General features: G+C 60.7%; 53 protein-coding genes and 2 tRNA genes (1 of these 55 cut by a window edge). 25 read left to right on the top strand and 30 right to left on the bottom strand.

Annotated features, from left to right (window positions below):
• Together KUV26_RS02730 and KUV26_RS02725 are read right to left on the bottom strand one after the other, a co-directional pair.
• Window positions 1-1,223, bottom strand: the 5' end (the start) of a protein-coding gene (locus KUV26_RS02730) for an efflux RND transporter permease subunit (protein WP_222507226.1). The gene continues 1,903 nt to the left of window position 1, outside the view; only the first 1,223 of its 3,126 coding nucleotides appear in the window; it begins with the start codon at window positions 1,221-1,223; its stop codon lies off the left edge, out of view.
• Window positions 1,224-1,226: 3 nt separating this feature from the next.
• Window positions 1,227-2,378 (bottom strand): efflux RND transporter periplasmic adaptor subunit, encoded by a 1,152-nt coding sequence (locus KUV26_RS02725; RefSeq protein ID WP_222507225.1) that lies wholly within the window; start codon window positions 2,376-2,378, stop codon window positions 1,227-1,229.
• 305 nt (window positions 2,379-2,683) lie between these two features.
• Here KUV26_RS02725 and KUV26_RS02720 point away from each other — a divergent pair, with 305 nt between their 5' ends.
• The 4 genes from KUV26_RS02720 (at window position 2,684) to KUV26_RS02705 (ending at window position 6,532) form a co-directional block, all read left to right on the top strand.
• Window positions 2,684-3,529, top strand: coding sequence for a neutral zinc metallopeptidase (locus KUV26_RS02720; protein WP_222507512.1), 846 nt, complete (start codon window positions 2,684-2,686; stop codon window positions 3,527-3,529).
• A gap of 139 nt (window positions 3,530-3,668) precedes the next feature.
• A complete protein-coding gene (gene mtnA, locus KUV26_RS02715; RefSeq protein WP_222502654.1) occupies window positions 3,669-4,775 on the top strand; it encodes an S-methyl-5-thioribose-1-phosphate isomerase in 1,107 nt (368 codons plus the stop codon).
• 16 nt (window positions 4,776-4,791) lie between these two features.
• On the top strand, window positions 4,792-5,457 hold the full coding sequence (locus KUV26_RS02710; protein ID WP_222507224.1) for a class II aldolase/adducin family protein: 666 nt from the start codon (window positions 4,792-4,794) through the stop codon (window positions 5,455-5,457).
• Window positions 5,458-5,485: 28 nt separating this feature from the next.
• A complete protein-coding gene (locus KUV26_RS02705) occupies window positions 5,486-6,532 on the top strand; it encodes a dipeptidase (RefSeq protein WP_222507223.1) in 1,047 nt (348 codons plus the stop codon).
• Between the two features lie 55 nt (window positions 6,533-6,587).
• On the opposite strand, the gene KUV26_RS02700 is transcribed toward KUV26_RS02705, so the two are convergent.
• A tRNA-Leu gene (locus KUV26_RS02700) sits at window positions 6,588-6,673 on the bottom strand.
• A 164-nt stretch (window positions 6,674-6,837) separates the two neighbouring features.
• On the opposite strand from KUV26_RS02700, the gene KUV26_RS02695 reads away from it, so the two are divergent.
• Together KUV26_RS02695 and KUV26_RS02690 are read left to right on the top strand one after the other, a co-directional pair.
• Window positions 6,838-7,416: a YqaA family protein gene (locus KUV26_RS02695; RefSeq protein ID WP_222502587.1), complete on the top strand. Its 579-nt coding sequence runs from the start codon at window positions 6,838-6,840 to the stop codon at window positions 7,414-7,416.
• A 2-nt stretch (window positions 7,417-7,418) separates the two neighbouring features.
• Window positions 7,419-7,886, top strand: a complete 468-nt coding sequence (locus tag KUV26_RS02690) for a disulfide bond formation protein B (protein ID WP_222507222.1) — start codon at window positions 7,419-7,421, stop codon at window positions 7,884-7,886.
• A 62-nt stretch (window positions 7,887-7,948) separates the two neighbouring features.
• Here the strand turns inward: KUV26_RS02690 and KUV26_RS02685 are convergent, their stop codons facing one another.
• A complete protein-coding gene (locus KUV26_RS02685) occupies window positions 7,949-8,374 on the bottom strand; it encodes an Lrp/AsnC family transcriptional regulator (protein WP_222502726.1) in 426 nt (141 codons plus the stop codon).
• Between the two features lie 112 nt (window positions 8,375-8,486).
• On the opposite strand from KUV26_RS02685, the gene rocF reads away from it, so the two are divergent.
• From rocF to KUV26_RS02670, 3 genes are read left to right on the top strand one after another with little or no spacing between them, the layout of a single operon-like run.
• Window positions 8,487-9,413 carry an arginase gene (gene rocF, locus KUV26_RS02680; protein ID WP_222502585.1) on the top strand — a complete coding sequence of 309 codons (927 nt, stop codon included), beginning with the start codon at window positions 8,487-8,489 and terminating at the stop codon, window positions 9,411-9,413.
• A complete protein-coding gene (gene ctlX / locus KUV26_RS02675; protein ID WP_222507221.1) occupies window positions 9,410-10,339 on the top strand; it encodes a citrulline utilization hydrolase CtlX in 930 nt (309 codons plus the stop codon). The genes rocF and ctlX overlap by 4 nt, the downstream gene beginning before the upstream one ends.
• Window positions 10,336-11,382 carry an ornithine cyclodeaminase gene (locus KUV26_RS02670; protein ID WP_222502583.1) on the top strand — a complete coding sequence of 349 codons (1,047 nt, stop codon included), beginning with the start codon at window positions 10,336-10,338 and terminating at the stop codon, window positions 11,380-11,382. Before ctlX ends, KUV26_RS02670 begins: the two co-directional genes overlap by 4 nt.
• A 195-nt stretch (window positions 11,383-11,577) precedes the next feature.
• Here KUV26_RS02670 and KUV26_RS02665 read toward each other — a convergent pair whose 3' ends face one another.
• Window positions 11,578-12,162, bottom strand: coding sequence for an HNH endonuclease (locus tag KUV26_RS02665; RefSeq protein ID WP_019297838.1), 585 nt, complete (start codon window positions 12,160-12,162; stop codon window positions 11,578-11,580).
• A gap of 229 nt (window positions 12,163-12,391) precedes the next feature.
• On the opposite strand from KUV26_RS02665, the gene KUV26_RS02660 reads away from it, so the two are divergent.
• Window positions 12,392-13,045, top strand: a complete 654-nt coding sequence (locus KUV26_RS02660; protein ID WP_222507220.1) for a pseudouridine synthase — start codon at window positions 12,392-12,394, stop codon at window positions 13,043-13,045.
• A gap of 12 nt (window positions 13,046-13,057) precedes the next feature.
• Window positions 13,058-13,480 (top strand): VOC family protein, encoded by a 423-nt coding sequence (locus KUV26_RS02655; protein ID WP_222507219.1) that lies wholly within the window; start codon window positions 13,058-13,060, stop codon window positions 13,478-13,480.
• 36 nt (window positions 13,481-13,516) lie between these two features.
• On the opposite strand, the gene KUV26_RS02650 is transcribed toward KUV26_RS02655, so the two are convergent.
• Window positions 13,517-14,182: an alpha/beta hydrolase gene (locus tag KUV26_RS02650; protein WP_222507218.1), complete on the bottom strand. Its 666-nt coding sequence runs from the start codon at window positions 14,180-14,182 to the stop codon at window positions 13,517-13,519.
• Window positions 14,179-14,925, bottom strand: a complete 747-nt coding sequence (locus KUV26_RS02645) for a DNA-3-methyladenine glycosylase family protein (protein ID WP_261399709.1) — start codon at window positions 14,923-14,925, stop codon at window positions 14,179-14,181. The genes KUV26_RS02650 and KUV26_RS02645 overlap by 4 nt, the downstream gene beginning before the upstream one ends.
• On the opposite strand from KUV26_RS02645, the gene KUV26_RS02640 reads away from it, so the two are divergent.
• The gene (locus KUV26_RS02640; RefSeq protein WP_222507217.1) at window positions 14,926-16,143 is read left to right on the top strand and encodes an MFS transporter; all 1,218 of its coding nucleotides are present in this window, start codon (window positions 14,926-14,928) and stop codon (window positions 16,141-16,143) included.
• A 73-nt stretch (window positions 16,144-16,216) separates the two neighbouring features.
• Here KUV26_RS02640 and KUV26_RS02635 read toward each other — a convergent pair whose 3' ends face one another.
• From KUV26_RS02635 to KUV26_RS02615, 5 genes are all read right to left on the bottom strand, one after another.
• A complete protein-coding gene (locus KUV26_RS02635; protein ID WP_222507510.1) occupies window positions 16,217-16,993 on the bottom strand; it encodes a squalene/phytoene synthase family protein in 777 nt (258 codons plus the stop codon).
• The gene (gene cimA / locus KUV26_RS02630) at window positions 16,983-18,617 is read right to left on the bottom strand and encodes a citramalate synthase (RefSeq protein WP_222507216.1); all 1,635 of its coding nucleotides are present in this window, start codon (window positions 18,615-18,617) and stop codon (window positions 16,983-16,985) included. The genes KUV26_RS02635 and cimA overlap by 11 nt, the downstream gene beginning before the upstream one ends.
• On the bottom strand, window positions 18,617-19,999 hold the full coding sequence (gene cysS, locus KUV26_RS02625) for a cysteine--tRNA ligase (protein WP_222507215.1): 1,383 nt from the start codon (window positions 19,997-19,999) through the stop codon (window positions 18,617-18,619). The genes cimA and cysS overlap by 1 nt, the downstream gene beginning before the upstream one ends.
• A gap of 304 nt (window positions 20,000-20,303) precedes the next feature.
• A complete protein-coding gene (locus tag KUV26_RS02620) occupies window positions 20,304-20,882 on the bottom strand; it encodes an outer membrane protein (RefSeq protein ID WP_222502576.1) in 579 nt (192 codons plus the stop codon).
• 237 nt (window positions 20,883-21,119) lie between these two features.
• Window positions 21,120-21,629 (bottom strand): hypothetical protein, encoded by a 510-nt coding sequence (locus tag KUV26_RS02615; protein WP_261399708.1) that lies wholly within the window; start codon window positions 21,627-21,629, stop codon window positions 21,120-21,122.
• A gap of 438 nt (window positions 21,630-22,067) precedes the next feature.
• On the opposite strand from KUV26_RS02615, the gene KUV26_RS02610 reads away from it, so the two are divergent.
• Complete coding sequence (locus KUV26_RS02610) at window positions 22,068-23,618, top strand: trimethylamine methyltransferase family protein (RefSeq protein WP_222507213.1); 1,551 nt, start codon at window positions 22,068-22,070, stop codon at window positions 23,616-23,618.
• A 639-nt stretch (window positions 23,619-24,257) separates the two neighbouring features.
• Here KUV26_RS02610 and KUV26_RS02605 read toward each other — a convergent pair.
• A complete protein-coding gene (locus KUV26_RS02605) occupies window positions 24,258-25,478 on the bottom strand; it encodes an acyl-CoA dehydrogenase (protein ID WP_222502573.1) in 1,221 nt (406 codons plus the stop codon).
• A 99-nt stretch (window positions 25,479-25,577) separates the two neighbouring features.
• On the opposite strand from KUV26_RS02605, the gene KUV26_RS02600 reads away from it, so the two are divergent.
• The gene (locus tag KUV26_RS02600; protein ID WP_222507212.1) at window positions 25,578-26,489 is read left to right on the top strand and encodes a LysR family transcriptional regulator; all 912 of its coding nucleotides are present in this window, start codon (window positions 25,578-25,580) and stop codon (window positions 26,487-26,489) included.
• 57 nt (window positions 26,490-26,546) lie between these two features.
• On the opposite strand, the gene phoB is transcribed toward KUV26_RS02600, so the two are convergent.
• The 10 genes from phoB to KUV26_RS02550 all read right to left on the bottom strand — a co-directional run bounded on the left by phoB (window position 26,547) and on the right by KUV26_RS02550 (window position 36,204).
• Window positions 26,547-27,236 (bottom strand): phosphate regulon transcriptional regulator PhoB, encoded by a 690-nt coding sequence (gene phoB, locus KUV26_RS02595; protein WP_222502571.1) that lies wholly within the window; start codon window positions 27,234-27,236, stop codon window positions 26,547-26,549.
• Window positions 27,237-27,239: 3 nt separating this feature from the next.
• Window positions 27,240-27,950 (bottom strand): phosphate signaling complex protein PhoU, encoded by a 711-nt coding sequence (gene phoU / locus KUV26_RS02590; RefSeq protein ID WP_222502570.1) that lies wholly within the window; start codon window positions 27,948-27,950, stop codon window positions 27,240-27,242.
• A 17-nt stretch (window positions 27,951-27,967) separates the two neighbouring features.
• Complete coding sequence (gene pstB / locus KUV26_RS02585; RefSeq protein ID WP_222502569.1) at window positions 27,968-28,765, bottom strand: phosphate ABC transporter ATP-binding protein PstB; 798 nt, start codon at window positions 28,763-28,765, stop codon at window positions 27,968-27,970.
• A gap of 12 nt (window positions 28,766-28,777) precedes the next feature.
• The gene (gene pstA / locus KUV26_RS02580; RefSeq protein ID WP_222502568.1) at window positions 28,778-30,142 is read right to left on the bottom strand and encodes a phosphate ABC transporter permease PstA; all 1,365 of its coding nucleotides are present in this window, start codon (window positions 30,140-30,142) and stop codon (window positions 28,778-28,780) included.
• Entirely contained in the window at window positions 30,142-31,614 is a 1,473-nt protein-coding gene (gene pstC / locus KUV26_RS02575; RefSeq protein ID WP_222507211.1) for a phosphate ABC transporter permease subunit PstC, read from the bottom strand. The genes pstA and pstC overlap by 1 nt, the downstream gene beginning before the upstream one ends.
• Window positions 31,615-31,726: 112 nt before the next feature.
• Complete coding sequence (locus KUV26_RS02570; protein ID WP_222502566.1) at window positions 31,727-32,767, bottom strand: substrate-binding domain-containing protein; 1,041 nt, start codon at window positions 32,765-32,767, stop codon at window positions 31,727-31,729.
• A 222-nt stretch (window positions 32,768-32,989) separates the two neighbouring features.
• A complete protein-coding gene (locus tag KUV26_RS02565) occupies window positions 32,990-34,030 on the bottom strand; it encodes an ATP-binding protein (RefSeq protein WP_222502565.1) in 1,041 nt (346 codons plus the stop codon).
• Window positions 34,031-34,131: 101 nt separating this feature from the next.
• Window positions 34,132-34,653, bottom strand: a complete 522-nt coding sequence (locus KUV26_RS02560) for a gamma carbonic anhydrase family protein (protein WP_222507210.1) — start codon at window positions 34,651-34,653, stop codon at window positions 34,132-34,134.
• The gene (gmk, locus tag KUV26_RS02555) at window positions 34,650-35,291 is read right to left on the bottom strand and encodes a guanylate kinase (RefSeq protein ID WP_222502563.1); all 642 of its coding nucleotides are present in this window, start codon (window positions 35,289-35,291) and stop codon (window positions 34,650-34,652) included. The genes KUV26_RS02560 and gmk overlap by 4 nt, the downstream gene beginning before the upstream one ends.
• A 16-nt stretch (window positions 35,292-35,307) precedes the next feature.
• Window positions 35,308-36,204: a YicC/YloC family endoribonuclease gene (locus KUV26_RS02550; RefSeq protein ID WP_222507209.1), complete on the bottom strand. Its 897-nt coding sequence runs from the start codon at window positions 36,202-36,204 to the stop codon at window positions 35,308-35,310.
• Between the two features lie 237 nt (window positions 36,205-36,441).
• Here KUV26_RS02550 and KUV26_RS02545 point away from each other — a divergent pair, with 237 nt between their 5' ends.
• Entirely contained in the window at window positions 36,442-37,257 is an 816-nt protein-coding gene (locus KUV26_RS02545; RefSeq protein WP_222507509.1) for a PAS domain-containing protein, read from the top strand.
• Window positions 37,258-37,401: 144 nt separating this feature from the next.
• Here KUV26_RS02545 and KUV26_RS02540 read toward each other — a convergent pair whose 3' ends face one another.
• Window positions 37,402-38,772: a class II 3-deoxy-7-phosphoheptulonate synthase gene (locus tag KUV26_RS02540; protein ID WP_222502560.1), complete on the bottom strand. Its 1,371-nt coding sequence runs from the start codon at window positions 38,770-38,772 to the stop codon at window positions 37,402-37,404.
• Window positions 38,773-38,953: 181 nt separating this feature from the next.
• Between KUV26_RS02540 and KUV26_RS02535 the strand changes: the two genes are divergently transcribed.
• A complete protein-coding gene (locus tag KUV26_RS02535) occupies window positions 38,954-39,958 on the top strand; it encodes a GlxA family transcriptional regulator (protein WP_222507208.1) in 1,005 nt (334 codons plus the stop codon).
• Window positions 39,959-39,978: 20 nt separating this feature from the next.
• Here KUV26_RS02535 and KUV26_RS02530 read toward each other — a convergent pair whose 3' ends face one another.
• Complete coding sequence (locus KUV26_RS02530; RefSeq protein WP_222507207.1) at window positions 39,979-41,082, bottom strand: PQQ-dependent sugar dehydrogenase; 1,104 nt, start codon at window positions 41,080-41,082, stop codon at window positions 39,979-39,981.
• 189 nt (window positions 41,083-41,271) lie between these two features.
• On the opposite strand from KUV26_RS02530, the gene KUV26_RS02525 reads away from it, so the two are divergent.
• The 6 genes from KUV26_RS02525 to KUV26_RS02500 all read left to right on the top strand — a co-directional run bounded on the left by KUV26_RS02525 (window position 41,272) and on the right by KUV26_RS02500 (window position 46,951).
• A complete protein-coding gene (locus KUV26_RS02525; protein ID WP_222502557.1) occupies window positions 41,272-42,465 on the top strand; it encodes an ABC transporter substrate-binding protein in 1,194 nt (397 codons plus the stop codon).
• A gap of 98 nt (window positions 42,466-42,563) precedes the next feature.
• Entirely contained in the window at window positions 42,564-43,352 is a 789-nt protein-coding gene (locus KUV26_RS02520) for an ABC transporter ATP-binding protein (RefSeq protein WP_222507206.1), read from the top strand.
• Entirely contained in the window at window positions 43,349-44,179 is an 831-nt protein-coding gene (locus KUV26_RS02515) for an ABC transporter ATP-binding protein (protein WP_222502555.1), read from the top strand. Before KUV26_RS02520 ends, KUV26_RS02515 begins: the two co-directional genes overlap by 4 nt.
• A 2-nt stretch (window positions 44,180-44,181) precedes the next feature.
• Complete coding sequence (locus tag KUV26_RS02510; RefSeq protein ID WP_222502554.1) at window positions 44,182-45,192, top strand: branched-chain amino acid ABC transporter permease; 1,011 nt, start codon at window positions 44,182-44,184, stop codon at window positions 45,190-45,192.
• Window positions 45,189-46,511 (top strand): branched-chain amino acid ABC transporter permease, encoded by a 1,323-nt coding sequence (locus KUV26_RS02505; protein WP_222507205.1) that lies wholly within the window; start codon window positions 45,189-45,191, stop codon window positions 46,509-46,511. The genes KUV26_RS02510 and KUV26_RS02505 overlap by 4 nt, the downstream gene beginning before the upstream one ends.
• Before the next feature lie 191 nt (window positions 46,512-46,702).
• The gene (locus tag KUV26_RS02500; protein ID WP_315900058.1) at window positions 46,703-46,951 is read left to right on the top strand and encodes a hypothetical protein; all 249 of its coding nucleotides are present in this window, start codon (window positions 46,703-46,705) and stop codon (window positions 46,949-46,951) included.
• Window positions 46,952-46,982: 31 nt separating this feature from the next.
• Here KUV26_RS02500 and KUV26_RS02495 read toward each other — a convergent pair whose 3' ends face one another.
• Complete coding sequence (locus KUV26_RS02495; protein WP_222507204.1) at window positions 46,983-48,527, bottom strand: helicase HerA-like domain-containing protein; 1,545 nt, start codon at window positions 48,525-48,527, stop codon at window positions 46,983-46,985.
• 496 nt (window positions 48,528-49,023) lie between these two features.
• Between KUV26_RS02495 and KUV26_RS02490 the strand changes: the two genes are divergently transcribed.
• Entirely contained in the window at window positions 49,024-49,680 is a 657-nt protein-coding gene (locus KUV26_RS02490; protein WP_222502551.1) for an invasion associated locus B family protein, read from the top strand.
• A 66-nt stretch (window positions 49,681-49,746) separates the two neighbouring features.
• On the opposite strand, the gene KUV26_RS02485 is transcribed toward KUV26_RS02490, so the two are convergent.
• Genes KUV26_RS02485 through KUV26_RS02470 form a run of 4 tightly spaced genes read right to left on the bottom strand, consistent with a single transcriptional unit; the run spans window position 49,747 to window position 54,011 of the window.
• Window positions 49,747-50,955, bottom strand: a complete 1,209-nt coding sequence (locus KUV26_RS02485) for a beta-ketoacyl-[acyl-carrier-protein] synthase family protein (RefSeq protein ID WP_222507203.1) — start codon at window positions 50,953-50,955, stop codon at window positions 49,747-49,749.
• A gap of 6 nt (window positions 50,956-50,961) precedes the next feature.
• A complete protein-coding gene (locus KUV26_RS02480; RefSeq protein WP_222502549.1) occupies window positions 50,962-51,219 on the bottom strand; it encodes an acyl carrier protein in 258 nt (85 codons plus the stop codon).
• 50 nt (window positions 51,220-51,269) lie between these two features.
• Window positions 51,270-52,343, bottom strand: coding sequence for a UDP-3-O-(3-hydroxymyristoyl)glucosamine N-acyltransferase (gene lpxD / locus KUV26_RS02475; protein WP_222507202.1), 1,074 nt, complete (start codon window positions 52,341-52,343; stop codon window positions 51,270-51,272).
• Window positions 52,344-52,382: 39 nt separating this feature from the next.
• Window positions 52,383-54,011: a murein L,D-transpeptidase gene (locus KUV26_RS02470; RefSeq protein ID WP_222507201.1), complete on the bottom strand. Its 1,629-nt coding sequence runs from the start codon at window positions 54,009-54,011 to the stop codon at window positions 52,383-52,385.
• A gap of 348 nt (window positions 54,012-54,359) precedes the next feature.
• On the opposite strand from KUV26_RS02470, the gene KUV26_RS02465 reads away from it, so the two are divergent.
• Window positions 54,360-54,929 (top strand): YcbK family protein, encoded by a 570-nt coding sequence (locus KUV26_RS02465; protein WP_222502546.1) that lies wholly within the window; start codon window positions 54,360-54,362, stop codon window positions 54,927-54,929.
• A 170-nt stretch (window positions 54,930-55,099) separates the two neighbouring features.
• Window positions 55,100-55,176: transfer RNA gene (locus tag KUV26_RS02460), tRNA-Arg, on the top strand.
• The last annotated feature ends 10 nt before the right edge of the window (window positions 55,177-55,186 follow it).

Genomic DNA, 55,186 nt, shown 5'->3' with positions numbered 1-55,186 from the left:
ACCACGATGCCGATGGCCAGCACCAGCGCAAACAGCGAGATGGTGTTGAGCGACATGCCAAGCGCCAGCAGGAAGGCGAAGGTGCCGATCAGCGAGACCGGAATTGCCACGGCCGGAATAATCGTCGCGCGGAATGATCCCAGAAAGATGAACACCACCGAGATCACCAGCACAAAGGTCATCATCAAAGTGGAGATCACATCGTTCAGAGATTGCTCGACGAAGTCAGTGGTGTTGAACGGCACCGAATAAGCGACGTCTTCCGGAAAATCATTTGACAGCCGGTCCAGTTCCGCCAGAACCGCCTCTGACACCGCCAGCGCATTGGCCCCGGGAGCCTGATAAACTGCCAGAATGGTGGACGGCACGCCGTCATAAAACCCTGATGCGCTATAGTTCGAGGCTCCAAGCTCAACCGTGGCAATATCAGAAAGCCTAACGGTGCTGCCGCCTTCACCGGTTCGGATCACGATATTCTTGAACTCGCTGACCTCGGTCAGGCGGCCCTTGGATTTGATTGTATACTGAAACACCTGATCACCCGGTACCGGCGGAGCCCCCACCTGCCCGGCCGATACCTCGATGTTTTGCTCCCGCACGGCACTTATCACGTCGCCGGGGGAAATACCCAGTCCTGCCATCTTGTTTGGATCCAGCCAGACCCGCATCGCGTATTCGAAATTGGTCAGGATATCTGCCTTGCCTACTCCGCCGACACGCGCCAGTGCATCCTTGATGTTGATCGCGGCATAGTTAGACAGGAACACGCTGTCGTAGGAGCCATTGGGCGAAGTCAGGGCTGCCACCAGCAGCATGTTGGTGGAGCTTTTCTGGGTCACGACGCCGTTGGCAGTTACCTCCGCGGGCAATGCAGCCACCGCCTGCGCCACGCGGTTCTGCACATTGACCGAAGCGATATCCGGGTCGGTTCCGACCTCGAATGTAACCGCGAGAGAATAGCTGCCGTTGTCAGCGGAGGTCGAGGACATGTAGAGCATCCCGTCCACGCCGTTGACCTGCGCCTCGATCGGTGCGGCGACGCTCTTTTCGACGGTTTCGGCATTGGCGCCAGGGTAACTCGCGGTGACGTTCACCACTGGGGGCGTGATTTCCGGAAATTGCGCAACCGGCAATGCGAAATAACCGATCACTCCCATTACCGTCAGCACCAGGGAGATGACGATTGCGAACTTCGGCCGGTTGATGAAGGTGGAAGAAAACATTGCTTATTCTCCAGCCTGCACGGCCATGACCGGGTCCACCTCGACGCCTGGGCGGATTTTCTGCAGGCCTTCGACCACCACGGTCTCGCCTTTGATCAATCCGTCGAGCACAATGATCCCGGTGCCTTGCGCGTCGCCAGTCACGATGTAACGCTGCTGCACCTGATTGTTCTCATCCACGACCAGAACAAACGGACCCTGCTGATCTCGCTGGATCGCCGCCTGGCTAATGATGACGCGGTCCACCGCTTCCTGAGACTGAAGGCCCACGGTCAGGAAAGCGCCGTCCAGGATCAGCCGACCGCTGTTTTCGAATTCTGCGCGCACCGTGACGGCACCGGTCGCGGGGTCTACCCTATTGCCGGCAAAGGCAATCCGGCCCTTCTCTTCCAGCTCTGAACCATTGGGCAGCACCACAAAAACTTCCGGCGCAGTCCCGGTATCGGAACGGTCGATGCCCTCAGCCTCCAAACTTTGGAGGATTTCCACAAACTGCTTTTCATTCAACGAAAAAGACACATAGACCGGCGCCTCGCGCACGATGTTGACCAAGGGCGATCCATTGGGGCTGACCACATCGCCGAGGCTGACTGCAACCCGCCCGACACGGCCGGAAAACGGCGCGTGAACCTCAGTGTAGCTCAGATCCAGTTCGGCCTGCTGGATGGCGGCCCGGGCAGCCCGCACCTGCGCCTCAGCCACCAGTTCATTGGCCCGGGCGGTGTCGCGATCCGTTTCCGGGACCGATCCGCGCTCAAACAGCTCCTGCTTTCGGGCCAGTTCCAGGGAGGCCAGTTCCAGATTTGCCTCCGCCTGGGCAAGTTCCGCCCTGCGGGTTTCAAGCACCGCCTCATACGCGCTGCGTTCGATCCGGAACAGAACGTCGCCCTTTTCAACTTCCGCGCCGTCCTTGACCAGAACCTCTTCCAGATAGCCGTTCACCCTAGCCATAATATCGGCCTTATCGATTGCCTCGCCCCGGCCGATAAAGGTTGCCGTGTCCTTGACCGGTTTAATCTCCGCCTCAGCAACCGAAACCTTTGGGGCTGCGCCCTGTTGCTGAGCAAACGCTGTGTCAGCAGCTGTCAGGCCAACCGCCGCAATCAGCGCAAGTGCAGTGCGGCCGATCAGGCCCCTGTTCCAAAAACACGTCATTCCTGAGCCTTTCAAATAAACCGAATTTTTCATGCAGCCGCGCCCAGCCTGCGGCCGGGTAAAGAAATCGTTTCCCTATTGAATACTTCTCCAGCGCACATCTGCAAGCTGCACACGCTTCAGACTGAAACTTCCGTCGCTGCCCGCAGCGCGCGCCTACATTGAACCCCGGGAACTGCGGGATGCATTGAAGCGTTCCTGATATGGCGCAGACGGACAGAAACAGCTTGCGGCATTTGAAATCAGGTGCCGGGCAGTTACCTTGTCCCGGCAAAGGCGCCTGGCTTGCAAGCAAGGAGATCGACATGCGTTGGAGAGGGCGGCGGGGAAGCCGGAATATCGAAGACCGGCGAGGCCGCCGGATGTCCGGCAGAAGCGCGGGGATCGGTGGCGCCGGCATCCTGCTGATTGTTGTCGCAGGCGCCTTCTTCGGAGTGGACCTGACTCCGTTGCTTCAAGGCACTGCCCCGCAGTCCGGCAGCCCGGCCCCGGTCACTGCAGCTGATCAGGAAGCCGCGGAATTCGTCAGCGTCGCCCTTGCCGACACCGAGGATGTGTGGGCGTCGATATTTGAGCAACAGCTTGGGCGCCAATACGACCCGGCAGTTCTGGTGCTGTTCAAGGGGGTCACTCAATCCCCCTGTGGCGGAGCTTCCGGGGCCACGGGACCGTTCTATTGCCCGCTGGACGAAAAAGTTTACCTCGACACATCGTTCTTTACTACGCTAAGCCAGAGATTGGGGGCACGGGGGGACTTTGCGGCCGCTTACGTGGTTGCACATGAGGTCGCTCACCATGTGCAGAACGAGCTCGGCATCCTGCAAGAAACCCAGCGGGTCCGGGCTCAGGTCAGCGAAGTCGAATCCAATGCGATTTCTGTCCGAACCGAGTTGCAGGCCGATTGCTTCTCCGGAATCTGGGCACGGTATGCGCAGGACGCGCTGGGCACGCTCGAACCTGGTGATGTCGAGGAGGCCATGAACGCTGCAAAGCAGATCGGAGATGACACACTGCAGCGCAACGCCGGCCGGGTGCCGCAGCCTCATACGTTTTCTCATGGCACCAGCGCTCAGCGGCAGGCCTGGTTCGCCCGCGGCTTTGAAACCGGAGAAGTTCAGGCTTGCGACACATTCTCTGCCGCCGACCTGTGACAAGCCACTTGTGCAGGCCATTGAAGTCTTTAGCGCTTGATGTTTGTGTAGCCTCAGAGGCAGCAGCGCACCGGGCAGGTTGATCGTACCGCACCTGTCCGGTTGCGCAGTGCCGCAGCAACGCATGGGAGGCAGCCGGATGAAAGTTGACGGGACGCACTACCGGTCCCTGTGGTGGGACCACGATCGGGACGCGCTGCAAATCATCGACCAGCGCTGGCTTCCGCATGACTTCCGCATACAGCAGGTTGTTACACTGCAGGATTTTGCCGATGCCATTGTCGAAATGCGGGTGCGCGGCGCGCCTTTGATCGGGGCGACCGCCGCCTACGGGATGGCCTTGGCGATGCGGTTGGACCCGTCTGATGCGGCCATGGATCAGGCCTGGGGCTTCCTCAATGCCACCCGTCCGACAGCGGTAAACCTGCGCTGGGCACTGGACCGCTGCCGCGTTCATTTGCGGCCTCTCGAGCAAAAACAGCGCGCCCCGGCCGCGCTGGCTCTTGCGCATGAAATTGCTGACGAAGATGTTGAAATCAACCGCAGCATCGGCGCCCACGGACTGGACCTGATCCGGAAGATAGCTGCCGGCAAATCCGCAGGTGAGCCGGTCCGGCTGCTGACCCACTGCAACGCAGGCTGGCTGGCTACCGTGGACTGGGGCACTGCGACCAGCCCGATGTACCAGGCACATGAAGCAGGCATCCCGATTCATGTCTGGGTCGATGAAACCCGCCCGCGCAACCAGGGCGCGCTGACCGCCTGGGAACTGGGCAGCCATGGGATCAGCCACAGCTACATCAGCGACAACGCCGGCGGCCATCTGATGCAGCACGGGCAGGTCGATCTGGTCATCACCGGAACCGACCGCACCACCCGCCGAGGGGACGTCTGCAACAAGATCGGCACCTATCTGAAGGCGCTTGCCGCCAAGGACAATGGGGTGCCCTTCTACGTCGCCCTGCCCTCGCCGACCATCGACTGGACGGTGTCTGATGGCATCTCCGGAATCCCGATTGAGGAACGCGGCGAGCGCGAGATCACTCATGTCCAAGGCAAGACCGAATATGGCGGCATCGCAAACGTTCAGGTCACTCCAGACGGCACACCCGGCGGCAACCCGGCGTTCGACGTGACGCCGAACCGGCTTGTGACCGGGCTGATAACCGAGCGCGGCATCTGTTCCGCGACCGAGGAGGGCCTTGCAGGCCTGTTTCCGGACATGGCTTCTGTGGAACCCGCGTGATGCCGGAAACTTGGCTATGAAAACTCCGAACCAGGACTGCTTGGAGCTTCGCCAGGAGGTCATCCGTGCCTGTCTGGAAATGAATGCTCACGGCATCAATCAGGGCACATCTGGCAACATCTCGGTTCGCGCGGGGGACCAAATGCTGATTACCCCCTCGGGCCTGCCCTACGAAAAGATGGCACCCGAAGACTTGGTGGCGCTGCCGCTGGATGGGAGCCCGCCGAAGAATGGCCAACGGAAGCCCTCAACCGAATGGCCCTTTCATTTCGCGATCCTCCGGGAAAAAACCGGAGTGAACGCGGTCGTGCACGCCCACCCCGTTTATTGCAGTGCGCTGGCAATGAACCGTCAGGCTATCCCGGCCTGCCACTATATGGTCGCGGCCTTTGGCGGCTGCGATGTTCCCGTTGCCGATTACGCGCTGTTCGGCAGCCAGAAGCTGTCAGACAATATCATCCGGGCTTTGCGGGACCGCAGTGCCTGCCTGATGGCAAATCATGGTGCCGTCGCCACCGGAGACAGCCTGTCCCGCGCCATGTGGCGAATGCTTGAATTAGAAACTCTGGCAAAGAGTTATATGGCGAGCTTGACCATTGGAGAGCCGCATATCCTGAGCGACAGCGAAATCGAGGACGTGAAGGCGGCATTTAAGGACTACGGCCTTAAGGACAGCCGCTGACTTTGCATCTCTGCAAACCGGAGCAGGAATGAAACACCCTCTGATCTTTGACGGGCACAACGACCTTCTTCTGCAAATCCAGTGCGGCAGCGTTTCCGCTGGTGAAGCCGGTTTTATGGGGGCCGGCGGCCGCCACGTCGACCTGATCAAAGCACGAACTGGCGGTTTTGCCGGAGGCTTCTTTGCAATCTTCGTTCCGGATAGCGGCGACGCGTCCTTCCTCGAAGAGATGATGCCAGAGAGTTACGATCTGCCGCTGCCGCCTGCGGTGGCCTGGCCGCAGGCAATGCAGACCGCGCTCGCTCAGGCGGCGACCCTTATCAGCCTGGAAAGGCAAGGCGCGCTGAAAATCTGCCGGTCGGCCTCTGACGTCCGCTCCGCAATGGAAACCGGCGTCATGGCAGCCGTCATGCACATGGAAGGCGCCGAGGCGATTGATCCCGACTTTGAGACTCTGGAGGTTCTTCACGCGGCAGGCCTTCGCTCGCTGGGTCCGGTCTGGAGCCGCCCGACGATCTATGGACACGGCGTTCCGTTCCGTTTCCCGTCCGGCCCCGACACCGGCCCCGGGCTCACGGCCGATGGCCTGCGACTGGTTAAGAAGTGCAATGAAATGAATATTCTGGTTGACCTCTCCCATCTGAATGAAGCTGGTTTTTGGGATGTTGCAAGGCACTCCACCAAACCATTGGTTGCGACCCACTCAAACGCCCATGCGCTTTGTCCGCACAGCCGGAACCTGACCGACCGGCAGTTGCATGCCATTCGCGACAGTGATGGAATCGTCGGGTTGAACTTCGCTGTAGCTTTCCTGCGCAAGGATGGCCGGATGAAGGCGGACACGCCTCTCGCACGAATGCTTGAGCACCTGGACTATCTGATCGATATCCTGGGGGAAGACCGTGTTGGGCTGGGATCCGATTTCGACGGGGCCACGGTGCCTGATGCGATAAAGGATGTGGCGGGACTGCCGGCATTGCGCAAGGCAATGCAGACGCACGGCTACGGCCGCGAACTAATGGCGAAACTTTGCCACGGAAACTGGCTCCGCGTGCTTGAGCAAACATTGGGCTGATGGCGGATCCACGCCACCATCACAACGCAAGCCGCTGATTTTTAGGGGATTGCGGTGGTGCCCAAGGAGAGACTCGAACTCTCACGATGTTGCCATCGGGGGATTTTGAATCCCCTGCGTCTACCATTCCGCCACTTGGGCCACGCTCTGTTCCTAGCCAAGCAATCGGCCAAGGTCCAGAGGCAAAACAGGTCTCTGCTGCCGAAAATGCAGCCGTTGGCAAATTCACCACCAGCAAAGGTTGACGGGGCGCCGCGCGCATGCCACGTCCCTTGGCAAACGCCGTTGAGGAAGCAGGCCGCAGGATGCTGAAACCGCTATATGACCGGACGATGGCATTGGCCGATCACCCCAAGGCGCTGTGGTGCCTCGCAATTGTCGCCTTTGCCGAAAGTTCGGTTTTCCCGATTCCGCCCGACGTGCTGATGATCCCGATGATCCTGGCGCGGCCTTCGCGTGCATGGCTGGTTGCGTTGGTGGCCCTCGTGGCGTCGGTTGCAGGGGGCGTTTTGGGCTATGCCATCGGCGCATTCTTCTATGACAGCATCGGCCAGCCGGTGCTGGAGGCGATGGGCAAAGGCGATGCCATGGCGGAGTTCAACACCCGTTTCAATGACTTTGGCTTCTGGGCCGTGCTGGGGGCTGGCGTGACACCGTTTCCCTACAAGGTGATCACCATCATGTCGGGCTGGACCGGGATGCCGGTTGGCACGTTCATTGCAACCTCTATCCTCGCACGGGCGCTGCGTTTTTTCTTTGTTGCCGGCTTGCTTTGGCAATTTGGAGCACCAGTCCGCGACTTCATTGAACGCCGTCTCGGGCTGGTATTCACTGCCTTCATGGTGGTCCTGTTCGGCGGCTTCCTGATGGTGAGGTTCATCTGATTATGCACCGGTTTCTGATCGTATTGGCCGCTGGCGGCTCAGCAGCGCTTCTGCTTGGCGCACTCGGGTTCCAGTACCTTGGCGAAATGGCCCCCTGCAAACTGTGCTACTGGCAGCGTTATCCCCACGCGGCGGCTGCAGGGATCGGCATCCTTGCGCTGATCTTCCCGGCCGCCGTACTGCCTTATCTTGGCGCCCTCGCGGCACTGGCCACCGCTGGGGTCGGCGTTTTTCACACTGGGGTGGAACGCGGCTGGTGGGAAGGCCCCTCCACCTGCACTTCCGGCCCTATTGGCGGGCTGTCTCCGGATCAACTGATGGATCAGATCATGGCGGCTCCGCTGGTGCGTTGCGATGAGGTTCCCTGGGAAATGCTCTCACTCTCCATGGCCAGCTGGAACGCAATCGCATCTTTTGGCCTTGCTTTGATATGGATTGCAGCGGCCAACCATATCCGCAAGCAGGGTTAACCGTCGGGAAAATTGCAATGCGGCCGCCAACTTGCTGGCAGCATTGCAAAAACAAAAGCCGGTCAAGTGTCCTTCTTGGTCGCCAGAAGCAAATTTGTTTCGCTGCTCACAACCCCTTCGAACGTCCGGATCTTGGCCAGCGCAGCATCCAGGGTTTCCAGCGTCTCAGTGCCCAGTTCCACAATCAGGTCCCAGCGCCCGTTGGTGGTGTGAATGGCGCGCACTTCAGGAAGGCCCTGAAGCTGCCGCGTGATGCGGCTGGTGCCGCGCCCTTCGATCCCGATCAGCATCAGCCCGCGCACCGGATCTCGCAAGACATCCTCCTTCAGCACAACCGAGAATCCCAGGATATCACCCCGCGCCTGCAGCCGCTCGATCCGTGAACGAACCGTAGTCCGCGACAGATTCAACTCCAGCGCCAAATCCGAAAGCGACGCCCGTGCGTTGTGGCGGAGCGCCGACACCAGCCGCTCATCCGTTTTATCCATATTTCTCCCCACTTCGAACAAACAGCACTCATTATGAGCAAAATGGATGCTGGATTCCATCACAAATCGGAGGTTTCTGGTATTAGTTCTGAGAACTTGGGAGAGCAACTTCGTGACAGCACAACACTGCATCCTGATTGGAGCCCCGGTAGACAGCGGCAAACGCAGGGCCGGCTGCCTGATGGGCCCCGACGCCTACCGCACGGCCGGCATCACGGAAGCCCTTCAAGGACTCGGCCACACTGTCGAAGACCTCGGGAACATGGCGCCCGATGCCTATTCCGAAGACACCAATGACGGCCTGATCTATGCCCGCAACGAAACCATCGGCTGGACCTCACGGCTCGCCAAAGCTGCCGAGGAAGCGCTGGAACGGGGCACGCCGATCTTTCTGGGCGGCGACCATTCTCTGTCCCTAGGTTCGGTTACAGGAGCCGCCAACCACGCCGCCAAGGCAGGCCGCCCGCTGTTTGTTTTGTGGCTGGACGCACACACTGATTTCCATACACCGCAGACGACTGGCAGTGGCAACCTGCACGGAACGCCGGTCGGATACTTCACCGGCCGCAACGGGTTCGAAGGCTTTCCTGAAGTTTCCAACCCGGTGCCGCAGGAAAATGTCTGCATGATCGGCCTGCGGTCCGTCGACACGCAGGAGCGTCTTGCACTGGAGGACAGCAGCATCCGGACCCATGACATGCGCCATATCGACGAAAACGGAATTGCCGGCCCGCTGAACCGGTTCCTGGAGCAGGTCTCGCAAGCCAACGGAATGCTGCATGTGTCTCTGGACGTTGATTTTCTGGACCCGTCGGTTGCGCCGGCAGTCGGCACAACCGTTCCCGGCGGCGCAACCGTGCGCGAGGCGCATCTGGTTTGCGAGATCCTGCATGATTCCGCGCTGATGACCTCGCTGGATCTGGTCGAATTGAACCCCTTCCTGGACGAACGCGGCCGCACAGCCCATTTGATGGTCGATCTCTGCGCCTCCGCCCTCGGGCGCCGCGTGTTTGACCGCCCGACCCGGAGCTACCAGTGAGCAGCCTGCAAGCCCCTTCCGCAGTGGTGATGGTGCGGCCGCACCACTTTCGGTCAAATCCCGAAACAAAAGGCGACAACGCTTTTCAAACGCTGGCAACCACTTCGGCCCAGGCAACATCGGCCCAAGCGCTGGCTGAGTTTGACGGCGCGGTGGAAACTCTGCGTGGCGCCGGTGTCACAGTGCATGTGTTCGACGACACCACCACCGAGACACCGGACAGCGTGTTCCCGAACAACTGGTTCTCCACTCATGCCGGCGGCCACGTTGCGGTGTATCCGATGTACGCCGAAAACCGGCGCAAGGAGCGCCGCTGGGATGTTATCGAACTTCTAAAGCGCGACTACCGCGTGCAGGACGTGATCGATTATTCAGGCCTGGAGCAGGACGGTTTGTCGCTGGAGGGCACCGGCGCCATGGTGCTCGACCATATCGGCCGAATTGCCTACACAGTGAAATCCAACCGCGCCGACCCAGTGCTGCTGGAGCGCTTCTGCACCCATTTCAACTTTGAACCCATGGTGTTCGAAGCCAAAGATGATGCAGGCCGCGACGTTTATCACACCAATGTCCTGATGGGGATCGGTACGGAATATGCGCTGATCTGCCTAGGCATGATCGTCGATCCTGTGCGCCGCGCTGAAGTTTCCGCGCGGCTGGAAGAAACCGGGCGCCGGGTTATTGACCTGACACCGGAACAGATCTCCAGTTTTGCGGGCAACGCTTTGGAGCTGACAGGCCGCAGTCGCCTTCTGGCGCTCTCCGCCACCGCATTGCAGGCGCTTCGCCCGGACCAGACCTCCATCATTGAACAGAGCGCGGAGCTGCTCCCGCTCACCATTCCCACAATCGAAACCGCCGGCGGGTCGGTGCGCTGCATGCTGGCAGGCATCCATCTCAGCCCCCGTGAAAGGAAAACAGCATGACACAGCCTTCGGACAAGGCGCTGGTGCCTTTTGTCAGCGTCGACAACATGATGCGTCTCATTCATCATGTCGGCATCGAGCAGATGCTGCGCGATCTGGCCGCCTATGTGGAGGATGATTTCAAGCGCTGGGAGCTGTTTGATAAGACCCCTCGCGTTGCCAGCCATTCGGATGTCGGCGTGATTGAGCTGATGCCGACTTCCGACGGCGAGGCTTATGGGTTCAAGTACGTGAACGGCCACCCCAAGAACACTTCCGAAGGGCTGCAGACCGTCACAGCATTCGGCCTGCTGGCGGATGTCTACACCGGATACCCGGTGCTTCTGACCGAAATGACAATGCTGACCGCCCTGCGGACCGCGGCGACATCAGCTATGGCTGCCAAGTATCTGGCGCCTAAAGGCGCAACGACAATGGCTATGATTGGAAACGGTGCCCAGTCGGAGTTTCAGACGCTGGCCATGAAGGCGATTATCGGCCTGAAATCCGTGCGCCTTTATGACAAAGATTCCGCAGCCACCGAGAAATGCGCCCGCAACCTGCAAGGCCTGGGCATTGAAGTCGTTTCCTGCAAAACGCCTGAAGAAGCCATAGAGGGCGCTCAAATTCTCACCACCTGCACCGCGGACAAGCAGTATGCCACGATCCTGACCGACAACATGGTCGGCAGCGGTGTGCATATCAACGCGATCGGCGGTGACTGCCCCGGCAAGACCGAATTGGCCGCAGGCATCCTCAGCCGATCCGATGTTTTTGTGGAATACCCGCCTCAAACCCGGATCGAAGGCGAAATACAGCAGATGCCAGAAGACTTCGCCGTGACTGAGTTGTGGGAAGTGATTGCGGGCAAGAAACAGGGGCGCACCGCCGACCGCCAGATTACCCTGTTCGACAGCGTCGGTTTTGCTATCGAGGACTTTTCGGCCCTGCGTTACATCCGCGACCGCATCAAGGGGACTGATTACTTCATTGATCTGGACATGCTGGCTGACCCGGATGACCCGCGCGATCTGTTCGGCATGCTGCAGCGCGCCAAAGGCTGAAAAGCATCTTAGCGGAATGCAAGGCGGCCCGCCGAAATGAGGCCGCCAGCACCTTCGGCCTTTTCACCTGCACCAGTTTAACTGGGCATACACGCGGCATTCCTGGGGATCGGAACCGCTGCTCTCCCTCAGCGGGACGCCCTTTGCAGGTGGAAAGGCCGGAACCCTCCGGCGGGAGGCATAGTTTCAGCCTTCTTAGGCATCCAATTCGGTATCCCAGTACAGGAAGTCCATCCAGCTTTCATGCAGATGGTTCGGCGGGAACTTGCGCCCCGTATTCCGTAGTTCTTCGGCCCCCGGCCGCCGCGGAGGTTTGCGAAGCGACATCCCTGCCCGGTGCAGTGACTTGGATCCTTTCTTCAGATTGCACGGGCTGCAGGCTGCGACCACGTTTTCCCAGCTCGTCACCCCGCCAGCAGCACGCGGCACCACATGGTCGAACGTCAGTTCGCCCTTGCTGCCGCAGTACTGGCAACAGAATTCATCCCGCAAAAACAAATTAAAGCGCGTGAAGGCCACGCGCTTTTGAGGTTTCACATAATCTTTCAGAACCACCACAGACGGTATTCGGATCTCGGTACTCGGACTGTGCACCACCTCGTCATACTCCGCCACGATGGCCACCCGGTCGAGCCAGGCTGCCTTCACTGCATCCTGCCAGGACCATAGAGAAAGCGGGTAATATGAAAGCGGCCGGTAATCCGCATTCAGCACCAGCGCGGGGTGCTGTTTCAGCGCCCCTGGAGATCTGACAAACTCTGCCCTGAAATCGCCATCCATTTTTGAACGTCTTCCTCGCCCTGATCTTCCGTTTCCCGGAACCAGAGCGGGGAACCCGCCCCAGCCTGACTTTGACTATATATCGTGGTTGGCACCTGACAAGCCCCAATGATCCACAATATCTCGGCCAGTGGCTAAGCTGATTCCGTGACAGGGCCGTGACAGTTATCCACAGGTCCGGCGCGTGCGGTCCCTTGCCCTGGCGCGTCCGGCCGCATATTGCCTTGCCATGACCCGCCTGATCCGCTTCAACAAGCCTTATGACGTGCTGCCGCAATTCACCGACCGCGGCAGCGAAGACAGCCCGCGCGCCACGCTCAGCAAATACATCGACAGCCCGGGGGTTTATGCCGCCGGCCGGCTTGACCGCGACAGCGAGGGCCTGATGCTGCTGACAGACAACGGGCGGCTCCAGTCCTGGATCACCGATCCCAAGCACAAGATGGAAAAGACTTATTGGGTTCAGGTGGAGGGCATCCCCGGCGCCGAGGCGCTGCGGATGCTGTCCGAAGGTGTTGAACTCAAGGACGGAATGACCAAACCCGCCAAGGCCCGGCTGATCCCGGAACCGCTGGGCCTCTGGGCGCGCACTCCGCCGGTACGCGTCCGCAAAACCGTTCCCGACAGCTGGATCGAACTGGCGATCCGCGAAGGCCGCAACCGCCAGATCCGGCGGATGACAGCAGCCGTTGGCCATCCCACGCTGCGGTTGATCCGATACAGCATCGGCGCTTGGACCCTGGACGGGCTTGCGCAAGGCGCCTGGGAGGATCTGGAACCGCCCCGCGTGCCGGGCCCGCCGAAACCCTCGCAGAAGCCTCCGCGCAGACAAAAGGCCGCATCCCCGCGCCAAGGCAAAGGTGACAGGCCGCGCCGCCGCTGATAGCCTGCTTTCATGCAACCAGAATCCCCTGCCCCCGAAGCGATCCTGGAAGCGTCCCTTTATGTGGACGATTTGGATGCAGCTGAAGCATTCTATGGCGGGCTACTGGGACTGGAGGCCATTCAGCGGGTCGCCAACAGGCATGTTTTTTTCCGCTGCGGCAGTTCAGTTCTGCTGCTGTTCAATGCTGCTGAAACTGTGAAAGCGCCAGGAAACCCGCGCCTGCCGGTTCCGCCGCATGGTGCCAAGGGCCCGGGACATGTTTGTTTTTCTCAATCCCGCGAGCAACTGCTGCAAATGCGCAAGCGGCTGCAGTCTGCAGGTGTTGAGATCGAGGCGGAATTCGACTGGCCCAGCGGTGCCCGGTCTGTTTACTTCCGGGATCCGGCTGGGAATTCGGTAGAAATCGCTGAGCCGCACCTTTGGGCGCCTTGACCCTTCGCTCAGCAAAAACCTATCGGAACCAGACGGTTACAGCCCCAGTTTATCGCGCATGAAGGCAAGCGCCACGCTCAGCCCATCCGGGGCAATGCCATGGGCCGTGCCTTTCTGGATGTGGGCAAACACGTCTTGGAACCCGGCCTCCTGCAGCGCTTCAGCGGCTTCAGGCAGCGACTGCACCGGCACAACGTCATCCTGATCGCCATGCACCAGCAGCACCGGCATCTTGGACACGGCCTCATCCTTCAGCAGTTCCGGTGCCAGCAAGCGTCCGGAGAAGGCTACGATCCCCGCCACCGGATCCTCTCGCCGTGGTGCGACATGCAGGCTCATCATCGTGCCTTGACTGAACCCGAACAGCACCACCTGCTCAGGCAATACGTCCTCGTCCACCATCAGCGCATCCAGGAAGGCGTTCAAATCCTCAACCGCCGCCTGCATTCCGCGCATGCTTTCCTCTTCCGAGGAACCGTCGATCCACGGGATCGGAAACCACTGGAAACCAAATGGAGCGCCGGCACAGGCCTCCGGCGCGTCAGGTGCCACAAACAGGGTATCCGGCAGGTGCTCTCCCAGCGGATCCGCAAGACCCAGAAGGTCTGCGCCGTTGGCTCCGTAGCCATGCAGGAACACCACAACAGAACGGGTTTCGCCGGAGAGCGGCTCCTTGCGGCCAGCATTCAGTACACGAGTCATCGGATTCCTTCCCTGTCCTTCGCCACACGGTAATAGGCCCACAGAATGCGCGCCGCAACCGAGCGCCACGGCGACCAGGCCTCGGCGATTTGCCGCATCTCCCGCTCCTTCGGGCGCGCAGGCAGATCGAACAGCACCCGCGCGGCCTCCTGAAGCGCCAGATCGCCATGCGCAAACACATCCGCGCGGCCCAACGAGAACATCGCGTAGATCTCCGCCGTCCAGACGCCGATCCCCGGCACCTGGACAAGCGTAGCAATCACCTCCGCATCAGGAGTATTCCGCAACGCCTTGAAATCAATTCGTGCTTCCGCCAGCGCCCGGGCATAGCGGATTTTCTGGCGGCTGAGGCCGGCCGCGCGCAGGTCTTCGTCTGTTGCCCACTGAATCTTGCGCGGGCCGGTCAGTTTTGCTTCTTTCATCCGCTTCCAAATCGCATTGGCAGAAGCGACGCTCACCTGCTGGCTGACAATTGCGCTCAGCAGTTCGGCAAAACCTTCCGGCTTGCGCCGCAGCGGAAGCGGCCCGGTCAGCTCGAGCGCGCGGGCAAACCGGCTGTCCAAAGCGGCCAGCCAGTCCGCGCCTTCAGAAACGCAGGCGTCGCACTGGATGATACGGCCTGCGCCGGGCAGAAACTTTGGCTGATCTGACGCCACGTCACCCCCTCCGGCTCCGGCAAAACGGGAGCCTTCCTGTGCAGCAAGCGGCTTGCCCCGCCACATGTTCACCGCTACGCATCCCATATGAGCATGACCATGACCACCCCCAGCGACGCGGTCGCCAAGAAAAACGTTGCCATCCTGGTGCTGGCCCAGGCCATTCTCGGCGCGCAGATGCCGATGATTTTCATCGTTGGCGGCCTGGCCGGCCAGTCGCTTGCATCCAACCCCTGCTTTGCAACGCTGCCGATCTCGCTGATTGTGGGCGGCTCGATGCTGGCGGCCACGCCCATCTCGGCCATAATGCAACGCTGGGGCCGCCGCGCCGGTTTCTTCACCGGCGCAGCCTTTGGCGCCCTTGGCGGGCTCATCGGTGCATACGGGCTGTATCTCGGCTCCTTCCCAATCTTCCTTCTCGGCAGTCTGCTGACCGGCATCTACATGAGCGCGCATGGTTTTTACCGCTTTGCGGCGGCCGATACAGCGTCCGAGGGATTCCGGCCCAAGGCGATTTCCTATGTGATGGCCGGCGGGCTGGCGGCTGCTGTCATTGGCCCGCAGATTGTGAAGGCCACCAGCCAAGCCTTTGTTATTCCATTCCTTGGCACGTATTTGGCGGTGATTGCCGTGAACGTTCTGGGCGCAGCCCTGTTCCTGTTTCTGGACATCCCAAGGCCGCCTGCACCCAGTCAGGACAGCCCCCAGGGCCGCAGCCGCCTTGAGCTTCTGAAAACGCCGGTTATTGCTGTCTCTGTGATCTGCGCCATGGTTTCTTACGCGCTGATGAACCTGGTCATGACTTCGACCCCCCTTGCGGTAATGGGCTGCGGTTTCACTGAGGGCAACGCTGCCGACGTGGTCACTTTCCACGTCCTGGCAATGTATGTGCCATCGTTCTTCACCGGCCATCTGATCGCCCGCTTCGGAGTGGAGAAAATTGTCGCCGCGGGTCTCGTCATCCTCGCAGGCGCCGGCGCAGTAGCGCTCCAGGGCGTGGAACTGGAAAACTTCTTCATTGCCCTAGTTCTGCTCGGCATTGGTTGGAATTTCGGCTTTATCGGCGCTACCACGATGCTGGCGGGTGCCCATGACAGCCATGAGAAAGGCCGCATGCAAGGGCTGAACGATCTTCTGGTATTTGGCGGCGTGACCATGGCCTCTCTGGCCTCCGGCGGTCTAATGAACTGCTCCGGCGGCAATCCGGTTGATGGCTGGAATGCGGTCAACATGGCGATGGCGCCCTTCCTTGTGCTGGCAGGCGGCGCGCTGATGTGGCTGGTGATGCGGCCCAAGGAGGCCTGACAGGTCCAGTCCGGAAACACGGACAAATTCAAAAAAGAGCGCCCAAACGGGCGTCCTTCTTTACGGCGTCTCCTTACCAGCGGCCAGAGACCGCCCGCCGCATCAAACCCGCGCGGCGCCGGAACTCGCTCAATCCTAGGGCCCCCTGCGCAACCCGCTCGGGTTCTCGGATGGCCTGTTTCAAAACCGCTTCCGCCTGCCAGCCTGCGAGCAGCGCTGCCCCGGCTGGCTTCGAAACAGCCGCCCTCGAAAAACGTGCTTCTTTTAGTTTTTTCAACCCCTTTCGCGCCAAAGCTTGCACACCTTCCAAGGTGCCATCCAAAAGCGGAACCCGCTTCTGCGCCTCCAGTTCAGGGATCGCGCGCAGCCAGCTGGCAACACCCGCGCCATAGCCGAAATTCCTGACCACTGCTTCCTCCGCCGGCCCCAAGGAAGCTGCCGCCATCCACATCAGAGAACCGCTGGTGAAGTCGATGTAGCGGTCAAACTCCGTCTCATCTTCAAAAGGGTCGTTGTAAATGTCCCAGCGCCGCGCCTCTGCCATCCCATCGATACAGGCGGCCAATTCGGGCCTCAGAAGCCGGGAAAGCGGCGTCGCAACATAGTGGCGGCGGACCGGCTTCCCCTCGGCGATCTCCGCCCCGACATCGCGCCACCACTGCACCCGCATCTCGGCAATCATGCTCTCCTGGCTGGCCCAGGGCGCCCGCGCCAGTTCTATATTGAAGGCATACAATGCAAACAGCAGCGGCCGCGCCGGAACCGGCGCAGCCATGGTGGCAAGAAACCGGTCCGGATCGCTTTTCTGCACCAGGTCCGCGCAAGCGGTCAGATCGGTGTCAAACAGCATCCGCCTGCCCGGCTCCGCTGTCATGGATCAGCTTCCAGCGGATTGCATCCAGCAGCGCCTCGAAAGAGGCATCTATTATGTTCGGGCTGACGCCGACCGTGGACCAGCGATGGCCTTGGCTGTCCTCACTGTCGATGATGACCCGCGTGACCGCCTCCGTGCCGCCCTGTGTGATACGCACCTTGAAGTCCACCAGCCGCATGTCCTCGAGCTGCGCCGAATAGCGCCCAAGGTCCTTGCTCAGCGCCCGGGCCAGCGCGTTGACCGGACCGCGGTCGCTGCCGGTTTCGTCCAGCGACTCGCTGACGGACAACCGTTTTTCGCCGTCAACCTTCACCACCACAACCGCCTCGGACAGGCTCACCATCCGGTTGTACTTGTTCTTGCGCCGCTCAACGGTGACCTTGTAGCGCTTGACCTCAAAAAAATCCGGCAACTGGCCCAACTCTTTGCGCGCCAGCAGTTCGAACGAGGCCTGCGCGGTGTCGTAGGAATACCCCTCCGCTTCGCGCTCCTTGATCCGCTCTAGGATCCGGGCCAGCGCCGGGTTGCCTTTGTCGACGGTCAGCCCTGCATCGGTCAAACGCTTGCGCAGGTTCGACTGCCCGGCCTGGTTCGACATCGGGATCACCCGCGCATTGCCGACCTTGCCAGGCTCGATGTGCTCATAAGTGGACGGGTCTTTCAGGATCGCACTGGCATGCAGCCCTGCTTTATGGGCAAAAGCCGAGGCCCCCACATAGGCTGCCTGCCGCACTGGAACCCGGTTCAGGATATCATCCAGCATCCGGCTGGTCCGGGTCAGACCGGCCAAGGCTTTTTGGCTTACGCAGGTTTCGTACTTGCTGGCATAGGGCTCTTTCAAAAGCAGCGTCGGGATCAGAGCGGTCAGGTTTGCATTGCCGCAGCGTTCACCCAGACCGTTCAGAGTACCCTGGATCTGCCGCGCCCCGGCATCCACCGCCGCCAAAGAGCAGGCCACGGCATTTTCTGTGTCGTTATGGGTATGTATGCCCAATTTCTCACCTGAGATACCGGATCCGACCACCTCGCCGACGATCCGATGGACCTCCGCCGGCAGCGCTCCGCCATTGGTGTCGCACAGCACCACCCAGCGCGCCCCCGCCTCCAGCGCCGCTCGGCAGGCCGCAAGGGCGTATTCCGGGTTGTCCTTATATCCGTCAAAGAAATGCTCGGCATCAAACAGCGCCTCGCGACCCTGGGCCACAATATGGGCGACCGAAGCGCGGATGCTCTCTAGGTTCTCTTCCAGCGTGATCCCCAGTGCATGGGTCACGTGGTAATCATGGCTCTTGCCGACCAGGCACACAGCCCGGGTTCCCGCGTTCATCACCGCGGCCAGCACATCGTCGTTTTCCGCCGACCGGCCTGCGCGCTTGGTCATGCCGAAAGCGGTCATGGTGGCACGGGTCCGCGGCGCCTCCTCAAAGAACGCGCTGTCGGTCGGGTTGGCCCCCGGCCAGCCGCCCTCGATATAGTCGATGCCCAGACCGTCCAGCGCCTGCGCGATCTGCTTTTTCTCTTCGGTGGAGAATTGCACGCCCTGAGTTTGCTGCCCGTCACGCAGGGTTGTGTCGTAAAGATAGAGGCGCTCTTTGGCCATCAAAGCGCCTCCAGCCTGTCGGGGTCGAACCCGGCGCCCGGCACCAGTTCCACCCCGGCCTTGCTCATCCGTACTTCCAGTCCCGCTTCGACAAAGGCCGCCTTCAGCTCGTCGACTTCCGAAAAGTTCTTGCTTTCCATAGCCTTCTGACGGGCTTCGAACAGCTTTGCCTCATATGCGGAAAGGTCGATAGAAGGTGCAGACGCCCACGCGCCCATGTCTTCGGTCAGCAGCCCCAGCATTTGTGCCGACGCCAGCAGCCCGGCGGCATCGCCCGCTGCTGCGAGCTTGTGCAGCTCGGCGATTGCACCCGCGGAGTTCAGATCATCGGCCAGTGCATCCAGCACCGCGGCGGCAGCACTGGGCGCGGGTTCGATGCCCGCGGTCAGCGCCCGCCACTTGCGCAGCGTCGCCTCAGCTTCCTTGGCCTTCTTGTCGGTCCAGTCCATCGGCTTGCGGTAGTGAGTTTGCAGGAACACCAGCCGGATCACCTCACCGGGGTAGCCCTGGTCCAGCAGGTCGCGCACGGTGAAGAAGTTGCCCAGTGATTTGGACATCTTTTTGCCTTCCACCTGAAGCATCTCATTATGCAGCCAGAAACGGGCAAACTCTCCTTCCGGGTGTGCGCAGCAGCTTTGCGCGATTTCATTCTCATGGTGCGGGAACATGAGATCGTTCCCGCCGCCGTGAATATCGAAAGTCTCGCCCAGCAGTTCATAAGACATTGCGGAGCATTCGATGTGCCAGCCGGGACGCCCGCGGCCCCAGGGGCTGTCCCAGCCCGGCAGGTCATCGGTGGAAGGTTTCCACAGCACGAAATCCATCGGATTTTTTTTGTAAGGCGCCACCTCGACCCGGGCACCGGCGATCATGTCATCAACGGAACGCCCCGACAGCTTGCCGTAAAGCTCCTTCCAGCTTTCGACGGCAAACAGCACGTGGCCCTCCGCCGCATAGGCATGTCCCCTCGCGATCAGATCCTCGATCATCGCCACCATTTGCGGGATGAATTCGGTTGCCCGCGGCATGTGGTTCGGCTCCAGCGCGCCAAGCTCGCCCATGTCATCCAGAAACCACTGCGTCGTCTCGGCGGTAATGTCGCCGATCGCACGACCGCTCTCGGCTGCGCGGGCGTTGATCTTGTCGTCGACGTCAGTGAAGTTCCGGGCGTAAGTCACTTGTTCAACGCCATAAACCTCGCGCAGCAACCGGTAGAGAACATCGAACACCACCACCGGCCGCGCATTGCCCAGATGCGCCCGGTCATAGACAGTGGGGCCGCAGACATACATCCGCACGTTGCTGGCGTCGACCGGCTCAAAGACCTCTTTCTTGCGGGTCTTCGTGTTCTGCAGCTTGATCACTCTGTCCATGGTTCCCATGCCTGGTTCCTTTCGCATGCCCAGCCGAACACGGCAGGCATCACCCGTTGCGCACTGCGCGGGCTTAGCAACTTGTCAGGGAAATGAAAACGACAGAAACCAGCCCGCTGATATGTCAGCAGGTAATGCAGCAGATAGTGGCGGTGCATTTTTGGCTCATGCAGGCTGCTTAGCACGGGGCAACGGCTCCGCCAAGTCTTTTGGCAGCCTTCAAACAGCAGAGGCCGCCCGGCCTGCCTTGGGTACAGAACGGGCGGCCAGCGGCGCGGCGGAACAGGAGTGCCGCGCCGGTGTCTATGTCCATTTAGAACTTGAAGGACGCACGCAACGACACAGAGGTAGCGTCCGCGCCGACGCCTGAAGAGCCGAACTGGTCAAAGTCGTGCTCCAGCACTTCACCGCCGATCTGCCACTGGTCGGTCACCTGGTAGGCCACACCGACGCCGTAGAAATCGCCGGTTTCGCTGCCCAGCGAGCTGTCAGCTTCAGCCACACCGCCGGTCACATACGCCAGCACCCGGCCGAAATCATAGCCGGCTTTCACCTTGGCGCGGGCCACCGAGTCGACTGTTGCACCGCCGCCCAGATCCAGGTCTGTCGCGTCATAGTCCAGTTCGCCGCCCAAAACAAAACGGCCAAAATCATAATTATACCCGGCATGAACACCATAAGCGGTGTCATCGCCGGAGGCACCGTTGCTGGCATCCGCGTCCAATTGGCCAACCTGACCACCCAGATAGAAACCGGTCCAATCGCCGCCCTCATTGACCACTACCGGAGCGGGTGCCGGCGCAGGTTCGACCACCGGCTCAATCAGATTGCCGGCAAAGGCCGCACTGCCCATTACGGTTGCGATGGCTGTCATAGCTACGAAACGAGTCATTTAGACTTCTCCTTTTGCAGTCCCGGCGCAAGTTGTGCGCCGTTGACGCCTACAAAAGGTTTTAGTCTGGCAGTTTCCAGTACCGCAGAACTCACAGCTTCTGACTTGGCGGTGACTGGCCGAAAACGCGCGTCCGCTTGCGCTTTTCCGCCGGAATGCGCGGGCGGAAATTTGCCAAGCCATTGAAAAAAGGTCCTGCCTTTCCTAGCACCATCCACTCTGCCACGCGGGAGACAGTCAAAAGCGGAACGCAGCACTCACGGCCAGAGTTTGGCCGCGCAGACTGACGCTGCCATCCTTGGCTCCCGCCTCATGATGCAGTATTTCTCCGGTCAATTGCAGTGCGCGGTTCAAAGACACCCGCATCCCGAAACCGAACAGCGACCCGTGACGGCGGCCGCTGGATGCCTCGGCCTGCAGCCCGCCGACAGTTACAAATCCCGTTGCAGGCCCAAAGTCATAACCAGCATGCAGGCGCAACTGATGCGTCTCTTCAGCCAGATCGGCGCGCGTCAGCGGTCCGTTCTGCCCGGTTGCCAGCCTGCCGCCGATAATGACCCCGTCGGAATCAAGGCCATAGCCGAACTCAAAGGCCTGCGCCTCGTTTCCAGAAGCATTTTGTGAAACATGCGACACGGAAGTTATAAAGGGCTGCACAGGATCTTCAGCAACAACGGGTGTTCCGGGGAATGCGGCAAAGGTGAGCGCTGCAGCAACTGCTTGGCAGAGTTTGGTCTTCCTAACCATCGGCATATGGCTGTGCCTTCCTGCAATGCACCATTCAGCGCGCCATCCCCCTACCCCCTAGTATCAGCAACAATGCTTAATATTTCGTTCCCGGGGTCAGACTGCCAACAGGCCTTCAAGGCGTGAACCGTAAATTACAGCGGCAGTTGCGTCAAAATTTCTAAAATTTAACAATCCACTGCACCAAAAACCCTCGCCCTTCAGGCATCGTGAAAAAAATGTCGCATTTTTCACCCAGGTCGTTATCGTGCTAGAAACATCGCAAACGCATGCCACACTGCCGGGAAAGTCACAGGAGTCCGCATGCAGGAAGAACGAAGCCTAGTCAGCCTCATCTGCCGCACCATTGGCGCGGCGCGGGGCCGTGCAGCCAGGGGCCGGCCGCACTGAGTTGAAATTACCAGATTTCCACTCACAACCTCCTGAAAGGCTCCTTGAATGAACGATCAAGCCTCCTCCACCCGCGCAGCCCGCAGCGGCGGGCGCAACGCGCGCCGTGCCGCCCGTGCCGCAGCCCTGCCGGAGCACCTGCGCCCGGTCCGCCCCGGCATGGAATCCACCGCGCTGAAACTTCTCAGCCAGGCAGATATGGAAAAGATCCACGAGGCCGCACTCACGGCACTGGAAGAGATCGGCCTGGCCGACGCCCCGCAAAGCGGCATCGATTACCTGACCGCCGCCGGCTGTATCCTGGGCGATGACGGCCGCATCAGGTTTCCCCGCGCGCTGGTCGAGGACACCATTGCCAAGGCAAACCGCTCCGTGACGCTGTACAGCCGCGACGGAAAGAACGACCTGCAGCTCTCCGGCGGCCGAGTGCACTATGGCACCGCCGGCGCCGCAGTCAGCATGGTGGACGTGCATGGCCGCGTGTACCGCGACTCCACCGTTCAGGATCTGCATGACGCCGCCCGCATCTGCGACCAGCTGGACAATATCCATTTTGTCCAGCGCCCGATGGTCTGCCGCGATATTCCCGATAATAGGGAAATGGACCTGAACTCCATCTACGCGACCACCGCCGGCACCACCAAGCATGTTGGCGTGTCCTTTACCGAGCCTGCCTTTGTGAAGCCCGGCCTGGAGCTTCTGCACATGATTGCCGGCGGCGAGGACAAGTGGCGCGAGCGGCCGTTCGTTTCGAACTCCAACTGCTTTGTTGTACCGCCAATGAAATTCGCCACCGAGTCCTGCGAGGTGATGGAGGAGTGCATCAAAGGCGGCATGCCGGTCTTGTTGCTGTCTGCAGGTATGGCGGGTGCCACTGCACCATCAACCATCGCCGGCGCAATCACCCAGGCGGTTGCCGAATGTCTCGCCGGATTGGTTTACGTAAACGCCGTAAAGCCCGGTGCACCGGCGATTTTCGGAACCTGGCCTTTCGGGTTGGACCTGCGCACAGGAGCGATGACAGTCGGCTCCGGCGAACAAGCGCTGCTGTCCGCGGGCTGCGCGCAGATGCACAAATTCTACGATCTGCCGGGCGGCGCGGCGGCTGGCGCCTCGGATTCTAAATTGCCGGACATGCAGGCCGGCTGGGAACAGATGTGCTCTGCGGTTATGGCCGGCCTCTCAGGGCTGAACATGGTTTATGAGGCCGCGGGGATGCATGCCTCGCTGCTGGGCTTCTGCCTGGAATCGCTGATCCTGGACAACGACCTTCTGGGCCAGGCGCAGCGCTGTGTCCGCGGCATCGAAGTGAATGACGAGACCCTGGCCCTGGACCAGATGCGCGCCACTTGCCTGGGCGGACCGGGCCACTACCTGGGCACCGATCAGACCCTCAGCCGGATGCAGGTGGACTATGTCTACCCGGCTCTCGGCGACCGTACTTCCCCCAAGGAATGGGCGGAGCGTGACAAGCCTGATCTGATTGCCAAGGCCACCGCGAAGAAGGAGGAAATCCTGTCACAGCGGGCTGCTGCACGGTTTGATGCCGCGACCGACATGGCCATCCGTGAAAAGTTCAACATCCACCTTCCGGCCTGACACCAGCAGAAGCACAACTGAATCGGGCCGGAATTTCCGGCCCGATTTCGTTTTTTGTTGTGACCGCCACTTCCCTGCCGAGACATCTGCGGTCGCTGGACGCAGATCCTGAAAATTTTCTTAACCTGCACCTTGCGCCCGCCGAACCAAAAAGTTAACATATTGTAAAACATCAACAATTGCAAGATTATCTGACCAAACCAACCGGCCACCTTGCGTTTATGCGTACGCATTTTTGCCAAGCGCATTTTGCGTTTTCGCAAATTACTGCAGGTCAGAACTTCGTGCGGCAGTTCAGCTTTGCAGGAATGCTGAGCTCCGCCCCAACCAACGGCCGATTTTGAAGCTTTGCGATTTCGCAAGATGATCGTCAAAAAATCATCCGCGGCGCAAGAAAATCAGCAAAATTAACTGAAACCGTTAACCAATCCCAGGAGGGCGGGGGCAAGCAGGGCTGAGGCAACAAGACCTCCAGCCGAAACCGTGTTAACGAAACGCCCGGGCTCCGGCGGTGAGTTCAGAAGCGGGCGCAGGCTCCAATCCTTTGCGGAATTAACTCTCTGCCCCACTGCTGCAGCTTTGCAAAGCGATATTGCAAAACTGCAGCGCGGTACATTCTTCCCGCGCTGCAGTTTCAAATCAGAAAAACGCCTGCAACCCAGTTTGAGCGCGGCCCAGGATCAGCGCATGGACGTCGTGGGTGCCCTCATAGGTGTTCACGGTCTCCAAGTTCACCATGTGGCGGATCACGTTGAACTCCAGGCTGATACCGTTGCCGCCGTGCATGTCGCGGGCCATCCGGGCAATCTCCAGCGCTTTGCCGCAGTTGTTGCGCTTGATGATCGAGACCATCTCAGGTGCCGCATTGGCCTCATCCATCAGGCGGCCGACGCGCAGCGAGGCCTGCAAGCCCAGAGTGATCTCGGTTTGCATGTTGGCTAGCTTCAGCTGGAACAATTGGGTGTTTGCCAGCGGCCGGCCGAATTGGGTGCGGTCCAGCCCGTACTGCCGCGCGGCGTGCCAGCAGGCCTCAGCCGCGCCCATGGCGCCCCAGCTGATGCCGTAGCGGGCGCGGTTTAAGCAGCCGAACGGACCTTTCAGCCCTTGCACGTGCGGCAGCAGCGCATCTTCGCCAACCTCGACGCCATCCATCACGATCTCCCCCGTGATCGACGCGCGCAGGGAGGCCTTGTTCTCGATCTTCGGCGCGCTCAGGCCCTTCAGCCCCTTGTCCAGCACGAAGCCGCGGATCTTGCCGCCATGCGCTTCTGACTTGGCCCAGACCACAAATACGTCAGCGATCGGCGCATTGGAAATCCACATCTTGGATCCCGTAAGCCGATAGCCGCCTTCAGTTTTTTCCGCCCGGGTCTTCATGCTGGCAGGATCGGAACCGGCATCCGGCTCGGTCAGGCCAAAGCAGCCGATCCATTCGCCGGTGGCCAGTTTCGGCAGGTATTTCTGGCGCTGCTCCTCGCTTCCGTATGCGTAAATGGGATACATCACCAGTGAACTTTGCACCGACATCATCGAACGGTAGCCACTGTCGACGCGCTCCACTTCGCGCGCCACCAGCCCATAGGAAACATAGCCGCCGCCGAGGCCGCCGTACTGCTCCGGAATAGTGGTACCCAGCAGACCCATTTCGCCCATTTCACGGAAGATTTCCGGATCGGTTTCCTCGTTTTCATAAGCGCTTAGCACACGCGGCTGAAGTTTTTCCTGGGCATAGGCGCGGGCGGAGGCAGAGATCATCCGTTCGTCTTCGGTCAACTGGTCCTCGAGCCGCAACGGATCCTCCCAGTTAAAACGGCCCAGGTCAGGAGCATCTTTGGCGCGCAGTGCGGGTTTGTCGGTCATCATGTCACCTCAATGGTTCTCGATTTCGCCAAACCCTAACGGCAGGTGAACGGAAAAAACAGCGAGACTTTCGCAAGAATACATGACAAACACTCATACATGTCCGTGCCTCGCAAATTCCTCCCGTCCATCTCCTCCCTGCGCGCGCTGGAAGCGCTCGACCGTTTGGGCAGCGCTTCCGCCGCGGCCGAGGAACTTGCACTCACGCAAGGTGCCGTCAGCCGTCAACTCCAAACGCTGGAACGGCAATTGGGGATGGAACTTGTGCAGCGGGACCAGAAGCGGCTGCTGCTGACCGCCGAGGCGCAGGATTACGCGACGGAGATCCGGCAGGCGCTGAACCAGATCGTGCAATCCACCCTGCGCCTGCAGGCCGCACCGCTGGCCGGCACGCTGAACCTGGCCATTCTTCCTGCCTTCGGAATGCGCTGGCTGATGCCTAGGCTGCCGGAATTCTCCCGGCTGCACCCCGACGTGACGATCAACATGGCAACCCGGCTGGAGCCATTCAATTTCTCCACGGAACCCTTTGATGCTGCGCTTCATTTTGGGAACGCTCAATGGCCCGGCACACAATCCCTTCTGCTCAAGCATGAGCAACTGTTGCCGGTCTGCGCCCCGCAGATGCTAGAGGGCCGTGCCGTTTCAGGCCCTGAAGACATAATGAAATTTCCGCTGCTGCACATTCAAACCCGGACCTCCGCCTGGCGGGACTGGTTCAACCGGAATGGGATCGTTGAAGGCGACGGAATGAGCGGTACGATCTATGATCAATTTGCAACCATCACACAAGCCGCTCTGCACGGCCTTGGGGTGGCGCTGATGCCGGATTATCTGGTGGAACAGGATATGGCGACGGGCCGCTTGGTGGCGCTGCACCCGGAGCCGCTGGAGTCCGCCGGGGCCTATTACCTGGTCTGGCCGGAGCGGAAATCAGACGCACCGGGTTTGTTGAAGTTCCGGGAGTGGCTGGCGGGTCAAGCTCAGCCGGAAGATCCGCTGCCGCGCTGACCGGCGGCAGCGAAACAAGGGGACACGCGCGCACTGCCTGTCCCCCGTGTTGCTTGGTCAGCCGAGCGCGTAGCCGGCCCCGCGCACGGTGCGCACCGGATCGCTGCCGCCATGCTGGGTCAGCGCCTTGCGCAAGCGGCCGATGTGGACATCCACGGTTCGGGTATCGACATAGATATCGCGGCCCCAGACCCGGTCCAGCAGCTGCTCGCGGCTCCAGACCCGGCCCGGTTTTTCCATGAAGGTGGAGAGCAGACGGAATTCCGTCGGCCCCAGCTTCAGCGGATTTTCGGCGCGGCTCACCTTGTGGGTTTCCGCATCCAGAACGATGTCGTCATACTCCAGCCGCATGCCGACGGTGGACGGCCTCACCCGGCGCAGCTGGGTTCGAACCCGGGCCATCAGCTCAACCACCGAATACGGTTTCACCACATAGTCGTCGGCGCCGGTCTCCAGGCCGCGAACCTTGTCCACTTCCTCTGACCGGGCCGACAGCATGATCACAGGAATGTTGCGGGTCTCAGGACGCGTCTTGAGCCGGCGGCAGACTTCGATGCCGCTGAGGTTGGGCATCATCCAATCGAGGATGATGATATCAAGCATGTCTTCTTCGACGAGCAGCAGGGCTTCCTCGCCATCCTTGGCTTTGAGCACGCGGAAGCCGTCGGCTTCGAGATTGTAGGCCAGCACTTCCCGCTGCGCCATTTCGTCTTCGACAACAAGAACGGTGGGCTGATCGGCAGCCATCGGTCAGATCTCCTGCGGTGTGGTCGAGGTGGTGTCGGCTTTCTTGCGGTCTTCCTCCGGCTTCTCGCCGGTCACCAGATAAATCACCTGCTCGGCGATCGATGTGACGTGATCGCCCATGCGCTCAGTGTTTTTTGCGATGAAATGCAAATGCATACAGGCCGAAATGTTGCGGGGATCCTCCATCATATGGGTCAGGAATTCGCGGAACAGGGCATTGTACATCTGGTCCACGTCGCGGTCGCGGGCAATCACGTCGGCAGCCAGCTCAGCATCACGCTGGATGTAGGAATCCAAGGCGTCCTTCAGCATCAGCTCCACTTCGCGCGCCATCCGGCGCAGAGCGGCGGCGCCTTCGCTGATGTTCGGGCCCTGGGCCAGGACGCCGGTGCGCTTCGCCATGTTTTTCGCATAGTCGCCAATGCGTTCCAGATTTCCGGCGATCTTCATCACCGACAGCACCAGCCGCAGGTCCGAGGCGGTCGGCGACCGCAGGGCGATCAGCCGCGCAGTTTCCTCGTTGATCAGTTCCTCCAGCCCGTCGATGGCCTTATCGCCCTGGCGCACGGTCAGCGCCAGTTCCTCATCTCGGGTTTCCAGCGCACGGGCGGCTTCGCGGATGGCGTCCTCGACCATGCCGCCCATTTTCATGATCCGTGCCTGAATTGCCTCCAGGTCGCGGTCGAATGCGGATGCAATATGCTGCTCTACCATGTTGATATTCCTATAGATCAGCCGATCCGGCCGGTGATGTAGCTTTCGGTGCGCGAATCTTCAGGGTTGGTGAAGATCTGGCCTGTGGGACCGAATTCCACCAAGTTGCCCAAGTGGAAAAAGGCTGTTTTCTGGCTGACCCGCGCGGCTTGCTGCATCGAGTGCGTGACGATCACAACCGAATAGGACGCGCGCAGCTCGTCGATCAATTCTTCCACCTGCGCGGTGGCGATCGGATCCAGCGCCGAACAGGGTTCGTCCATCAGCAACACCTCGGGCTCAGTCGCGACGGCGCGAGCAATGCAAAGACGCTGCTGCTGGCCACCGGACAGGCCGGTGCCGGGTGCATCCAGACGGTCCTTCACCTCATTCCAGATCGCACCGCGGCGCAGGGATTTTTCAACGATTTCATCCAGTTCCGCCTTGTTCTTCGCCAAACCATGGATGCGCGGCCCGTAGGCCACATTGTCATAGATCGACTTGGGGAACGGGTTTGGCTTCTGGAACACCATGCCGACCTTTGCGCGCAGCTGCACCGGGTCGACGCGCTTGTCGTAGATGTCCTCGCCGTCCAGCAGGATGTCGCCCTTCACGCGGCAGATGTCGATGGTGTCGTTCATCCGGTTCAGGCAGCGCAGGAAGGTCGACTTGCCGCAGCCCGACGGGCCGATAAAGGCAGTGACGGTCTTGTCCTCGATCTCGACGTTCACGTCTTTGATCGCGTGGCTGTCGCCGTAGTAGACGTTCACGTCCTTGGCAGCGATTTTGATTTTCTGAGTGTCCACGGTCTTATCCATCAAGGTCATGTCGTTCATGAGTATGCCCCCTTACCAGCGGCGTTCAAAGCGGCGGCGCAGGATCACGGCAAGCGTGTTCATGGTCACCAGGAAGATGAGAAGGATGATGATGCCGCCCCAGGCGCGTTCATAGAACGCCGGATCGGCACGTTTTGCCCACTCGTAGATTTGGGCGGGCATGGCTGAATTCGGCGCCAGCAGGCCGTCAGCGAGGGTTTCCGGCGCATTGGAGGCGATGAAGCCGACCATACCGATCAGGAGCAGCGGCGCAGTTTCCCCCAGCGCCTGCGCCAGGCCGATGATGGTGCCGGTCAGGATTCCAGGTGCGGCCAGCGGCAGCACGTGGTGGAACACCGCCTGCATCTTGGAGGCGCCGACACCGAGGGCGGCGTCGCGGATCGAAGGCGGCACCGATTTCAGCGAGGCGCGGGTGGAGATGATGATGGTTGGCAGGGTCATCAGCGTCAGCACCAGTCCGCCCACCAGCGGTGCCGAGGTCGGCAGGTGCATGTAGTTGATGAACACCGCCAGGCCCAGGATACCGAACACGATTGACGGCACCGCTGCGAGGTTGGAGATGTTCACCTCGATCAGGTCGGTGAGCCAGTTCTGCGGCGCGAATTCCTCAAGATAGATCGAGGCCGCGACGCCGATCGGCAAGGCCAGCGCCAGAACCACCAGCATCATGAACAGCGAGCCCAGCATGGAAACGCCGATGCCGGCGGCCTCGGGGCGGGCGTCGGAGGCGTCAGCGCCGGTGATGAAGTCAAGGTTGAAAGTCTTCTCCAGCACACCAGCCGCTGCCAGCGCATCAACCAGGTCGAGCTGCGCGGGCGAGATATTCTTGTCGTTCTCGATGCTGTCGCGGCTGACACGGCCTTTCATGTAGCCATCCACACGGCCTGAGGCGAGGAAGCGGAACTCCACCGTCTGGCCAATCTGGTCCGGGTTGGCGATCACGTAGTCGCGCAACTGGGCGGCGACGTCTTTTGACAGGATGCCCGCCAGCTCCTTGGGCTTAAGGCTCGTTTCAATGCCGTACTCCGCAACTGCGGCCTCCATCGCGGCCTTGATGATCGGGGCATAGCCGAAGGTGGTGACCTTCTTGATGTCCTCGATGTCGCGGTTGCCTTTCTTGTCAAGCTTTTCCTCCAGCAGCTCGACCTTCAGGGTCACGAAGGTCTGCTGGAAGGCACCGGTGCCCTTGCCAACAATCGTGGTCACCAGGATCAGCAGCATGATCAGGCCCGCGGTAATGGCTGCGATGCCATAGGCCTTGAACCGGGCCTCAGACGCGTTGCGTTTCTTGGTGCGCGGCGTCTTCTCCAGCAGCGAACCGCCGTGTTTGCGGGGCTGCGGGGCTGCGCCTGCGGGGGATTGGCTCAGGTCAGTCATTATTCATACTGCTCCCGGTATTTGCGCACGATGTAGAGCGCCAGGACATTCAGGCCGAGGGTCAGGACAAACAGAGTCAGGCCCAGGGCAAAGGCAACTAGGGTTTCGGGGCTGGCAAAATCAGTGTCCCCGGTCAGCTGGCTGACGATGCGGGTGGTGATTGTGGTCATCGAATCCAGCGGGTTGATCGAGAACTTGGCGATCGCCCCTGCCCCCATCACCACGATCATGGTCTCACCGATGGCGCGCGAGGCGGCCAGCAGCACCGCGCCAACGATGCCCGGCAGGGCTGCCGGCATCACGACCTGCCGCACGGTTTCGGATTTTGTGGCGCCAAGGCCCAGAGAGCCGTCGCGCATCGCCTGCGGCACTGCGTTGATAATGTCATCTGACAGCGAGGACACAAAGGGGATCAGCATGATTCCCATCACCAGCCCTGCGGTCAGAACCGAAGTGGCGCCTGCCATCCATTCAACGCCCAGCAGCCCGCCCTTGGCGAACAGATTGGCCAGCGCCGGCCCCACGGTCAGCAGCGCAAACAGGCCGTAAACGATAGTCGGAATGCCCGCGAGGATTTCCAGCAGTGGCTTGGCAAAAGAACGCACCGCGCCGCTGGCGTATTCAGAGAGATAAATTGCGGCAAACAGGCCCACCGGCACCGCCACTAGAAGCGCGATGAAGGAGATGTAGAGCGTTCCCCACAGCAGCGGCAGGATAGACAGTTCACTGTCACCGCGGAAGTTGGGCGCCCAGGTGGAGCCGAAGAAGAAATCGGTCCAGGAATGCAGGCCGAAGAAATTCCTGGTTTCGAAAAGCATCGACAGCACGATGCCGACGGTGGTGAGGATCGCCAGCGAAGCTGCCAGGATCAGCAGCGCCAAAACCGCGCGCTCAACCACGTTGCGGGCGCGGAAGTCCTTGTGAGTGCGGGCGTAAGCCCAGAAAAAACCGCCAAATGCCAGCAGCGCCACAACCGCAGTCATGATGGTGCGGCTGGTGTTCGACAGGTTGCGGTAGGCCTGAGCGGCGCTCAGCACCTCGGGGCGCACGCTATCGCCCAGTGCCACGCCGACCTCGCCCATCAGCCCGCGCAGATCCTGTTCGCCAGCGATGGCATTCCGGGCCTCCTTGGGTGTCAGCAGCCCCTGCTCCACCGCCAGGTCCAGCCCTTCGGCGACGCGGCGCACATCGCTCATCACCAGGCCAAGCGTGGAGGTTTCCGGAACCGCCTCAGCCGGAATCATGCCGGAGACGCGGGTTTCTATGAACATCGGCTGCGCCAGCAGCCAGATCGCCAGCGCCCCGACAGCCGGAACAAAGGCTGCAAGCGAAACATGATAGCCGTAGTATGCAGGCAGCGAATGCAGTTTTTTGACGTCACCCCCGGCGGAGACGACCGCGCGGCGGCGGCCGCCGTAGAAGCCGACAGCAGCGAGCGCAAGCAGGAGGGCGACAAGCCAGAAAGTGGGCATGAAAAGCTCCGGTTTAGGCGGTGGCGTAGGTTTTGCGGCAGCCCTGCCGCAGAAAGAAAGCGCCGGGGCGGATCTCTCCGCCCCGGCATTGTTCAAGTCACGCGCGGGGCGATTAGGAGTTGCCGCCCATCACAGCTTCGCTGGAAACGGCTTCCTGAGTGTCGGCCAGTTCCGGATCCGCCACCAGGCCGTACTCGGCCAGCGGGCCATCGGGGCCTGCAACCTCGTCAGCGACGAAGAATTCCGCGTATTCCTTCAGGCCCGGGATCACGCCGATGTGGGCTTTCTTGACGTAGAAGAACAGCGGGCGGGAGACCGGGTATTCGCCGGTCGCGATGCTCTCGGTCGAGGGCACAACGCCGGACATGGTTGCGACCTGCAGCTTGTCGGTGTTGTTCTCGTAGAACGCCAGGCCAAAGACGCCGATGCCGTCCTTGTTGGATTCGATCCGGGCGAGGGTTTCGGTGTAATCGCCGTCGATGTCGACCGACTTGCCGTCGGTGCGCAGGGCGATGCAGGCTTTCTCGGCAGCTTTCTTGTCACCGCCGCTGGCTTCTTTGAAGGCTTCAAAGGCGCCGGTTTCCTCGCAGCCGGCCAGGATGACCTTGTCTTCGAACACTTCGCGGGTACCGTGCTTGGTGCCCGGAACGAAGGCCTGGATGTCGACGGCCGGGAAGTCGGCGTTCACGTCAGCCCAGGTGGTGTTCGGGTTGTCGACCAGCTCACCGTCGACCAGCACTTTGTCGGACAAGGCCAGGAACCAGTCGGCCGGGGTGAATTCGAAGGAATTTGCACCGCTGTCGGACGCGAACACGATGCCATCATAGCCGATGCGGACTTCGATGATGTCGGTTACGCCGTTTTCGGCGCAGGCGGCGATTTCCTTGTCCTTGATTTTGCGCGACGCGTTGGCGACGTCGATGGTGTTTTCGCCGACACCTTCACAGAAGCGCTTGAGGCCAGCGGAGGAGCCGCCGGATTCCACAACCGGGGTCGGGAAGTCAAAGTTCTCGCCAAAGGCTTCTGCCACGATGGAGGCGTAGGGCAGAACGGTGGACGAACCGGCTACCTGAACCTGGTCACGCGCGGCGGCTGCGGTGGCGGAAACGGCGGCGATTGCCAGGGTGGAAGCGGTCAGTTTCACAAAGGACATTTGTGTCTCCATGAGTTTCATAGTTCGATCACCCCCTCGATGATCATGCTGCCTCTCCTAGGGGCCGCTGATGTGGCTTTTGTGACACCTATGTAACAGCTTCATGACAAATCCGGAAATCGCCGAAAAAAATCTGAAACAATCGGCCTGGCTGCCTCCGGTTTACCGGCCCCGGCTGTTCCGGGTACTGCAAGGAAGGGAAATCTGTAATCCGGAACAAGCTCATTCTGGCAGAATAACTGTGAATACCGCCCCTTGCCCCAATTCGCTTTCGACCCGAAGCCGGCCACGGTGCCGGTTGACAATGTGCTTGACAATAGCCAGCCCCAGACCGGTGCCGCCCATTTCGCGGGAGCGGTGACTGTCTGCACGGTAGAACCGTTCTGTCAGACGCGGCAGGTGAATGGCGTCGATACCGGGACCATTATCGATCACCTGAACGCGGGCAGCGGGTGCGCGAACCGCCGGATCGCGCTCGGTATAGGTCAGCACCACACGAACCTGGTCGCCGCCGTATTTCACAGCATTCTCCACCAAGTTGGTGAACACCTGCTGCAACTGGTCGGGATCACCGGTGACAAATACGGGCTCATCCGGCGCTTCCAGCACCATCGTGGTACCGCGGGCCTCTGCCACCGGTGTCAGCGTCTTGAGGGTGGAGGCCAGATGGCCGGTCAAATCCACCTTTTCCCTGGGGCGCACACGTTCTTCGCTTTCCACCCGGTTCAGCGACAAGAGATCGCCGACCAGGCGGTTCATCCGGCTGGCCTCTCCCTCCATGATTGTCAGGAACCGGTCGCGGGCGGCGGCGTCTTCCTTGGCCGGGCCGCGCAGAGTTTCGATGAAACCGATGAGCGCGGTAAGCGGAGTGCGCAGTTCGTGGCTGACGTTGCCAACGAAATCGCGGCGCATCTGTCCGGCCTGCTCGCGTTCCGTGATATCTTCGAAACAAGCCAGAACCGCACCGCCCGCCACCGCGCCGATGCCGGGAACGTAGCGCAGGGTAACAGAAAAGGTCGTGTCCTGGGCGCCGTCGTTGGACAGGTGCCGCGCAGAACGGGATTCCCTGTCATGAAGGCACGCTTCAATGGCCGCGGCAACACTTGGCTGGCGCAGGATAGTGGCAAAATGGCGCCCCTGGATCCCCTGCCCCAGCAGCGCTTCGGCGGCGTTGTTCACCGCAATAAACCGTTCGGTCTGGTCCACCAGCACAGCCGGCATCGGAAGGGCTGCCAGAAATCCGTCAATCAGTTCGGTTGTCATCTGTTCCCCGCGGTTGAAGGTCCGGCTTGCTTAACTCCGCCGTGTAAACCTGTTGTGGCAGCAACCGTGCAAACAGCGCAAAACCGGCGCCGTACCGGCGGTCAAAGCGGCCTCAGGTCCTTCCGGAACCGGCGCATGTTGTCCTGATAGAGCAGCGCGCTTTGGGTGAGCTTTTCGGCCAGCGCTTCGTCCACCTGGCGCACCACCTTGCCGGGGCTGCCCATCACCAGCGAGTTATCCGGAATTTCCTTGTTCTCGGTAATCAGCGCACCCGCTCCGATCAGGCAGTTCTTGCCGATCTTTGCACCGTTCAGGATGGTTGCGCCCATGCCGACCAGGGTGTTTTCACCGATGGTGCAGCCGTGCAGCATCGCTTTGTGGCCGATGGTGCAGTTCTTTCCGATGGTCAGCGGATAGCCGGCATCGATGTGCATCACTACGTTTTCCTGCACGTTGGTGCCTTCGCAGACGCGGATTTCCTCGTGGTCGGCGCGGATAGTGACGCCGAACCAGACGGAGGAGCCCGCCTCCATCACCACTTTGCCGATCAGGTTGGCATCGGGTGCCACCCAGGTGTCTTCGTGGATTTGCGGCCGGTGCGCGCCAAGAGCGTAAAGAGTCATGACTGTTCCTCGAACTGGGTTTGCAGAGCGCGCACATGCTCCTGCAGCTTGGGCTGCTGGATGCGGCGCATGCGTTCGGCCTCGACGATGGTCTTCAGCTTGGCCTCGGTCTCGTCCAGATCATCATTCACCAGAACATAGTCATAATAGCCCCAGTGGCTGATTTCGTCCCAGCTTTTCATCATCCGTTTGGCAATCACCTCGTCGCTGTCCTGGGCGCGGGTTTCAAGGCGGCGGCGCAATTCGGCGATAGACGGTGGCAGAATGAAGATCGACAACGCATGCTTGCCGAGGTCGGAATTGCGGATCTGGATCTCGCCCTGCCAGTCGACGTCGAACAGAACGTCCTCGCCTGCCTCGATTGTGTCTTTCACCGGTCCTGCGGGCGAGCCGTAGAAGTTGCCGAAGACGTGGGCGTGCTCCAGCATGCCGCCTTCCGCAACCTTCTGCTTAAACTCCTCTTCGGACATGAAATAATACTCGCGTCCGTGCTTCTCCCCCGGGCGCGGGGCGCGGGTGGTCGCAGAAACCGAGAATTTCAGGCCCGGATCCCAAGCCATCAAACGCCGGGCCAGCGTGGATTTGCCTGCCCCCGAAGGCGAAGAGAGGATGATCAATAGGCCGCGGCGGTCCGCCATATGGGCACTCCTTTTCTTATTCTATGTTCTGCACCTGCTCGCGCATCTGGTCGATCACGGTTTTCAGCTCTAGCCCCACCGCAGTCAAGCCAGCATGCTGAGCCTTGGAACACAGCGTATTGGCTTCGCGGTTGAATTCCTGCATCAGAAAATCAAGCTTTCGCCCCACCGCGCCGCCCTTGACCAACAGACCGCGCGCCGCGGCGATGTGGGCTCCCAGGCGGTCAAGCTCCTCGGTCACATCGGCCTTTACGGCGATCAGCGCCAGTTCCTGGGCCACCCGGTCCGGATCGGCGCCGTCTGCGTTGTCCAGCACCCGCGCCAGATTGGCCTTGAACGTCTCTGCCATTTTTTCCTTGCGCTCCCCGGCGCGCTCGCCGGCCCGGACCGTCAGCGCAGCAACCTGCTCAAGCTGGGCGTTAAGGATTTGGGCAAGCGCGGCACCCTCCGCCTCGCGCATCTGAACGAATTCGGCCACAAGGCTTTCCAGTTCCTTGCTGAGCGTCGCGACCAGCGGCGCCGGATCATCGTCGCCTGCAGATTGCTCCAGCACGCCCTTGAAGGACAAAAGTTCCGCTGCGGATGCGGGATTAACCTCTACCCTGTTCTGCCTGGCTATGGACTGCGCCTCTGCCAGCGCTTTCACCACCGAATGCAGCACGGCGGTGTTCACCTGCACCTGCCCGGCGCTGTCTTCGGAACGGGTGATGCGCAGGGTAAGCGAGACATTGCCACGCGCGAGTGATTTTGACAGCACCGATCGGGTCAGGGTTTCAAGGCCCTCTAGCCAGTCCGGCACCCGAAGCCGGATATCCAGCCCCTTGGCATTCACTGACCTCAGCTCCCAGCTCCAGCTGTGCTGTTCGGAGCTGCCCTGTGCCGAGGCAAAGGCGGTCATGCTGCGGATGGTCATTGGGAGCCCCCTGGTCGCTGGTGATTGATCAGCTCTACTGCCTTGAAAGTACAGGGTGCAAGCGCAATTGCAAAAACGGGCGCGGCCAGAGGCGTTAACCATTGCTTTAAGAATTAGTCCAAATTTGAATTAGATTGTGGCATCTTAACTTCAGGGTAACCATGCCGGCCCTAAGTCTTAAGGCAGCAAGGAGCTGCTCAGGACCGAGGGATGTCCGGTGTTGCAGGGGAAAACGAGATGATTTTTGGCAGCCGCAGTGGAGATGGCCTGTCTGGCGGACAGGAGAACGTCGTATCAATGGCCCGTTTCCGCAAAGGCGGCGCTCTGTCGCCGCTGCGTCAGGCCGAGGCCTACTGGACCGGGCTGCGCCGCGGTGATGATGTCCCCAGCCGCTCGCAAATCGACCCGCGCGGTCTGGAAAACATCCTGAGCAACACTTTCATTCTGGAGCGGATCGCTCCTGGCATCGCCCGCTTCCGGCTGGCCGGGTCCCTGGTCAACGAGATGGCCGGCATGGAGGTGCGCGGCATGCCCGTGACGGCGTTCTTTACAGCCGATGCCCGCAAGCAGCTGAGCAGTGCCATGGAGCATATGTTCGACACACCTGCGGTTGTTGAACTGGAGCTGCAGATCGAAGCGCCGCGCCAGAGCTCGCCGCGCGAAGCCCGCATGCTGCTGCTGCCGCTGCGCAGCGATCTGGGTGACATCAGCCGGGTGCTCGGGGTTCTGGTTGCCGATGAAGGCAAGACCGCCACCTCGCAACGGTTCTCGATCACCTCGATTGCAATGCGCTCCATCGGAAAGCCTTCCGGAGCCGCTGAATTCAAGGCCAAGCCGCGGGCGGAGGCCACGGACGAGCGCAAGGACGTGAACCAGCCCAATCCGGGATTCGCAGAGACCCAGGCCCGCTTTAAGCCGGAGCGGTCCCTGCTGGAGGAAGCCAGAGCCTTGCTGGACCGCAGCCGGGCAGGCAAAGCGGGGACCCCGGCAGACCCAGCGCCTGCCAAGCACAAAGGCGCGCCGCATCTGCGGCTGGTGGTCAGCCGCGACTGATCCAGCGCCGCCGCAAGCAGAATTCGAGATTCAAGTACAAGGTCATAGCTGCTTGAATTGACTGCGCCCCGGAGGAGAACCCCGGGGCGCTTTTTTTTCTGTCAAGATCCGGTTCCAGGCTACGGCTGCGCAATCCGGTCAGTTTCAGCCTGCCTGACGGGCCGATTGGCTTGCCCGCAGGGCTGACAGCTCTTCTGCCACCAGGAAGGCCAGTTCCAGCGACTGGCTGGCATTCAGGCGCGGATCGCAGGCGGTGTGGTAGCGGTCGCTCAGGTCTTCTTCGGTCACCGCCCGCACGCCGCCGGTGCATTCAGTCACATCCTGGCCAGTCATCTCGAAATGCACGCCGCCGGGGATGGTGCCCTCGGCCTTGTGCACGCCGAAGAAGTCGCGAACTTCGCGCAGGACGCTTTCAAAGGGACGGGTTTTGTAGCCGGTGGACGACTTGATGGTGTTGCCGTGCATCGGGTCACAAACCCAAGTCACATTGGCGCCCTCCTCCTTCACGGCCTTAATCAGCCGCGGCAGGTGTTCGCCCGCCTTGCCGGCGCCGAAACGGGCGATCAGCGTCAGCTTCCCGGCTTCGTTTTCCGGGTTCAGGCGCGACATCAGCACCTTCAGGTCCTCGGCGGTGGTGGTCGGGCCGCATTTCAGGCCGATGGGGTTCAGCACGCCGCGGCAGAATTCAACATGTGCACCGTCCGGCTGACGGGTGCGGTCGCCGATCCAGATCATGTGGCCCGAGCCCGCCAGCCATTTTCCGGACGTGGAATCAAGGCGGGTCAGTGCCTCTTCATATTCCAGCAGCAGCCCTTCGTGGCTGGTGTAGAACTCGACGGTGGAAAACTCATGGGTGGTATCGGCCGTGATGCCCGCCGCGCCCATGAAGTCGATGGTGTCCTGAATGCGGGTCGCGATCTCACTGTATTTCTGCACTTCCTGCTCATCGGTGAAGCCGAGTGTCCAGGAATGCACCCGGCTCATGTCAGCAAAGCCGCCGGTAGAGAAGGCGCGCAGAAGGTTCAAAGTTGCGGCGGCCTGCGTATAAGCCTGCAACATCTTCTGAGGGTTGGGGATGCGGGCGTCGGCGGTGAAATCCAGCTCATTGATGATGTCGCCGCGGTAGCTGGGCAGTTCAACGCCATTGACGGTCTCGGTCGGTGCGCTGCGCGGTTTGGCGAATTGGCCGGCCATGCGGCCCACCTTCACCACCGGCACCTTGGCGCCGTAGGTCAGAACCATCGCCATTTGCAGCATCACCTTGAACGTGTCGCGGATGCCGTCGGCGCTGAACTGGTCAAAGCTCTCGGCGCAGTCGCCGCCCTGCAGCAGGAAGGCCTCGCCGCGCCCGGCAGCGCCCAGATGCTGTTTCAGGCGGCGCGCTTCTCCGGCGAAGACTAGCGGAGGATACTTGGACAGCTGAGCCTCGACAGCGTTCAGCGCTGCGGCATCGGTGTAGTCCGGCATCTGCACCCGCGGCTTGTTGCGCCAGTCCGATTTTTGCCATTCGCTCATGACTTTATCTCCGCATCAGAGGTCTTTAGAATATGTCGTGTGCTCTATACAAAATCCGCTGGAGAGAGGCCAGTTTAGAATTGCGGCCACTTGACCCCGGGTCCAAGCTGTGAGCACGGTTTCCTGACTTGCCGCGGAGCGTGCTCCCGCGGCCCGACTTGTTTCTTGAAGGACGCCCGCCATGCAGACGCCACGCAAGCCTGCTGTTTCTGGAACCGCCGCCGGCCAGCCCAAGAGGTTTGTTTTTGTACTCCTCGACAAATTTACCCTGCTTTGCTTTTCGGCTGCAATGGAATCGCTGCGGATCGCAAACCGCATGGCCGGGCGGGAACTGTACACCTGGACCGTGGTGGGCGAAGGCGGCGACACGATAAGCTGTTCTGCGGGCACCGTTTTTCAGCTCGACTCCGATCTGAGTGAGCTGCAGCGCGACGACACCATCATGGTGTGCGGCGGAATTGACGTGCAGGACGCGTCTACCAAGAAAATGCTGTCCTGGCTGCGCCGCGAGGCCCGCAAAGGGCTGATGGTCGGCGGTTTGTGCACCGCCTCCTACACGCTGGCCAAGGCCGGCCTGCTGGACGGCAAGCGGGCGACCATTCACTGGGAAAATGCCGACAGCTTCGGCGAGGAGTTCGACGAGGTAGAGCTGGCGAAATCAGTGTTCGTCATCGACGGCAACCGGCTCTCCACGGCCGGCGGCACTTCATCTATCGACCTGATGCTTAAGCTGATTGCCAATGATCAGGGCGAGGAGCTCGCCAATGCGGTGGCGGACCAGCTGATCTACTCCTCGATCCGCACCGACCAGGACACCCAGCGGCTGTCGATCCCGACCCGCATCGGCGTGCGCCACCCCAAGCTGTCGATGGTGATCCAGATGATGGAAGCCAATATCGAAGAGCCGATCAGCCCGTCGATCCTTGCCCAGGATGTTGGCATGTCCACCCGCCAGCTGGAGCGGCTGTTCCGCCGTTACCTGAACCGCTCGCCCAAGCGTTATTATATGGAACTGCGGCTTCAGAAAGCGCGCAACCTGCTGATGCAGACCGATATGAGCGTGATCAACGTGGCGCTGGCCTGCGGCTTTGCGTCGCCGTCGCATTTCTCAAAATGCTACCGCGCTCACTACGACACCACCCCCTACCGCGAGCGCGGCAGCAAGGCGGCAGCTTTCAAGGCATGACCTGAGGGGCCCGTGTTTGGCTAGCGCGAAACCCTGAACAGCGCTCCCTCACTCTCTGACGCGAACCAGATACTGCCGTCGGGCGCCTCCTGCACATCGCGGATGCGTCCGGTCCGGCTACTCCGCAACTGCTCCGCCTCTTTCAAGGGAGAACCGGTCAGGCGGGAGATGTAATCGAATTTCAGCGAACCGACAAAGATGTGGCCGCGCCACTGCGGCCACATTCGGCCGGAATAGATCATCATCCCGGAAGGCGCGATCGACGGATCCCAATGCCATTCAGGCTGTTCCATGCCGGGTTTCGCGGTGCCTTCTCCGATCTTCGCACCGGAGTAGTGGCGGCCATAGGAAATCACCGGCCAGCCGTAGTTGGCCCCCTTGCGCACCCTGTTCACCTCATCGCCGCCCTTGGCACCATGTTCTGCCACCCAAAGATTGCCGCGCAAGTCCAGCGCCATACCCTGAGGATTGCGATGGCCGAATGACCAGATTTCCGGCTGGGCGCCATCCTGGCCGGCGAAAGGATTGTCTCCGGGAACAGTGCCGCTGCGGCTTATGCGGACCACAGACCCCTGGTGCCGTGTCAGATCCTGCGCGCTGGGCCGGTCGCCGCGTTCCCCAAGCGAAATGAACAGCGAGCCATCCCGCGCCTCAACCACACGGGAGCCGAAATGCCGCCCCCCGGATGCGCCGGGCGCGGCCTCGAAGAGGATACGCAGATCCGTCAGGCTGGCATTGTCCCGGCTCAGGCGGCCTGACGCCAGTGCCGTGCCGACTCCGCGGCCCTGCCGCTTCGAGAATGTCAGAAAGACTTCGCGGCTGCGCTCGAAATCCCGCGGAATCATTACGTCCAGAAGGCCGCCCTGCCCCGCTGCCTCAACTGCAGGCGTGCCGCTGACGCGATTCTTCCTGCCGTCCTTCACATAGAAAAGCAGGCCGCCCCGCTCCGTCACCAGAAGCCCTCCGTCCGGGAGGAAGTCAAAGCCCCACGGAACTTCAAACCCGCCCGCCATTTCCTCCACCCGGAGCAATCCCTGACTGCTGCTCATAGTCTCCGCCTGAACTGGCGCGGAAAACGGCAGCAGCAAGACCGTGAGCGTCAACACGCATAACCGATGCAACATTTTGCTTCCCCTCAAGTTGCTTTAAGCTTAAATCAAAAAACAGCTCCGCAACGCTTGATCTGATAATAGCGGAGAAAACGGGACGGACTCTTTGCTATCTCACGCCTTAACAGGACTTTTCTTTTCCAAACGGCTTGCCTAGGGTCCGATGTGAACATTTTTTCGTGTTCCAACAATGGGAGTTCTCAAATGAAGAAACTGCTGATGGCCACCGCGGCCGCTGCGCTGACTGCTGGCACCGCATACGCCGACGGTCACGCCAAGGAAGTGAAACTAGGCATTCTGCTCGGCTTTACCGGCCCGATTGAATCACTGACACCGCATATGGCGGCTGGCGCGGAAATGGCTGCCGCCGAAGTTACCGCGTCGGGCAAGCTTCTGGACAGTGCAACCGTGACCACCATGCGCGCAGATTCCGCATGCGTCGACAACGGCATCGCGATCGCCAGCGCCGAAAAGCTGCTGGCGGAAGGCGCCAACGGCATTATGGGATCCGACTGCTCGGGCGTAACCGGTGCGGTGCTGCAGAACGTTGCGGTTCCCAACGGGATGGTGATGATTTCTCCCTCGGCAAGCTCTCCGGGTCTGACCACCATGGAAGACAACGGCCTGTTCTTCCGCACCACCCCGTCGGATGCCCGCCAGGGCGAGGTCATGGCGCAGGTTCTGAAAGACCGGGGCGTGAACTCCATCGCGCTGACTTACACCAACAACGACTACGGCAAGGGCCTGTCCGACTCGATCAAGAGCAACTTTGAAGCCGTCGGCGGCGAAGTGACCATCGTGGCCGCGCATGAAGACGGCAAAGGCGACTACTCCGCAGAAGTCGGCGCCCTGGCGTCCGCAGGCGGTGATGTTCTGGTGGTCGCAGGCTATCTGGACCAAGGCGGCCTTGGCATCATTCAAGGCGCATTGGATTCAGGCGCGTTTGACACCTTCGGCCTGCCCGACGGCATGGTGGGCGACTCGCTGCCGACCAACGTCGGCCCGGACCTGGACGGCTCCTTCGGCCAGATCGCCGGTTCGCAGAGCAAAGGCGCCGAAGTCTTTGCCGAGCTGGCGGCCGGCAAGGACTTCGACCACACCTCGGCCTATGTCGGGGAATCCTATGATGCGGCAGCGCTGATCCTGCTGGCGATGCAGGCGGCAAACTCCACTGCTCCAGCGGACTACGCGGCCAAGGTTCTTGAGGTCGCCAACGCACCGGGCGAGCCGATCAACCCGGGTGAACTGGGCAAGGCGCTGGAGATTCTGGCTGCTGGCGGCGACATCGACTATCAGGGCGCAACCGGCGTGGAACTGATCGGTCCGGGTGAGAGCGCAGGCTCTTACCGCGAGATCGAAATCAAAGACGGCAAAGTCACCACTGTTCAGTACCGCTGATAACCAGGTGTAAATAAACAGAAAACGAACAGCCCGGGTTCCGCCCGGGCTGTTCTGAATTAAAAATGCCGCGAAAACGCGGCAGGGGATGAAATGACATGATCGTCGTCGAGGACTTGCACAAGCACTTCGGCGGGTTCCACGCGGTTGACGGCGCCTCGCTGGAAATCGCCAAGGGGTCCATAACCGGTCTGATCGGCCCGAACGGTGCCGGAAAGACCACCTTATTCAACGTTATCGCAGGCGTGCTGCAACCGACCTCAGGCCGGGTCACCATGGACGGTGAGGATATCACCGGCCTGCCGCCGCATGAGCTGTTCCACAAGGGGTTGCTGCGCACCTTCCAGATCGCGCATGAGTTTTCCTCGATGACCTGCCGGGAAAATCTGATGATGGTTCCGGGCAACCAGTCGGGTGAAACGCTGTGGAACACCTGGTTCGGCCGCAAGCGCATCGCCGACGAGGAGCGCGCGCTGCGCGCCAAGGCGGATGAAGTGCTGGAGTTCCTGACCATCAGCCACATTGCCGACTTGAAGGCCGGCCAGGTCTCCGGCGGCCAGAAGAAGCTTCTGGAGCTGGGCCGCACCATGATGGTGGACGCCAAGATCGTCTTTCTGGACGAGGTTGGCGCCGGGGTGAACCGCACCCTGCTTTACACCATCGCCGACGCGATCAAGCGCTTGAACGAGGAACGCGGCTATACCTTTGTGGTGATCGAGCACGACATGGAATTCATCGACCGCCTGTGCGACCCGGTGATCTGCATGGCCGAGGGCAAAAAACTGGCCGAGGGCACCCTGGACGAGATCAAGGCAAACGAGCAGGTGATCGAGGCCTATCTGGGCACCGGTCTGAAAAACAAGGACAAGCTGGAGGCGGACGCATGAGCGACAACCCCTACCAGGACGATCACGGCAACAAAGACGCCTCGATCACCAACCTGAAAGGTGCTGGCACAATGCAGCCGGCCCACCAGAAAAGCGGCCCGACGCACAAGGTCGATGGCGGCCCGTTCCTGATCGGCGACACCATGACCGGCGGCTACGGCAAGGGACCGGACATCCTGCATGACTGCACCATCGCCGTTGACAAGGGTGAGATCGCGGTGATCGTCGGCCCCAACGGCGCAGGCAAGTCGACCGCGATGAAGGCGGTTTTCGGGATGCTGAACGTGCGCTCCGGCACCGTGCGGCTGGACGGTGAGGACATCACCCAGCTCACCCCGCAGGACCGGGTGATCAAGGGTATGGGGTTTGTGCCCCAGACCAGCAATATCTTCACCTCGATGACGGTCGAGGAAAACCTGGAGATGGGCGCGTTCATCCGCACCGATGATTTCCGGGACACGATGGAGCAGGTCTATGATCTGTTCCCGATCCTGCGCGACAAGCGCAACCAGCCGGCCGGTGAGCTGTCCGGCGGCCAGCGCCAGCAGGTGGCGGTGGGCCGCGCGCTGATGACCAAGCCCAAGGTGCTGATGCTGGACGAACCGACGGCCGGCGTCTCCCCCATCGTGATGGATGAGCTGTTTGACCGCATCATCGAGGTCGCCCGCACCGGGCTGCCGATCCTGATGGTGGAACAGAACGCCAAGCAAGCGCTTGAGATCGCAGACAAAGGCTATGTTCTGGTGCAGGGGCGCAATGCCTATACCGGCACCGGCAAGGAGCTGCTGGCCGATCCCGAAGTGCGCAAATCTTTCCTGGGGGGCTAAGCATGGATCTTCTCAACGCCCTCGTGGCGCTTACCAATTTTGTTATTGTCCCCGGACTGGCCTATGGCAGCCAGCTGGCGCTTGGCGCGCTAGGGGTGACGCTGATCTACGGGATCCTGCGGTTTTCGAACTTTGCCCATGGCGACACCATGGCGTTCGGCGCGATGGTCACCATCCTGGTCACCTGGCTGTTCCAGTCGGTTGGCCTGAGCGCAGGGCCGCTGCCGACCGCGCTGCTGGCGCTGCCGTTTGGCATTCTGGGCACCATTGCGCTGGCGCTGTTCACGGACAAGACCGTTTACCGGTTCTACCGTCAGCAGAAGGCGAAGCCGGTTATCTTCGTCATGGTCTCGCTCGGCGTGATGTTCATCATGAACGGCCTGGTGCGTTTCATCATCGGGCCAGGCGACCAGCGCTTTACCGATGGCGAACGCTTCGTGATCTCGGCCCGCACCTTCAAGAAGCTCACCGGGCTGGATGAGGGCCTGGCAATCAAGACCACCGAAGCGCTGACCGTGGTCACCGCGGTGATCGTGGTGGCGGTGCTGTTCTGGTTCCTGAACAAGACCCGCACCGGCAAATCGATGCGCGCCTATTCCGACAACGAGGACTTGGCGCTGCTGTCCGGCATCAACCCGGAACGGGTGGTGATGTACACCTGGATGATCGTGGCGGCGCTGGCGACCATTGCCGGGGTTCTTTATGGCCTCGACAAGTCGTTCAAACCCTTCACCTATTTCCAGCTGCTGCTGCCGATCTTTGCCTCTGCCATCGTCGGCGGGCTCGGCAACCCGCTTGGCGCCATTGCCGGCGGTTTCATCATCGCCTTCTCCGAGGTGACGATCACCTATGCTTGGAAAAAGGTTCTGACCTACGGCCTGCCGGACAGCCTGGCGCCTGACGGGCTGGTTCAGCTCCTCAGCACCGACTACAAGTTCGCGGTTTCCTTCGCGATCCTGATTGTCGTCCTCCTGTTCAAGCCCACCGGCCTCTTCAAAGGGAAAGCGGTATGACCGATACTATGAAACATACCCTTCTTTTCGTCTTTGTCGGCGTGATGATCCTGCTGGAAGGCATGACCGACGTCCTGTTCTTCTCCGGTTCCTGGAACTCGGCGCTGGTGATCCTGAACATGGGGCTGATCTCGGCCATCATGGCGATCGGCGTGAATATCCAGTGGGGCTTTGCCGGGCTGTTCAATGTCGGCATCATGGGCTTTACCGCGCTTGGCGGGCTGGCCGTGGTGCTGGTGTCGACGCCGGTGATCCCTGAAGCCTGGTCGTCGGGCGGTGCTGGCATCGTTATGGCGCTGGTAATGGGTGCCTTGACGGTTGTGGCTGCGGTGATGATCACCAAGTTCATGCCCGCGGGCAGACTGCGCGCGCTGGTGCTGGCCGTTGTGATGATTGCCGGCTTCTTCGTCTACAGAGCGATCTTCGATCCGTCGGTCAGCTCAGTCGAGGCAATCAACCCGGCCCTGCAGGGCAATATCGGCGGCCTTGGCCTTCCGGTGCTGCTGGCGTGGCCCGCGGGCGGTCTGCTGGCGGCCGGCGCGGCATGGCTGATCGGCAAGACGGCCCTGGGGCTGCGTTCGGATTACCTGGCGATTGCCACCCTCGGCATTGCCGAGATCATCATCGCTGTCCTGAAAAACGAGGACTGGCTGTCGCGCGGCGTGAAAAACGTGGTCGGCCTGCCCCGTCCGCTGCCCTACGAAGTGGATTTGCAGAACGATCCGTCCTTCGTGGAGCGTGCGGCCAGCTGGGGCCTGGACCCGGTCACTGCCTCGACCGTTTACGTCAAGGCAGGCTATGCGCTGATGTTCACCGTTGTGCTGCTGGCGCTTCTGTGGATGGCACAGATGGCGCTGAAAAGCCCCTGGGGCCGGATGATGCGCGCGATCCGCGACAATGAAACCGCAGCCGAAGCGATGGGCAAAGACGTCACCCGCCGCCATCTGCAGATCTTCGTGCTGGGCTCCGCCATCTGCGGAATCGCCGGCGCAATGATGACCACACTCGACAGCCAGCTCACGCCGGGCAGCTACAACCCCTTGCGCTTCACCTTCCTGATCTGGGTGATGGTGATCGTGGGCGGCTCCGGCAACAACTTCGGGGCGGTGCTCGGCGGCATGCTGATCTGGTTCTTCTGGATCAAGGTGGAGCCGATGGGCATCCTGCTGATGGAACTGGTGACCTCCGGAATGGCCGAAGGCAGCGCGCTGAAGGCGCATCTGCTTGAAAGCGCATCGCACATGCGGCTTTTCACCATGGGACTGATACTGCTCCTGGTGCTGAGGTTCAGCCCGCGCGGCCTGATCCCGGAGAAGTAACCGCCGTTCGGCTGCGCAAGCAGCAGAAAAGCTGAAACGGAAAACTGCCGCTCAGGACCTCCCGGGCGGCAGTTTTGCACTCCTGCGACAGTTTCAGATTTGGCACAGGCCCAAGCCGAACCCTCCGTTTTTAATGGTTTATTTTCATCGCCGTGTTAGTGTCGGTCAAAACATACTGAGGAGAGCACACCGTGAAACCCCATCACAAAGTTCTGATTGCAGCAGGGATGGCGGCAACGCTGACTGGCTGCGTCAGCCCGGAAAATTACGAGACAACACCTGTGCAGCTTCGAACCAGCTCAGGCATTGTCACCTGCCAGCTGTACACGAGGGACCGGGTTCTGTGGGACCGCTCCATCGACCGGCCCGGCTCAATGTCGGTTGCTGACGCGGATGCCATTTGCAAGCAGGAAGGCCAGCGCCAAAAGGACGGCGGCTGAGTCAGGCCAAGCCGTCCGCAGTCCTTCAGCGCTAGCGGCCCTTGAACAAGCTGCCAAGAATACCGCGGACGATGCGCCGCCCTGTGGTGCCCTTCAGTTCCTTGATCACCGCTTCCGACATCGCGGAGGTGAATGTGTCCTTCTGCCGGTAGCCTTTGGAGGTTGAGCGGCTGACCCGGGAACCGGAGTAGCGCCGGGCGGCGTTGAATTCCCGTTCCGCCGGCTGCGGTGCAGCTTCGGCAACTTGCTCCGCAGCCTCCGCCTCCTGCGCTGCGGACTGCGCCCTCTGGGCAAGAATTTCATAGGCTGAGCGCCGGTCCAATGGCGCATCGTACTTCCCGGACATGTCCGAGGTTTGCAGCAACTTCTTGCGCTCTTCCGCCGTGACCGGCCCCAACTGGGAACTGGGTGGCCGGATCAGTGTCCGTTCCACCACGCCAGGCACGCCTTTGGTTTCAAGCATCGACGTCACCGCTTCGCCAACGCCCACTTCGCGAATGGCGTCTTCGGTCGAGAACCGCGGGTTCTCACGGTAAGTCTCTGCAGCTAGACGCAGGTTCTTCCGGTCCTTGGCCGTAAAGGCCCGCAAGGCATGCTGGATCCGGTTGCCGAGCTGGCCCAGGATATCCTCCGGCACATCCGCCGGGTTTTGAGTGATGAAATAAATTCCAACGCCTTTGGAGCGGATCAGGCGGGCGACTTGCTCCACCTTGTCAATCAGCGCCTTCGGCGCATCCTCGAACAGCAGGTGCGCCTCGTCAAAGAAGAACACAAGACGCGGCTTGTCCGGGTCTCCAACCTCCGGCAGTTCCTCAAACAGTTCGCTCAGGAGCCACAGAAGAAAGGTTGAATACAGTCCGGGCGCCGCCATCAGCTTGTCGGCGGCCAGAATGTTGACCATTCCCTTGCCGCTGGCATCGCAGCGCATCAGATCGCTGAGAACCAGGGCGGGTTCCCCGAACAAACCGGCGCCGCCCTGGTTCTCCAGCACCAGCAAACGGCGCTGAATGGCGCCAATCGATGCAGTCGAGACATTGCCGTAACGGAGTGAAAGCTGGCTGCGGTTCTCCCCCAACCAGACCAGCAGCGCCTGCAGGTCTTTCAGGTCAAGCAACGGCAAGCCCTCTTCGTCGGAGAGCCGGAAGGCAATGTTCAGAATACCTTCCTGAGCTTCGCTCAGCTCCAGCAGCCGCGCCAGAAGCAACGGCCCCATTTCGGCAACCGTGGTTCGCACTGGATGGCCCTGTTCACCGTACAGATCCCAGAAGGTGACAGGACAGGAATGGTAGGAGAAGTCTGCAAAGCCGATCTTGCCCGCGCGGGAAGTGAAGGCCTCGTGCAGCTTGTGGCTTGCAGAACCCGGTTTCGCCAGGCCGGACAGATCGCCCTTCACATCCGCCAGGATCACCGGCACCCCGGCGTTGGAGAACCCCTCTGCCAGGATTTGAAGAGTCACGGTCTTGCCGGTTCCGGTTGCGCCTGCGATGAGTCCGTGCCGGTTGGCGTATTTGAGGGTTAAATTCTGCGGTTCACCGTATCCTTCACCGCCGCCGCCAAGAAACAACTTGTCTGCCATATCTGCCCCTGCCTGTCTTTCCCTGTGGATAACAATACAAAGTTAACTACTTGATGCGATAGTCAATCTTGCCCGCCCCTGCAAAAGCGGTTGCCGTGGCGGACATTTCCTCCCTGTCAGACTGGGCCGTGCCTCGCGCACGGCCTTCTTTTTAGGCGGAATTTGCCTGTAAAACGGGCAAACCCGCCCGCCAGCACAGCCCGAAGCATGCAATTTTCATGAAATCCGAAGCCCCGGGTCTTTTTTTGAACTTGCATGTTGACCGATGGCCAGCCCTTTCGTAACGTCCTACGCAATAACTAAGTCGGCCAGTCCGACGGGGAGATGCAAACACGAAAAAGGGGACCAGCCGGTTCCCTTTTTTGCATTTTTTCAGCATCTTCCAAGACTGAGCCGCCTTGCGCGGATTTCCCCCCTGAGCCCTTGTTATTGACCTGACACTTCCGGGGCGGCGTGATAAACGCGTTGGCAGCGTCTTTAAAAAAATGAGGCATTCATGTTGAAGTCCCTGACCCCGATCACGCTTGCCGCGGTGCTTGCCATGACCGCGCCGTTGGCGGCGCAGGAAACCACCGCAGAAGAAGCCGGCGCCAGCGAAGAGACCGCCGGGGCGGAAACCGGAGAGCAGACCGAACAGGAAGAATCCACCGCGGATCAGCTGCTGGACCTGGGAGAGCCTGTCGCTGACGGCCCCAAGCTGGGCGAACGCTACTCCAAGGAAAAGCACGGCGACTGGGATCTGGCTTGCATCAGAACTGAAGCCGAAACCGATCCCTGTTCGCTGCTGCAGGTTCTGACCGGACCGCAAGGCAATCCGATGGCCGAAGTTTCGATGTTCCGTATCGAACAGCAAGGCGGCCAGGCCGTTGCGGGCGCCACTGTGATCGTGCCGCTGGAAACCCTTCTGCCCGCCGCGCTGACCATCTCGATCGATGGCGCGCCGGCAAAGCGATACAACTATTCCTTCTGCAACCAGCTCGGCTGTGTGGCGCAGATCGGCCTGACCCAGGGCGATATCGACGCCTTCAAAAAGGGCAAGGAAGCAGTGCTGGCATTGCGCCCGGCACCGGCTCCGGATCAGGTGGTGGAAATGAAGCTTTCGCTTAGCGGTTTCACTGCCGGCTACGACGTCGTGGACGTTGTCAAACAGTAAGCACCGGCACTAGCCGTAGAGAACGCCGCGCGCCCACGGCCCGCGGCGTTTCTTGTTGATGCATTATTACACCTTGCGCAGGGCCAGAACCGCGTTCAGCCCGCCAAAGGCAAAGGCGTTGGACAGCGCCACGTCGACCTTTGCCTCGCGCGCCTCGTTCGGCACCACATCCAAGTTGCATTCCGGATCCGGTTCTTCATAGCCGATGGTCGGGGCAACCACCCCGTCGCGCAGCGCCATGATGCAAGCCAAAAGCTCCACCGCGCCGGTGCCGCCGATAAGGTGTCCGTGCATGGATTTGGTGGAAGAGATCATCAGGCTGTCGGCATGCGGCCCGAACACATCCGCCACTGCAGCGCATTCGGTTTTGTCATTGGCAGCAGTGCCGGTGCCGTGAGCGTTGATATAGCCGACTTCTGACGCCGCGATGCGCGCATCCTGCAACGCGCCGGAAATGGCACGCGCCGCCCCCTGCTTGCTGGGCATCACAATGTCCGCCGCGTCGGAGGACATTGCAAAGCCGATGACTTCACACAGAATTTCGGCCCCGCGGGCCCTTGCATGATCGTATTCCTCGAACACGAAGATGCCTGCGCCTTCTCCCTGCACCATACCGTTGCGGTTGGCGCTGAACGGTCGGCAAGCGTCCTTGGACATGACGCGCAGCCCTTCCCAGGCTTTGACCCCGCCAAAGCACAGCATGGACTCGGAGCCGCCGGTGATCATTGCCGGGCTCATGCCCGAGCGCACCATCTGGAAGGCCTGCGCCATCGCATGGTTGGAGGATGCACATGCCGTGGAGACAGTAAAGCTGGGCCCCTTGAGATTATACTGCATCGACACATGGCCGGCTGCGGCATTGTTCATCAGCTTCGGCACCACAAACGGGTGCACCCGGTTCTTCCCGTCCTCGTAGACGCTCCGGTAATTTTCATCGAGCGTTTGCATACCGCCGCCGGAATTGCCCAGCACCACCCCGGCCTTCGCCGACAGGTCGCCATGGAACTCGAGCCCGGACTGCTCAATTGCCTCTTTCGCTGCCGTCAGGGTGAACTGGGTGAAGCGGTCATACAGGCTCATTTGCTGGCGGTTGAAGCGGCCCTCAGCCTCAAACCCGCGGACTTGACCGCCGATCCTGATTGCCAGCCGCTCGACGTCGCGAAACTCCAATTCGCCAATTCCGCAGCGGCCCTCACGCATGGCTTCCAGCGTTTCCGGCACGGAATGGCCCAGGGCATTGATCGTTCCTGCCCCGGTGATAACGACTCGTTTCATCCGGGTTTACGCTTTTTCCAGAACCAGCTTGTCGATCCCGGCGATGATCGCCGCGACATTGGAAATATCGAAGTCGCTTTGCTCTGGAGCGTTGGCATTGAAGGGAATTGAAATGTCGAATTCCTCTTCAATGGCAAAGATGCTTTCAACCAGGCCAAGGCTGTCGATCCCAAGGTCTTCCAATGTGCTGTCGAGGGTCACATCCGACGGTTCCAGAACCGCCTGTTCGGCAATGATTGCAATGACTTTGTCCTGCGTGCTCATGTAGGGACCCCCGATCGTTTCTGGCTGAGGCTGATGTAGGTATTTGTCGGTTACTTGAAAACAGCCTTTTTTAACAATTCGATGTCACGCATCAAACGCGGCAGGCGGCGCTGTGCTTTATACATCTCAGTGTGGGTCTCCATCTTGACGCCGGGATAGCCCATGATCACGCGCCCGGCGGGCACATTGGACAGGATCTTGGTGCCGCCGCCCGCGATAACCCCGTCCCCGATGAAGATATTGTCCACCACACCGCACTGGCCGCCCAGCACCACGTTGTTGCCGATATCGACAGAGCCCGACACGCCGGTCTGGCCGCACAGAAGGCAGTCATTTCCGACGCGGGTGTTGTGGCCGACGTGCACGAGGTTGTCGAGCTTGCTGCCGCTTCCGATCACCGTGTCGCGGATGGTGCCGTTATCGATTGTGCAGTTCGAGCCGATCTCGACGTCATCGCCAATGGTGACAGCCCCTAGCGAATGGATCCGAACCCAGGACTGAGCCTTGGCCTCGCCTTGGTCGCCCATCGTCTTGCGCGCGTTCTCTGCGCCGGAAACTTCTGGCGTGACATAGGAGAACCCATCGCCGCCCACGCGTGCACCGGGCTGGGCGCGGAAGCGGTTGCCGATGGTTGCCCGCGCGCCAATGGAAACCATTTCACGCAAATTCGCATCCGCGCCGATCACCGCCTCAGACCCGACATAGCAATGCGGACCGATAACAGAGCGGGCGCCGATCCTGGCCCCGGCGCCGATGATGGACAGCGGACCGACTGAAACGTCTTTACCCAGTTCCGCTGTTGGATCAATGACTGCAGCCGGGTGGATTCCCCCGGCAAAACCCTGGCCGCGGTCCAGCATTCCGGTCACGCCGGACATGGCCATCCGAGGCCGTGTGGCAAAGATCGCTGCCTTCAGGCCGAATGACTGCCAATCGGCGTTTTCCCAAAGAATAGCTGCCTGCGCCTGACCGGCTTGCAGGCCTTCTGCATATTTTGGCGCCATCGCCATGGCGATCTGATCAGCCGTGGCATCCTGCGGCTCCGCCGCACCTGCTATCAGCAGGTCCAGGTCGCCCTGGGCCTCGGCGCCCAAGGCCTCAGCAATTTGGCGGATAGTGAACATGTCAGGCCCTTTCAGAATAATCCTGTATGGGCCTGACATTTACCCCTGAACGCTGGGCAGCACCACCCCTGCCCGCTCCAGAGCGGCCCAGACCTTGGCGTCGCGGCCGTAGACATCGCGGCGGAACTCGGCACGGCCTTTGCCCGAAACAACTGCGGTCCGGTAAATGATATGCACTGGCACCTTCTGCTCCAGCTCGACCTTGGTTTCCCGTCCGCTGTTCAGGATGCGGTGGAAGAACTCCTTAGGATTCTCAGTCTGTTTGGCCAGCAGCGCATAGGCGAATTCAAAGGGCTGCGCCAGGCGGATGCACCCGTGCGAAAAGGCACGCACTTCGCGGGCAAACAGGCTCTTTTGCGGCGTATCGTGCAGGTAGATGTTGTATTTGTTCGGGAACATGAACTTGACCAGACCCAGCGCATTGCTGCGGCTCGGAGGCTGGCGCATGGAATAGGGAAAGTTCCGCGCTGTATACTGCGAGAAATCGGCCGAACTGCGGTTCACCACGCGGCCGCGCCGGTCAGTGATCTGGATATGGCCGACAGCGTTAGGGTTGCTCTTCAGCTTGGGCAGATATTCCTTGGTGATGATCGAGCGGGGCACATACCAGCTCGGATTGATCACCATGTGTTCCATTTCGTCCGAGAATTCCGGGCTGCGGCGGTCATGGGTGTTCTTGCCGATGACGGAACGGGTTTCAAAGGTTACATCGCCATTGTCGACGATCTGGGCTGTGAAATCGGTCTGGTTGACCAGAATGTGGCGTTCACCGCGGTCCGGGGTCAGCCAGCGCTCGCGCTCCATCGCGATGATGACGGATTTCAGGCGCGCGCTGACAGGCTTGTTGATCTCGTCGATTGTGCCGGGGCCGGCCACGCCATCTGTTTCCAGGCCGTGATCGGACTGAAAGCTTTGCACTGCCTTTTCCAGAGCGGTGTCATAGCTGCGCGCCGCGCTGCGCGGAAGGTAGCCCATCAGCACCAGACGGTTGCGCAATGCAATGACCGTCGGCCCCTGATCCCCCCTTTCCAGTTTCGTCGCGTTCACCGTTGGCCCCCAACCGCCCGCCGCCAAGACCTTCTCCAGACGCAGTTTCTCACGCATCAGGCTGCGGTATTGCGGCGAGGCGGGAACCAGGCTGCGCATGTAGGCATACGGCTGGGTATCGCGGATCCCCGCCAGAAAACTTGCACCGTCGACTGTATGCTTCTTGCGCACCATGCCCGCATCAATCCGCGACGGAACCAGCAGGCCAGTCTGCAGATCGGTGGCATAATCCACCAGCGCCTGGCTCAGCGCGGCCTCTACATTGCCGATATCACGGGTGGTGCGCACGTCCCGCATCTGCTGCATCAGCGCGCTGACCTCGGCTGAGCGGTCCGGCAGCCCGTGGGCCTGGGTGTCGTTTAAGGCCGCCAGCAGGGCGTTGCGGCGCTGGAGCGAAGCTTCATCCTGTCCGGTCCAGATCGCCTGGTAGCCGTTTTCCCGGTAGAATTTCGCCACCGCGTCGCTGCCATAGGCAGCTTCGGCCACGGCTTGGCGGAACGCTGCCGAAACCTCAGCCTGTGCTGAACTGGAAACACTCCCGGCGGTCAAACCGCCCAATGCCAGGGCAAACAGCCCCGCCTTGATCCCTGGCAAGAAGTTTCCTGCAGAAGCACGCGTCATAATTTCCGGTCCTTGCGCCGATTTTTGTCAATTGTGTCAGTGCCTATCTGAAATTCTGGTAAATGCCAGCCGCCGTTGTCCACTCACAATTGCGAAATGTCAGCTTTGATGCACCAAAGCCGCGTCTATGAAACCCGGCTGCAACAGTCTCGGGGAAAAGTTCCCTCACCCTCCCCGCATGCGCAAAAAATCGCCGAAAACCGGGCTATCCGTTACAGCGCGGCAAAGAAATGTTGGAACAGGATTCTCAGTGTGCCATACATGCCGCACGTTAACCTTAAGTGTTAACGAGCTCGTAACATCGGGCGACTAGGCAGGACTAAAAGCGTACGGGACGGCGCAGTGACAATGGCAAAAACCACGGGCACGGGGATCTCCCGGCGTTCTATTTTGGGTGTGTTTGCTGCAACCGCAGTAGCAGCAGCCCCGACTTTCTCCAATGCAGCAGGCTTTCTCCGCGGCGGCGGCGACATCAGGCGCATCCGCATGTATTCAGGCCGCACCGGCGAGCGTCTGGACATGGTGTATTGGATCGACGGCGACTACATCAAGGATGCAGTCAAGGAAATCAATCACTTCATGCGTGACTGGCGCACCGATGATGTCAAGGATATCGACCTGCGCACCATCGACATCATGGCGGCCTCGCACAATCTTCTGGATGTGAACGAGCCCTATATGCTGCTGTCCGGCTACCGCAGCCCCAAGACAAACGCGATGCTGCGCAGCCGTTCGCGCGGGGTCGCGAAGAACTCTCTGCATATGCGCGGCCAGGCCGCTGACCTGCGCCTTTCATCCCGGTCAGTGTCCCAGATGGCTCAAGCCGCCGAGGCTTGCCACGCCGGCGGCGTTGGTAAATATCAGCGTTCGAATTTTGTGCATATGGATTGCGGTGCAGTCCGCAGCTGGCGCGGGTAATACCTTCTGCCATTCGCAATTTTGCAAGCCTGCCCGATTGGTGCAGGCTTTTTCTTTTTCAGGGTATCGGATCAGCTCCTCTGATTTTCGGCCGCAGTCAGGAAATTGGAAACAGGCAGTTTTTCCCGTTGCAGAGGTGGCGAAGCACGGGTATACCCCGGCCTAACGACGCACCTGTAGCTCAGCTGGATAGAGCGCTGCCCTCCGAAGGCAGAGGCCAGAGGTTCGAATCCTCTCAGGTGCGCCATTTTCTGCTA

The organism is Leisingera daeponensis (genome assembly GCF_019801465.1).
In the GTDB taxonomy this organism is placed as follows: Bacteria; Pseudomonadota; Alphaproteobacteria; order Rhodobacterales; family Rhodobacteraceae; genus Leisingera; species Leisingera daeponensis_A.
The sequence above is the reverse complement of the archived record's forward strand: the minus strand, read 5'-3'. Positions and strand labels throughout refer to the sequence as shown.

What these genes read in the sequence shown, in the direction of transcription:
- KUV26_RS02725 (WP_222507225.1), bottom strand. Translation starts at nt 2,378, where the DNA reads ATGACGTGTTTTTGGAACAGGGGCCTGATCGGCCGCACTGCACTTGCG.
- KUV26_RS02720 (WP_222507512.1), top strand. Translation starts at nt 2,684, where the DNA reads ATGCGTTGGAGAGGGCGGCGGGGAAGCCGGAATATCGAAGACCGGCGA.
- mtnA (WP_222502654.1), top strand. Translation starts at nt 3,669, where the DNA reads ATGAAAGTTGACGGGACGCACTACCGGTCCCTGTGGTGGGACCACGAT.
- KUV26_RS02710 (WP_222507224.1), top strand. Translation starts at nt 4,792, where the DNA reads ATGAAAACTCCGAACCAGGACTGCTTGGAGCTTCGCCAGGAGGTCATC.
- KUV26_RS02705 (WP_222507223.1), top strand. Translation starts at nt 5,486, where the DNA reads ATGAAACACCCTCTGATCTTTGACGGGCACAACGACCTTCTTCTGCAA.
- KUV26_RS02695 (WP_222502587.1), top strand. Translation starts at nt 6,838, where the DNA reads ATGCTGAAACCGCTATATGACCGGACGATGGCATTGGCCGATCACCCC.
- KUV26_RS02690 (WP_222507222.1), top strand. Translation starts at nt 7,419, where the DNA reads ATGCACCGGTTTCTGATCGTATTGGCCGCTGGCGGCTCAGCAGCGCTT.
- KUV26_RS02685 (WP_222502726.1), bottom strand. Translation starts at nt 8,374, where the DNA reads ATGGATAAAACGGATGAGCGGCTGGTGTCGGCGCTCCGCCACAACGCA.
- KUV26_RS02670 (WP_222502583.1), top strand. Translation starts at nt 10,336, where the DNA reads ATGACACAGCCTTCGGACAAGGCGCTGGTGCCTTTTGTCAGCGTCGAC.
- KUV26_RS02665 (WP_019297838.1), bottom strand. Translation starts at nt 12,162, where the DNA reads ATGGATGGCGATTTCAGGGCAGAGTTTGTCAGATCTCCAGGGGCGCTG.
- KUV26_RS02660 (WP_222507220.1), top strand. Translation starts at nt 12,392, where the DNA reads ATGACCCGCCTGATCCGCTTCAACAAGCCTTATGACGTGCTGCCGCAA.
- KUV26_RS02655 (WP_222507219.1), top strand. Translation starts at nt 13,058, where the DNA reads ATGCAACCAGAATCCCCTGCCCCCGAAGCGATCCTGGAAGCGTCCCTT.
- KUV26_RS02650 (WP_222507218.1), bottom strand. Translation starts at nt 14,182, where the DNA reads ATGACTCGTGTACTGAATGCTGGCCGCAAGGAGCCGCTCTCCGGCGAA.
- KUV26_RS02645 (WP_261399709.1), bottom strand. Translation starts at nt 14,925, where the DNA reads ATGGGATGCGTAGCGGTGAACATGTGGCGGGGCAAGCCGCTTGCTGCA.
- KUV26_RS02640 (WP_222507217.1), top strand. Translation starts at nt 14,926, where the DNA reads ATGAGCATGACCATGACCACCCCCAGCGACGCGGTCGCCAAGAAAAAC.
- KUV26_RS02635 (WP_222507510.1), bottom strand. Translation starts at nt 16,993, where the DNA reads ATGCTGTTTGACACCGATCTGACCGCTTGCGCGGACCTGGTGCAGAAA.
- cimA (WP_222507216.1), bottom strand. Translation starts at nt 18,617, where the DNA reads ATGGCCAAAGAGCGCCTCTATCTTTACGACACAACCCTGCGTGACGGG.
- cysS (WP_222507215.1), bottom strand. Translation starts at nt 19,999, where the DNA reads ATGGGAACCATGGACAGAGTGATCAAGCTGCAGAACACGAAGACCCGC.
- KUV26_RS02620 (WP_222502576.1), bottom strand. Translation starts at nt 20,882, where the DNA reads ATGACTCGTTTCGTAGCTATGACAGCCATCGCAACCGTAATGGGCAGT.
- KUV26_RS02615 (WP_261399708.1), bottom strand. Translation starts at nt 21,629, where the DNA reads ATGGTTAGGAAGACCAAACTCTGCCAAGCAGTTGCTGCAGCGCTCACC.
- KUV26_RS02610 (WP_222507213.1), top strand. Translation starts at nt 22,068, where the DNA reads ATGAACGATCAAGCCTCCTCCACCCGCGCAGCCCGCAGCGGCGGGCGC.
- KUV26_RS02605 (WP_222502573.1), bottom strand. Translation starts at nt 25,478, where the DNA reads ATGACCGACAAACCCGCACTGCGCGCCAAAGATGCTCCTGACCTGGGC.
- KUV26_RS02600 (WP_222507212.1), top strand. Translation starts at nt 25,578, where the DNA reads ATGTCCGTGCCTCGCAAATTCCTCCCGTCCATCTCCTCCCTGCGCGCG.
- phoB (WP_222502571.1), bottom strand. Translation starts at nt 27,236, where the DNA reads ATGGCTGCCGATCAGCCCACCGTTCTTGTTGTCGAAGACGAAATGGCG.
- phoU (WP_222502570.1), bottom strand. Translation starts at nt 27,950, where the DNA reads ATGGTAGAGCAGCATATTGCATCCGCATTCGACCGCGACCTGGAGGCA.
- pstB (WP_222502569.1), bottom strand. Translation starts at nt 28,765, where the DNA reads ATGAACGACATGACCTTGATGGATAAGACCGTGGACACTCAGAAAATC.
- pstA (WP_222502568.1), bottom strand. Translation starts at nt 30,142, where the DNA reads ATGACTGACCTGAGCCAATCCCCCGCAGGCGCAGCCCCGCAGCCCCGC.
- pstC (WP_222507211.1), bottom strand. Translation starts at nt 31,614, where the DNA reads ATGCCCACTTTCTGGCTTGTCGCCCTCCTGCTTGCGCTCGCTGCTGTC.
- KUV26_RS02570 (WP_222502566.1), bottom strand. Translation starts at nt 32,767, where the DNA reads ATGTCCTTTGTGAAACTGACCGCTTCCACCCTGGCAATCGCCGCCGTT.
- KUV26_RS02565 (WP_222502565.1), bottom strand. Translation starts at nt 34,030, where the DNA reads ATGACAACCGAACTGATTGACGGATTTCTGGCAGCCCTTCCGATGCCG.
- KUV26_RS02560 (WP_222507210.1), bottom strand. Translation starts at nt 34,653, where the DNA reads ATGACTCTTTACGCTCTTGGCGCGCACCGGCCGCAAATCCACGAAGAC.
- gmk (WP_222502563.1), bottom strand. Translation starts at nt 35,291, where the DNA reads ATGGCGGACCGCCGCGGCCTATTGATCATCCTCTCTTCGCCTTCGGGG.
- KUV26_RS02550 (WP_222507209.1), bottom strand. Translation starts at nt 36,204, where the DNA reads ATGACCATCCGCAGCATGACCGCCTTTGCCTCGGCACAGGGCAGCTCC.
- KUV26_RS02545 (WP_222507509.1), top strand. Translation starts at nt 36,442, where the DNA reads ATGATTTTTGGCAGCCGCAGTGGAGATGGCCTGTCTGGCGGACAGGAG.
- KUV26_RS02540 (WP_222502560.1), bottom strand. Translation starts at nt 38,772, where the DNA reads ATGAGCGAATGGCAAAAATCGGACTGGCGCAACAAGCCGCGGGTGCAG.
- KUV26_RS02535 (WP_222507208.1), top strand. Translation starts at nt 38,954, where the DNA reads ATGCAGACGCCACGCAAGCCTGCTGTTTCTGGAACCGCCGCCGGCCAG.
- KUV26_RS02530 (WP_222507207.1), bottom strand. Translation starts at nt 41,082, where the DNA reads ATGTTGCATCGGTTATGCGTGTTGACGCTCACGGTCTTGCTGCTGCCG.
- KUV26_RS02525 (WP_222502557.1), top strand. Translation starts at nt 41,272, where the DNA reads ATGAAGAAACTGCTGATGGCCACCGCGGCCGCTGCGCTGACTGCTGGC.
- KUV26_RS02520 (WP_222507206.1), top strand. Translation starts at nt 42,564, where the DNA reads ATGATCGTCGTCGAGGACTTGCACAAGCACTTCGGCGGGTTCCACGCG.
- KUV26_RS02515 (WP_222502555.1), top strand. Translation starts at nt 43,349, where the DNA reads ATGAGCGACAACCCCTACCAGGACGATCACGGCAACAAAGACGCCTCG.
- KUV26_RS02510 (WP_222502554.1), top strand. Translation starts at nt 44,182, where the DNA reads ATGGATCTTCTCAACGCCCTCGTGGCGCTTACCAATTTTGTTATTGTC.
- KUV26_RS02505 (WP_222507205.1), top strand. Translation starts at nt 45,189, where the DNA reads ATGACCGATACTATGAAACATACCCTTCTTTTCGTCTTTGTCGGCGTG.
- KUV26_RS02495 (WP_222507204.1), bottom strand. Translation starts at nt 48,527, where the DNA reads ATGGCAGACAAGTTGTTTCTTGGCGGCGGCGGTGAAGGATACGGTGAA.
- KUV26_RS02490 (WP_222502551.1), top strand. Translation starts at nt 49,024, where the DNA reads ATGTTGAAGTCCCTGACCCCGATCACGCTTGCCGCGGTGCTTGCCATG.
- KUV26_RS02485 (WP_222507203.1), bottom strand. Translation starts at nt 50,955, where the DNA reads ATGAAACGAGTCGTTATCACCGGGGCAGGAACGATCAATGCCCTGGGC.
- KUV26_RS02480 (WP_222502549.1), bottom strand. Translation starts at nt 51,219, where the DNA reads ATGAGCACGCAGGACAAAGTCATTGCAATCATTGCCGAACAGGCGGTT.
- lpxD (WP_222507202.1), bottom strand. Translation starts at nt 52,343, where the DNA reads ATGTTCACTATCCGCCAAATTGCTGAGGCCTTGGGCGCCGAGGCCCAG.
- KUV26_RS02470 (WP_222507201.1), bottom strand. Translation starts at nt 54,011, where the DNA reads ATGACGCGTGCTTCTGCAGGAAACTTCTTGCCAGGGATCAAGGCGGGG.
- KUV26_RS02465 (WP_222502546.1), top strand. Translation starts at nt 54,360, where the DNA reads ATGGCAAAAACCACGGGCACGGGGATCTCCCGGCGTTCTATTTTGGGT.